The organism is Bradyrhizobium cytisi, assembly GCF_008123515.1.
GTDB classification, from domain to species: Bacteria; Pseudomonadota; Alphaproteobacteria; order Rhizobiales; family Xanthobacteraceae; genus Bradyrhizobium; species Bradyrhizobium cytisi.
The window spans coordinates 1-57075 of sequence record NZ_VSSR01000038.1; the positions used below are offsets into that span (position 1 = coordinate 1).

General features: G+C 62.8%; 52 protein-coding genes and 5 pseudogenes (1 of these 57 only partly in view). 21 read left to right on the forward strand and 36 right to left on the reverse strand.

Translation table 11 applies throughout. From position 1 onward, the window contains the following. Window positions 1-452 (forward strand): ATP-binding protein (locus FXB38_RS22585; protein ID WP_187435064.1); only part of this gene is annotated, 452 nt, incomplete at its 5' end. Here the strand turns inward: FXB38_RS22585 and FXB38_RS43925 are convergent. Then, complete coding sequence (locus FXB38_RS43925; RefSeq protein ID WP_246230062.1) at window positions 437-733, reverse strand: hypothetical protein; 297 nt, start codon at window positions 731-733, stop codon at window positions 437-439. The genes FXB38_RS22585 and FXB38_RS43925 overlap by 16 nt on opposite strands. On the opposite strand from FXB38_RS43925, the gene tnpC (FXB38_RS22590) reads away from it, so the two are divergent. From tnpC (FXB38_RS22590) to tnpB, 4 genes are all read left to right on the forward strand, one after another. Then, window positions 623-2197 (forward strand): IS66 family transposase, encoded by a 1575-nt coding sequence (tnpC, locus tag FXB38_RS22590; RefSeq protein WP_246230041.1) that lies wholly within the window; start codon window positions 623-625, stop codon window positions 2195-2197. The two genes, FXB38_RS43925 and tnpC (FXB38_RS22590), sit on opposite strands and share 111 nt — an antisense overlap. A gap of 169 nt (window positions 2198-2366) precedes the next feature. Beyond that, entirely contained in the window at window positions 2367-3779 is a 1413-nt protein-coding gene (locus FXB38_RS22595) for an IS4 family transposase (RefSeq protein ID WP_148753183.1), read from the forward strand. 80 nt (window positions 3780-3859) lie between these two features. Continuing rightward, entirely contained in the window at window positions 3860-4261 is a 402-nt protein-coding gene (tnpA, locus tag FXB38_RS22600) for an IS66-like element accessory protein TnpA (RefSeq protein WP_148753184.1), read from the forward strand. After that, window positions 4258-4707 carry an IS66 family insertion sequence element accessory protein TnpB gene (gene tnpB / locus FXB38_RS22605; protein WP_148753185.1) on the forward strand — a complete coding sequence of 150 codons (450 nt, stop codon included), beginning with the start codon at window positions 4258-4260 and terminating at the stop codon, window positions 4705-4707. The genes tnpA and tnpB overlap by 4 nt, the downstream gene beginning before the upstream one ends. Window positions 4708-4720: 13 nt before the next feature. Here the strand turns inward: tnpB and istB are convergent, their stop codons facing one another. Together istB and istA are read right to left on the reverse strand one after the other, a co-directional pair. Continuing rightward, a complete protein-coding gene (istB, locus tag FXB38_RS22610) occupies window positions 4721-5533 on the reverse strand; it encodes an IS21-like element helper ATPase IstB (protein WP_210250939.1) in 813 nt (270 codons plus the stop codon). Then, window positions 5530-7042 (reverse strand): annotated as a pseudogene (istA, locus tag FXB38_RS22615) (IS21 family transposase). Before istA ends, istB begins: the two are co-directional and overlap by 4 nt. A gap of 315 nt (window positions 7043-7357) precedes the next feature. On the opposite strand from istA, the gene tnpC (FXB38_RS22620) reads away from it, so the two are divergent. Continuing rightward, window positions 7358-8919, forward strand: a protein-coding gene (tnpC, locus tag FXB38_RS22620; protein WP_430640185.1) for an IS66 family transposase whose coding sequence is annotated in 2 segments (ribosomal slippage) — window positions 7358-7795 and window positions 7798-8919 — 1560 coding nt in all. Because the reading frame shifts where the segments join, the coding sequence is not laid out codon by codon here. A gap of 375 nt (window positions 8920-9294) precedes the next feature. After that, window positions 9295-10740, forward strand: a complete 1446-nt coding sequence (locus FXB38_RS22625; protein WP_210250941.1) for a DUF1254 domain-containing protein — start codon at window positions 9295-9297, stop codon at window positions 10738-10740. Between the two features lie 247 nt (window positions 10741-10987). Here the strand turns inward: FXB38_RS22625 and FXB38_RS42910 are convergent. The 3 genes and pseudogenes from FXB38_RS42910 to FXB38_RS22645 all read right to left on the reverse strand — a co-directional run bounded on the left by FXB38_RS42910 (window position 10988) and on the right by FXB38_RS22645 (window position 13229). Beyond that, window positions 10988-12088 (reverse strand): annotated as a pseudogene (locus FXB38_RS42910) (SphA family protein). 505 nt (window positions 12089-12593) lie between these two features. Continuing rightward, window positions 12594-12896 (reverse strand): hypothetical protein, encoded by a 303-nt coding sequence (locus FXB38_RS22640; RefSeq protein WP_148753188.1) that lies wholly within the window; start codon window positions 12894-12896, stop codon window positions 12594-12596. A gap of 57 nt (window positions 12897-12953) precedes the next feature. After that, window positions 12954-13229, reverse strand: coding sequence for a hypothetical protein (locus tag FXB38_RS22645; protein WP_148753189.1), 276 nt, complete (start codon window positions 13227-13229; stop codon window positions 12954-12956). Window positions 13230-13962: 733 nt separating this feature from the next. On the opposite strand from FXB38_RS22645, the pseudogene FXB38_RS22650 reads away from it, so the two are divergent. Both FXB38_RS22650 and FXB38_RS22655 read left to right on the forward strand, forming a co-directional pair. After that, window positions 13963-14539: pseudogene (locus FXB38_RS22650) on the forward strand (DUF1214 domain-containing protein); the annotation flags it as partial. Between the two features lie 149 nt (window positions 14540-14688). After that, on the forward strand, window positions 14689-14931 hold the full coding sequence (locus FXB38_RS22655; RefSeq protein WP_187435065.1) for a hypothetical protein: 243 nt from the start codon (window positions 14689-14691) through the stop codon (window positions 14929-14931). Here the strand turns inward: FXB38_RS22655 and FXB38_RS45065 are convergent, their stop codons facing one another. The 13 genes and pseudogenes from FXB38_RS45065 to FXB38_RS22715 form a co-directional block, all read right to left on the reverse strand. Further along, on the reverse strand, window positions 14932-15396 hold the full coding sequence (locus FXB38_RS45065) for a phage integrase central domain-containing protein (RefSeq protein ID WP_187435066.1): 465 nt from the start codon (window positions 15394-15396) through the stop codon (window positions 14932-14934). Between the two features lie 139 nt (window positions 15397-15535). Continuing rightward, window positions 15536-15769 carry a hypothetical protein gene (locus FXB38_RS22665; RefSeq protein ID WP_488226225.1) on the reverse strand — a complete coding sequence of 78 codons (234 nt, stop codon included), beginning with the start codon at window positions 15767-15769 and terminating at the stop codon, window positions 15536-15538. 623 nt (window positions 15770-16392) lie between these two features. Continuing rightward, window positions 16393-16776 (reverse strand): annotated as a pseudogene (locus tag FXB38_RS43935) (hypothetical protein). A gap of 160 nt (window positions 16777-16936) precedes the next feature. After that, the gene (locus FXB38_RS22675) at window positions 16937-17155 is read right to left on the reverse strand and encodes a hypothetical protein (protein ID WP_148753191.1); all 219 of its coding nucleotides are present in this window, start codon (window positions 17153-17155) and stop codon (window positions 16937-16939) included. A gap of 148 nt (window positions 17156-17303) precedes the next feature. Beyond that, complete coding sequence (locus tag FXB38_RS22680; RefSeq protein WP_246230044.1) at window positions 17304-18875, reverse strand: AAA family ATPase; 1572 nt, start codon at window positions 18873-18875, stop codon at window positions 17304-17306. Beyond that, complete coding sequence (locus FXB38_RS42920) at window positions 18872-19462, reverse strand: hypothetical protein (RefSeq protein ID WP_187435067.1); 591 nt, start codon at window positions 19460-19462, stop codon at window positions 18872-18874. The genes FXB38_RS22680 and FXB38_RS42920 overlap by 4 nt, the downstream gene beginning before the upstream one ends. 30 nt (window positions 19463-19492) lie before the next feature. Next, a complete protein-coding gene (locus FXB38_RS22690) occupies window positions 19493-20437 on the reverse strand; it encodes a DUF4357 domain-containing protein (RefSeq protein ID WP_148753192.1) in 945 nt (314 codons plus the stop codon). A gap of 219 nt (window positions 20438-20656) precedes the next feature. Further along, the gene (locus tag FXB38_RS42925; protein ID WP_187435068.1) at window positions 20657-20824 is read right to left on the reverse strand and encodes a hypothetical protein; all 168 of its coding nucleotides are present in this window, start codon (window positions 20822-20824) and stop codon (window positions 20657-20659) included. Window positions 20825-20987: 163 nt separating this feature from the next. Next, on the reverse strand, window positions 20988-21989 hold the full coding sequence (locus FXB38_RS22695; RefSeq protein WP_148753193.1) for a hypothetical protein: 1002 nt from the start codon (window positions 21987-21989) through the stop codon (window positions 20988-20990). A gap of 10 nt (window positions 21990-21999) precedes the next feature. Continuing rightward, window positions 22000-23127 (reverse strand): tyrosine-type recombinase/integrase, encoded by a 1128-nt coding sequence (locus FXB38_RS22700; RefSeq protein WP_148753194.1) that lies wholly within the window; start codon window positions 23125-23127, stop codon window positions 22000-22002. Then, window positions 23127-23402, reverse strand: coding sequence for a helix-turn-helix domain-containing protein (locus FXB38_RS22705; RefSeq protein WP_148753195.1), 276 nt, complete (start codon window positions 23400-23402; stop codon window positions 23127-23129). Before FXB38_RS22705 ends, FXB38_RS22700 begins: the two co-directional genes overlap by 1 nt. A 328-nt stretch (window positions 23403-23730) precedes the next feature. Further along, window positions 23731-24567, reverse strand: coding sequence for a hypothetical protein (locus FXB38_RS22710; protein WP_148753196.1), 837 nt, complete (start codon window positions 24565-24567; stop codon window positions 23731-23733). Continuing rightward, entirely contained in the window at window positions 24554-25132 is a 579-nt protein-coding gene (locus tag FXB38_RS22715) for a hypothetical protein (protein ID WP_148753197.1), read from the reverse strand. The genes FXB38_RS22710 and FXB38_RS22715 overlap by 14 nt, the downstream gene beginning before the upstream one ends. A gap of 375 nt (window positions 25133-25507) precedes the next feature. On the opposite strand from FXB38_RS22715, the gene FXB38_RS22720 reads away from it, so the two are divergent. Then, window positions 25508-25723 carry a hypervirulence associated TUDOR domain-containing protein gene (locus FXB38_RS22720; RefSeq protein WP_148753198.1) on the forward strand — a complete coding sequence of 72 codons (216 nt, stop codon included), beginning with the start codon at window positions 25508-25510 and terminating at the stop codon, window positions 25721-25723. A gap of 21 nt (window positions 25724-25744) precedes the next feature. Here FXB38_RS22720 and FXB38_RS22725 read toward each other — a convergent pair whose 3' ends face one another. Further along, a complete protein-coding gene (locus FXB38_RS22725; protein ID WP_148753199.1) occupies window positions 25745-27031 on the reverse strand; it encodes a heme-binding protein in 1287 nt (428 codons plus the stop codon). A 444-nt stretch (window positions 27032-27475) separates the two neighbouring features. Here FXB38_RS22725 and FXB38_RS22730 point away from each other — a divergent pair, with 444 nt between their 5' ends. Next, window positions 27476-27721: a hypothetical protein gene (locus tag FXB38_RS22730; protein ID WP_148753200.1), complete on the forward strand. Its 246-nt coding sequence runs from the start codon at window positions 27476-27478 to the stop codon at window positions 27719-27721. 96 nt (window positions 27722-27817) lie between these two features. Here FXB38_RS22730 and FXB38_RS22735 read toward each other — a convergent pair whose 3' ends face one another. The 4 genes from FXB38_RS22735 to FXB38_RS22750 form a co-directional block, all read right to left on the reverse strand. Next, window positions 27818-28645, reverse strand: a complete 828-nt coding sequence (locus FXB38_RS22735; protein ID WP_148753201.1) for a carbohydrate ABC transporter permease — start codon at window positions 28643-28645, stop codon at window positions 27818-27820. Then, entirely contained in the window at window positions 28642-29538 is an 897-nt protein-coding gene (locus tag FXB38_RS22740; protein WP_148753202.1) for a carbohydrate ABC transporter permease, read from the reverse strand. Before FXB38_RS22740 ends, FXB38_RS22735 begins: the two co-directional genes overlap by 4 nt. Further along, window positions 29535-30890 (reverse strand): ABC transporter substrate-binding protein, encoded by a 1356-nt coding sequence (locus FXB38_RS22745; protein ID WP_148753203.1) that lies wholly within the window; start codon window positions 30888-30890, stop codon window positions 29535-29537. The genes FXB38_RS22740 and FXB38_RS22745 overlap by 4 nt, the downstream gene beginning before the upstream one ends. Before the next feature lie 74 nt (window positions 30891-30964). Then, entirely contained in the window at window positions 30965-31678 is a 714-nt protein-coding gene (locus FXB38_RS22750) for a FadR/GntR family transcriptional regulator (RefSeq protein WP_187435069.1), read from the reverse strand. Between the two features lie 170 nt (window positions 31679-31848). On the opposite strand from FXB38_RS22750, the gene FXB38_RS22755 reads away from it, so the two are divergent. Both FXB38_RS22755 and FXB38_RS22760 read left to right on the forward strand, forming a co-directional pair. Further along, on the forward strand, window positions 31849-33276 hold the full coding sequence (locus FXB38_RS22755) for a sulfatase family protein (protein ID WP_246230046.1): 1428 nt from the start codon (window positions 31849-31851) through the stop codon (window positions 33274-33276). Window positions 33277-33457: 181 nt separating this feature from the next. After that, a complete protein-coding gene (locus FXB38_RS22760; protein ID WP_210250942.1) occupies window positions 33458-34732 on the forward strand; it encodes a lipase family protein in 1275 nt (424 codons plus the stop codon). On the opposite strand, the gene FXB38_RS22765 is transcribed toward FXB38_RS22760, so the two are convergent. The 5 genes from FXB38_RS22765 to FXB38_RS22785 form a co-directional block, all read right to left on the reverse strand. Next, a complete protein-coding gene (locus FXB38_RS22765) occupies window positions 34729-35820 on the reverse strand; it encodes an enolase C-terminal domain-like protein (protein WP_148753205.1) in 1092 nt (363 codons plus the stop codon). The two genes, FXB38_RS22760 and FXB38_RS22765, sit on opposite strands and share 4 nt — an antisense overlap. A gap of 81 nt (window positions 35821-35901) precedes the next feature. Beyond that, window positions 35902-37125 (reverse strand): ABC transporter substrate-binding protein, encoded by a 1224-nt coding sequence (locus FXB38_RS22770; RefSeq protein ID WP_187435076.1) that lies wholly within the window; start codon window positions 37123-37125, stop codon window positions 35902-35904. A 180-nt stretch (window positions 37126-37305) separates the two neighbouring features. Then, on the reverse strand, window positions 37306-38760 hold the full coding sequence (locus tag FXB38_RS22775; protein WP_148753207.1) for an FAD-dependent monooxygenase: 1455 nt from the start codon (window positions 38758-38760) through the stop codon (window positions 37306-37308). Between the two features lie 244 nt (window positions 38761-39004). Next, window positions 39005-39937 (reverse strand): alpha/beta hydrolase, encoded by a 933-nt coding sequence (locus FXB38_RS22780; protein ID WP_148753270.1) that lies wholly within the window; start codon window positions 39935-39937, stop codon window positions 39005-39007. A gap of 138 nt (window positions 39938-40075) precedes the next feature. Beyond that, entirely contained in the window at window positions 40076-40573 is a 498-nt protein-coding gene (locus FXB38_RS22785; protein WP_246230050.1) for a hypothetical protein, read from the reverse strand. Window positions 40574-40896: 323 nt separating this feature from the next. On the opposite strand from FXB38_RS22785, the gene FXB38_RS22790 reads away from it, so the two are divergent. Then, a complete protein-coding gene (locus FXB38_RS22790; protein WP_148753208.1) occupies window positions 40897-41175 on the forward strand; it encodes a hypothetical protein in 279 nt (92 codons plus the stop codon). A gap of 986 nt (window positions 41176-42161) precedes the next feature. On the opposite strand, the gene FXB38_RS22795 is transcribed toward FXB38_RS22790, so the two are convergent. The 4 genes from FXB38_RS22795 to FXB38_RS22810 all read right to left on the reverse strand — a co-directional run bounded on the left by FXB38_RS22795 (window position 42162) and on the right by FXB38_RS22810 (window position 47121). Then, the gene (locus FXB38_RS22795; RefSeq protein ID WP_148753209.1) at window positions 42162-42518 is read right to left on the reverse strand and encodes an Mth938-like domain-containing protein; all 357 of its coding nucleotides are present in this window, start codon (window positions 42516-42518) and stop codon (window positions 42162-42164) included. 124 nt (window positions 42519-42642) lie between these two features. Further along, window positions 42643-43830, reverse strand: a complete 1188-nt coding sequence (locus FXB38_RS22800; protein WP_148753210.1) for a 6-phosphofructokinase — start codon at window positions 43828-43830, stop codon at window positions 42643-42645. Between the two features lie 49 nt (window positions 43831-43879). Beyond that, entirely contained in the window at window positions 43880-45031 is a 1152-nt protein-coding gene (locus tag FXB38_RS22805) for a fructose-1,6-bisphosphatase (protein WP_347340236.1), read from the reverse strand. Window positions 45032-45471: 440 nt separating this feature from the next. Next, a complete protein-coding gene (locus FXB38_RS22810; protein ID WP_148753212.1) occupies window positions 45472-47121 on the reverse strand; it encodes a S53 family peptidase in 1650 nt (549 codons plus the stop codon). 392 nt (window positions 47122-47513) lie between these two features. On the opposite strand from FXB38_RS22810, the gene FXB38_RS42930 reads away from it, so the two are divergent. Further along, the gene (locus FXB38_RS42930) at window positions 47514-47654 is read left to right on the forward strand and encodes a hypothetical protein (RefSeq protein ID WP_187435070.1); all 141 of its coding nucleotides are present in this window, start codon (window positions 47514-47516) and stop codon (window positions 47652-47654) included. A gap of 21 nt (window positions 47655-47675) precedes the next feature. Here FXB38_RS42930 and hydA read toward each other — a convergent pair whose 3' ends face one another. Continuing rightward, a complete protein-coding gene (gene hydA, locus FXB38_RS22815; protein WP_148753213.1) occupies window positions 47676-49130 on the reverse strand; it encodes a dihydropyrimidinase in 1455 nt (484 codons plus the stop codon). 289 nt (window positions 49131-49419) lie between these two features. On the opposite strand from hydA, the gene FXB38_RS22820 reads away from it, so the two are divergent. The 4 genes from FXB38_RS22820 (at window position 49420) to FXB38_RS22835 (ending at window position 52307) form a co-directional block, all read left to right on the forward strand. Next, the gene (locus FXB38_RS22820) at window positions 49420-50481 is read left to right on the forward strand and encodes an amidohydrolase family protein (RefSeq protein WP_148753214.1); all 1062 of its coding nucleotides are present in this window, start codon (window positions 49420-49422) and stop codon (window positions 50479-50481) included. 14 nt (window positions 50482-50495) lie between these two features. Continuing rightward, window positions 50496-51608 carry an amidohydrolase family protein gene (locus FXB38_RS22825; protein ID WP_148753215.1) on the forward strand — a complete coding sequence of 371 codons (1113 nt, stop codon included), beginning with the start codon at window positions 50496-50498 and terminating at the stop codon, window positions 51606-51608. Between the two features lie 5 nt (window positions 51609-51613). Further along, entirely contained in the window at window positions 51614-52027 is a 414-nt protein-coding gene (locus tag FXB38_RS22830) for a Rieske (2Fe-2S) protein (protein ID WP_148753216.1), read from the forward strand. A gap of 73 nt (window positions 52028-52100) precedes the next feature. Then, window positions 52101-52307 carry a hypothetical protein gene (locus FXB38_RS22835; RefSeq protein WP_148753217.1) on the forward strand — a complete coding sequence of 69 codons (207 nt, stop codon included), beginning with the start codon at window positions 52101-52103 and terminating at the stop codon, window positions 52305-52307. 5 nt (window positions 52308-52312) lie between these two features. Here the strand turns inward: FXB38_RS22835 and FXB38_RS22840 are convergent, their stop codons facing one another. Next, the gene (locus tag FXB38_RS22840) at window positions 52313-53872 is read right to left on the reverse strand and encodes a flavin monoamine oxidase family protein (protein ID WP_148753218.1); all 1560 of its coding nucleotides are present in this window, start codon (window positions 53870-53872) and stop codon (window positions 52313-52315) included. A 166-nt stretch (window positions 53873-54038) separates the two neighbouring features. On the opposite strand from FXB38_RS22840, the gene FXB38_RS22845 reads away from it, so the two are divergent. Continuing rightward, entirely contained in the window at window positions 54039-55736 is a 1698-nt protein-coding gene (locus FXB38_RS22845) for a S53 family peptidase (protein ID WP_148753219.1), read from the forward strand. Between the two features lie 9 nt (window positions 55737-55745). On the opposite strand, the pseudogene FXB38_RS22850 reads toward FXB38_RS22845, so the two are convergent. Beyond that, window positions 55746-56586, reverse strand: a pseudogene (locus FXB38_RS22850) (SDR family NAD(P)-dependent oxidoreductase). Between the two features lie 192 nt (window positions 56587-56778). On the opposite strand from FXB38_RS22850, the gene FXB38_RS22855 reads away from it, so the two are divergent. Beyond that, window positions 56779-57075, forward strand: the 5' end (the start) of a protein-coding gene (locus FXB38_RS22855; RefSeq protein ID WP_148753220.1) for an aldehyde dehydrogenase family protein. 1200 nt of this gene lie beyond the right edge of the window; the window shows 297 of its 1497 coding nt (coding positions 1-297); its start codon is at window positions 56779-56781; its stop codon lies beyond the right edge, outside the window.

Sequence of the window (57075 nt, forward strand, 5' to 3'; positions counted from 1 at the left end):
GGCATTGTGACGCTGTCTCGTGCGGCGTCGGCAAGAGCTGGCTCGCTTGCGCCCTTGGCAACAAGGCTTGCCGAGACGACTTCTCCGTTGCCTACCATCGTGTACCGCGTCTCTTCGCCGCGCTCGCACTCGGCCGCGCCGATGGCCGTTACACCAAGATGCTGCGCGCTATCGCACGACTCGATCTGCTGATCCTGGACGACTGGGGACCAGAACCTCTCGACGCCGACCAACGCCGTGATTTGCTCGAAATCGTCGAGGATCGATACGAATCCCGCTCGATTATCGTCACCAGCCAGCTGCCCGTCGATCGCTGGTACGAAATCATCGGAAACCCCACCATCGCCGACGCGATCCTCGATCGCCTCGTCCACAATGCCTACCGCATCGAACTCAAAGGAGAGAGCCTCAGAAAGCAGAAGCAAACCGCTCAAGATCAACCGGTCTCTTGACCTTCCCAGCCCTCAACGACATCATGAAATTGACCCATGCGAACGACGCCACGGGTGGCCGGCTTCAGATCGGAATACCCGGCCGGCTTCGAATTGGAATGCATGGCCGGCTTCGTCGGAATCCGCACCTTGAATCGCTGCCAGACGACGTCGAAACGCTGAAAGCGGCATTGATCGTTGCTCGCGCGGAGGCTGCGGCCGCCCGCGCTGAGCAGTCCGACAACCGGGCGCTGATCGCCCATCTCAAGCTGCAGATCGAGAAACTTAACCGCGACCGCCATGGTCCGCGCTCGGAGCGTACCGCGCGGCTATTGGATCAGCTTGAACTGACGTTGGAGGAGCTGGAGAGTTCGGCGACGGAGGACGAACTCACCGCCGAAATGGCCACGGCCAAAACCACGAAGGTGGCGTCGTTCACGCGCAAGCGGCCGTCACGCCAGCCGTTCCCGGAGCATCTGCCTCGCGAGCGGGTGATGGTGCCGGGACCTGTGGCGTGCGCCTGCTGTGGCGGCGCACGGCTGTCCAAGCTCGGCGAGGACATCACCGAGACGCTGGAGGTGATCCCGAAATCCTGGAAAGTGATCCAGCACGTCCGCGAGAAGTTTACTTGCCGTGATTGCGAGAAGATCAGCCAGGCTCCGGCGCCATTCCATGTGCTTGCCCGCGGCTGGGCGGGGCCAAGCCTGCTGGCGATGGTGCTGTTCGAGAAGTTTGGTCAACATCAGCCGCTGAACCGGCAAGCGGAGCGCTATGCCAAGGAGGGTGTGCCGATCAGTCTGTCGACCCTCGCCGACCAGGTCGGCGGTTGTACGGCCGCGTTGATGCCCTTGTTCCGGCGCCTCGAGGCCCATGTGCTGAGCGCCGAGCGATTGCACGGGGACGACACTACGATCCCGGTCCTGGCCAAAGCCAAGACCGACACCGGCCGGATCTGGGTCTATGTGCGCGACGACAAGCCTTTTGGAGGGCAGGCCCCGCCAGGGGCGGTGTTCTATTACTCGCGCGATCGGGCCGGCGAGCATCCCCAGGCTCACTTGGCCAACTACAGCGGAATCTTCCAGGCCGATGCCTATGGCGGCTATGGCAGGCTTTACGAACCGGGCCGCAACGCAGGTCCGATCCTGGAAGCCGCGTGCTGGGTCCATGCCCGGCGGCCGTTCTTCGTGATGGCTGATCTGGCCGAGAATGCGCGTCGCAAGGCTCAGGGCAAGAAGCCGGCAGTGATCTCGCCGCTGGCGCTGGAAACAGTCCGCCGGATCGACGCCCTGTTCGAGATCGAGCGAGGCATCAACGGCGAGACGCCCGAACGGCGCCGGGCCGTCCGCCAGGAATTGAGCGCGCCGCTGATCGCCGATTTAGAAGCCTGGATGCGCGAGCAACGCGCCAAGCTCTCGCGCAGCAACGATGTCGCCAAGGCCATGGACTACATGCTCAAGCGTTGGAGCGCATTTACCCGCTTCCTCGATGACGGCCGCATCTGCCTGTCCAACAATGCGGCGGAGCGTGGCGTGCGCGGCATCGCTTTAGGTCGGAAGTCGTGGTTGTTCTGCGGCTCGGATCGCGGCGGCGAGCGGGCGGCCGTGATGTACAGCCTGATCGTCACCGCCAAGATGAACGACGTCGATCCGCAAGCCTGGCTCGCCGACGCTCTGGCGCGCATCGCGGAGCATCCCGTCCAAAGGCTCGACGAACTGCTGCCATGGAATTGGCGCTCTGCCATCCGGAACGTTGATCAAGCCGCCTGAGCCGAAAATGACCCGCGCGCGGTCTTCGCCGGATGCTTACCGTAAGCCTCCGGTGGAGCTTTCAATTACCCACATTTGGTCGAACGGGCTGAGGGAGCGCACAAACCATTGCATCGCAGGAATCGACCGTGATTCCTTGTCTGGCACCGATTCGCAGGGGGCGGTGCCAATGGACGAAGAAGCCGACGCATGGTTTGATCGCGAGCTCGCTGGCTGCAGCCTTGCCGACGAGCGCCTGAACAAGCGGCTCCGCAAACTGGTAGCGCAGATCGGCAGCGCCATGGGCGAAAGTATTCCGCTGGTGTGCCAGGACTGGGCCAACACCAAGGCTGCGTATCGTTTTTTCTCCAATGACCGGGTCAGTGAGGCGGACATTCTGGCCAGCCACTTTCAATCAACGCGTGAGCGCACGATTGCCACCGACGGTCCCGTTCTAGTGCTCCATGATACGACCGAGTTCAGCTATCAAAGAGAGAACTCAGACGCGATCGGGATCACCAAGAGCATAAACAGCGGCCGGGACAAGGCGGGCCGCCTGAGATCGCACACGGTTTGCGGCATCCTGATGCACTCGAGCCTGGCGGTGACGACCGAAGGGCTGCCGCTTGGACTGACGGCCGTCAAACTTTGGACCCGGAAGAAATTCAAGGGGACCGCCGCGCTTAAGAAGAAGATCAATCCGACGCGTGTTCCCATCGAGAAGAAGGAGAGCATTCGCTGGCTGGACAATGTCCGTCAATCCACGGAGCTGCTGGGCGATCCGGGACGATTCGTCCATGTCGGTGATCGCGAGAGCGACATCTATGAGCTGTTCTGCGCGGCTCGAGAAGCCGGAACGCATTTCGTGATTAGGACTTGCGTTGATCGTTTGGCTGGGGATGGAGATCACACGATCGCCGACGAAATGGACGAGGTCGCCGTCAAAGGGCTGCATTGCATCGACGTCAGAAACAACAACGGTGATCCCGATGAAGCCGTCCTCGAGATCAGATATCGCAAGATTCGCGTCTTGCCACCGATCGGAAAGCAGAAGCGCTACCCGGCGCTGACCTTGACGGTGATCCATGCCGAAGAGCGCGTGACGCCGAAGAACAGAAAGAAAATCGAGTGGAAGCTGATCACAGATCTGCCTGTTAGCTCCCGCCCCGACGCCATTGAGAAGCTCGAATGGTATGCTTTGAGATGGAAGATCGAGGTGTTCCACAAGATACTCAAATCAGGCTGCAAAGCCGAGGAGTCGAAGCTTAGGACCGCCCAGCGTCTGACCAATCTGATCTCGCTCTTTTGCATCCTGAGTTGGCGGGTCTTCTGGATGACGATGCTCAACCGTTCCGCTCCAGACGCGCCACCAACCCTCGCGTTGACGGCGACCGAAATCGGCGTGCTCGATCGCCTCGTCAACGACAAACCAAAAGCGAGAAAGACGCTTTCGCACTATCTCACCAAGATCGCCCGGCTCGGCGGTTATCTCGCCCGTGCCAGCGATCCGCCCCCTGGCAATACGGTCATGTGGCGCGGGCTGTCGCGCCTCACCGACATCGCGTTAGGCGCCTTGGTCGGAGGAGAATTTGTGGGTAATTGAAAGCCGGTGGAGGCCGCCTTCCCGGATCGGGTTCGAGCGTGAGATGATTTGCTCATTAATTCGCAAGCAAATGAGCAAACGTGACGACGGTTACGGTTCTGTCCGGTCCAGAGCGGCGACGGCGGTGGACGAGTGCCGAGAAGCTTCGGATCGTGGAGGAGAGTCTGGCGCCTGGAGCCAGTGTTGTCGAGGTTGCTCGGCGACCTGACGTTCACCGCAATCTGGTTACGGCCTGGCGGCGGCAGGCGCGCACAGGCGTCCTCGCTTGCGGGCCCGAGCCGATGCACCGGCAGGATGGCGAAGTCCGTTTTGCGGCAGTCTCCATTGCGCCCGACCGGCAATCGTTGACGGCGCCCTCCAGAAGCTGCGGTGCGATCGAGATTGAGTTCTCGGCCGGGGCTCGGATGCGGATCACGGGCGCGGTTGACGCGGCGACGCTGAGCGCAGTCGTGGCCGCGCTGACTGATGGACGGCCACGATGATCCCGTTGCCGGCCGGCGTGCGGGTATGGCTCGCGACCGGCTATACCGACATGCGGAAGGGCTTTCCGTCGCTGGCATTGCAGGTTCAGGAGATCTTGCACCGCGACCCGCTGGGCGGCCACCTGTTTTGCTTCCGCGGTCGTCGCGGCAACCTGCTGAAGGTGATCTGGCATGACGGCCAGGGCGCGTGCCTGTTCACAAAACGCCTGGAGCGGGGTCGCTTCATCTGGCCGAGCCCGGCCGAGGGTGTGGTGACGATCTCGTCGGCGCAACTCGGTTGTCTCTTGTCCGGGATCGACTGGCGGCACGCACAAGAGACGTGGCGGCCGACTATAGCGCGACAATCTGGATGGGGAGCGCGCGACAATCAGGATGGCGAGTCGGTGTCGCGGCGACGTGATGATTGCCGCGATGATTGTCGCGCGCAAGAGTTTTGTTCGCTCTGATTGTCGCGGAGCGTCAATCAGCGAGTGTTTTTGGTGTCGCGTGCGAGGGGGGGCGCCCTGGACCACGCTTCCGTTCGAGCGCGGTGCGCCTGCGATAGCTTTCGACGTTCATCTCGACGATGGTGGCGTGGTGAACGAGGCGATCGATGGCGGCGAGCGTCATAGCAGGGTCCGGGAAGACCCTGTTCCACTCTCCGAAGGGCTGATTGGCGGTGATCAGCATGGAACGCCGCTCGTAGCGTGAACTGATGAGCTCGAACAGCACGCTGGTCTCGGCCTGGTCCTTGGTGACGTAGGCAAGATCATCGCAGATCAGCAGGTCGAAGCGATCGAGGCGGTTAATGGCGGCCTCGAGATTGAGCTCGCGGCGCGCCACCTGAAGCTTCTGCACGAGATCGGTGGTGCGGGTGAAGAGAATGCGCCATCCGTTCTCGATAAGGGCGAGGCCGATCGCTGCCGCCAAGTGACTCTTGCCGCCGCCGGGCGGGCCGAACAGCAGCAGATTCGCGCCCTTGCCGAGCCAACCGTCGCCGGCGGCGAGCGCGGTCACCTGCGCCTTGGAGATCATCGGCACAGCCTCAAAGTCGAAGTTGTCGAAGGTCTTTCCAGCGGGCAGCCGAGCCTCGAGGAGATGGCGCTCGACGCGGCGGCGGCCGCGTTCGGCGATCTCGTGCTCGGCAATGCTGGCGAGGAAGCGGGCCGCCGGCCAGCCTTCCTTGTCGGACTGCTCGGCAAATTGCGGCCACAGCACCTTGATGGCGGGCAGCCGCAACTCGTTGAGCAACAGATTAAGGCGCGCGGTGTCGACTGTGTTGGCCGTGCTCATGCGGCACCTCCGATCTCGCCGGCACCGATGAGGCACTCATAGCTGGCGAGCGGCGCGAGCTGCACCACGACCTGCGGCACGCAGGCTGGATCGGGCGCGAAGTAAGCGCGCAGCCGTCCGAGGTCGGGTAGTTGGCCAGCATTAAGGTCAGCCGCGAGCTGATCGGCGAGTTCGGCCTCGCAGCCGCGCTCATGGGCCAGTGCGAGCAGATCGACCATGATCCGGCAGGCTTTCTTGTCCGGCAGCCGCTCGCGCAAGGAATCGAAGGTTCGGCGATAGGCATCACGCGGGAACAGCCGATCACGGTAGACGAGATTGAGCAGCGCCATTGGCTTGCGCCGCAAGGAATGGATCACGTGCCGATAATCCACGACCTGGTCGTGCTTGCCGTTGGGATGCGGCCGCCCACGCGGCAGGGTGACGAGAGGGGTGCCGCCGACGAACACGTCGAGACGATCGTCGTAAAGGCGTACCCGCAGTTGGTGCCCGATCAAACGCGACGGCACGGTGTAGAACACCTTGCGCAAGGTGAAGCCGGCGCTTGACGTCACGCGGACAATCACCTCCTCGTAGTCCGAGGTGCGGCGATCTGGCAGCGCCTGCAGGCTGGCGCGCTCGTGGTCGATGCGCTTGGTGTTGCGGGCATTGCGGCGGCTGACGATCTCGTCGATGAAGCCGCGATACGCGGCGAGATCATCGAAGGCGGCAGTGCCGCGCAACAGCAGCGCATCGGCGATCGTGCGCTTGAGATGGCCATGCGAGCTCTCGATCGCCCCGTTCTCGTGGGCGATGCCGCGATTGTTGCGGGAAGGCCGCATGCTATAGTGGGCGGAGGTCCTCGTACCGCCGGGTCAGATCGTCCCTCGCATTGCGGTCGAGATTGCAGAAGGCGGCCGACAGGCTGTCGGTCCGATGCTCCCGCGGTGCCCCACCGAGCGACCACAGGGCATTCTGCAGCCCTTCGGCCAATGCGACGAAGCTCTCGCCACCGAGCACGACATGGGCGTGTTCAAACCCGCAATAGGCCAACCGGAAGTGATAGAGGCGATGATCGAGCGGCACGCCCGCGATGGCGACCCCAAGCTCTCCCATATCGGTGAAGTCGGACAGGCCGACCTGGCCCACTTCGTGGGTCTGGCGGAAGATGACCTCCTGCTCCTCGCCGTGGATCGCCCGCCAGGCGCGGATCCGGCGCTCGAGCGTGCGGCGGATTCCGGCCCCCAGCTCAGGATGGCGTCGGAGTATCTCCTCGAAGATAGCCACGGGCCGCACGCCGGGAGCCGCTTTCAGCATCGGCACGACCTCCAGGTCGAAGACGTTGGCCAAGGGATCCGGCCGGCGCCTTTGCCGCGGTGACTTCTTTTGCGACGGAAGACGCAGATCTTTCTCGAGCCGATAAGCGGTCGACGAACTGAACGACACCTTCGCGGCCGCCACTGGCGGCGAATTGGTTTGACGGAACTTCATGTAGAGCCTCATCTGGTGATCGGTGAGATGGCAGCCTGGCAACGGGTGATTCCTCTTTGGCGAGAAGAACCATCCATCACCGGCCAGCCGCGATCACCAGACGGCGCGGTCCGCTCGGATCGCGCCGTCGCCGGGCTCGTAACTCCGGTCGGGCTACGCCCTCCCTACGTCACGAGCCCGGCGAAGCTCTCTCATCCTGATTGACGCTGCACTTCCATCCTGATTGCCGCGCCGCAGGCCGACATCGGTCGGATGAGGCTTTGAGCTTGCGGATCGTGATGGATGTGATTCCATCATCGTCGTGACCGCATCTGAATCTCTGAATCGCTACCCACCGATCTTGCCGCCGCGCATGCGATGATCCTCGCAGAGCGCGCCGCGCGGCTGGAAGCGGAAGCGGTTGCGGCGAGCGCCAAAGCGGAAGCTGCCGACGCGAAGGCGGCCGAGGCCCTGATCAGTTACCTCAAGCTCGAGATCGAGAAGCTGCGTCGCCAGATTTATGGCAGCCGCTCGGAGCGCAAGGCACGGCTCCTGGAACAGATGGAGCTTGAGCTCGAAGAGTTGGAAGCAACCGCGACCGAAGACGAACTCGCAGCCGAGAGGGCGGCGGCCAAGACGCAGACCGTACAATCCTTCGGGCGTAAGCGCCCGTCGCGCAAACCGTTCCCCGATCATCTGCCGCGCGAGCGGGTCGTCGTTGCCGCACCGGAGAGTTGCCCTTGCTGTGGCTCATCGAAGCTGTCAAAGCTGGGCGAGGACATCACCGAGACGCTAGAGGTCATTCCCCGGCACAATGAAAGGTGATCCAGACGGTGCGGGAGAAGTTCTCGTGCCGGAACTGCGAGACGATCACCGAGCCGCCAGCGCCCTTCCACGTGACGCCGCGCGGCTTTGCCGGGCCGAACCTGCTGGCAATGATCCTGTTCGAGAAGTTCGGCCAGCATCAGCCCTTGAACCGGCAAAGCGAGCGCTACGCCCGGGAGGGCATCGATCTGAGCCTGTCGACAATGGCCGACCAGGTCGGCGCCTGTGCGACGGCCCTGCATCCGCTTTATGGGTTGATCGAGCGCCACGTCTTGGCCGCCGAGCGGTTGCTGCACGGCGATGACACCACGGTGCCGATCCTGGCCAAGGGCCAGACGGTGAAGGGGCATATCTGGACCTATGTCCGCGACGACCGGCCGTTTGGTGGCCAGACGCCGCCAGCGGCGCTCTATTATGCCTCACGCGACCGACGGCAAGAGCATCCCACACGGCATCTCCAAAGCTTCACCGGCATCCTGCAGGCCGACGCCTATAGCGGCTATAATGAGCTGTATGACGCTTCGCGCGCGCAAGGGCCGATCACGCCCGTACACTGTTGGGCCCATGCCAGGCGGCAGTTCTTCGAGCTGGCGGACATCGCCACCAATGCGAGGCGGGACAAGAACGCCGCGGCGATCTCGCCGATCGCCCTGGAGGCGGTCAAGCGCATCGATGCGCTGTTCGATATTGAGCGCGGTATCAACGGACAAAGCGCCGAAGAGCGGCTGCGGGTGCGTAAAGAACAAAGCGCCCCGCTTGTGATTGCATTGGAAGGATGGCTGCGCGAGCAGCGCGCTCGGCTATCGAACTCGTCCGCGGTCGCCAAGCCAATCGACTACATGCTGCGCCGCTGGGACCGGTTCGCCCGCTTCGTCGATGACGGACGGATCTGCCTGACAAACAATGCGGCGGAGCGTGCGCTGCGCGGCTTTGCCCTCGGCCGCAAGTCTTGGCTCTTCGCCGGCTCCGAACGCGGTGCCGACCGGGCCGCCCTCATGGCGACGCTGACCATGACGGCAAAGCTCAACGACGTCGATCCGCAAGCCTGGTTGGCGGACGCCTTGGCCCGCATCGCCGGCATCCCGCAAGGCCGGATCAATGAGGTGCTGCCTTAGGAATGGAAGAAAATCCCAGCTCAGTTCGCTGTCTGATCGGACCAGCGCGCTACGCCACTATCCCGCGGCCCTCATCGGACGGTTACCGGAGTGCCCACCCGAACTCAAGTAGGCCCTCTACTCAGTAGGCCCTTTACTCACAAGTTGAGCGCTGCCGCCTGCGACGTCTGCTATGCCCTTAGCAGCGGCGCAAAACGCCATATGGCCGGAAGGCGGAGTCGGGCCAACAGCGGTCATGGCACGCTTGGCTTTAGAGTGCAATTAATGGTTATGCTTCAAAGATTAAGGTCAACTGGGCGTCGTGTTGAGCCGCTGAATTTTCCTTAGGTTCGACGAGCGCTTGTCTCCCCTTTGAACCAAAGTGAGGAGTTCGCCATGAAATCGACCCGACGATCATTCGTAAACGGCGCGGCTGCAGCCAGTTTGGCATTCACAGTCCTCAACGGAATGTCCCTGCCTGCAAACGCACAAGCAGTCACTCCTGAGGAAGCGCGGCAAATCGCCGAGGGCGCATATATCTACGGCTATTCGCTCATCACGACCAATGTCACCCGGGTTCAGATGAGCAATGTGCCAAAGGTTGAAGGGCTTACGGCGCCGACCGGACAGTTCATCAACATTCCGCGCTATCCGCCGGCCGATTATCGTGGCGTTTCGGCGCCAAATGCGGACACACTTTATTCTCTGGGTTGGCTCGACCTCACTGAACCGCAGGTGTTCAGTCACCCAGATATGGGCAATCGTTTCTATTTGTTCGAGCTGACCGACCTTTGGATGTCGGACTCCGAGTCATCGCCGAGCAAACGCACGGCTGACGGCAAGGCCGCCAACTACCTGTTCACCGGGCCTGGCTGGAAGGGCGAGGTACCGGCAGGCATGACGCAGTTTCCCATGGCGACGCGCTACATGGTTATTCTGGGCCGAACTTATGCCGATGGCACCGAACAGGATTACAAGGCAGTAAACGAGTTGCAGGCACAGTACAAGATCACGCCGCTTTCTTCATGGGGCAAGCCGTATACACCTGTCGCGCCGCCGGTCAATCCAAACCCCGGCTTCAGCATGACCGACAAGCCGCAACCGGTCATCATAGCTATGGGAACAGAGGGGTATTTCAATCTCATGGCGAAGCTAATGGGTGGGGATGCACCGCCAGCGGCGGGAGATGGCCCCATCCTCGCGAGCATGGCGAAGATCGGTATCGTACCCGGCAAGCCGTTTGAGATGAGCAAGCTCGATCCCGCTGTGCAAGCTGCACTGAAAGACATTCCGCAATCAGCCCTGAAGAAAATCGAAGACAACAAGGCAGCCTTGGGCGGGATCATGGATGGCTGGGTCGTGACAAAGGGACTAGGTACCTACGGCTCCGACAGCTACATGAAGCGCGCTGTGGTGGCGGCATTCGGTTGGCCCGCCAACCAGCAGCGGGATGCGGTCTATCCCTACACGGAGACTGATTCGACGGGACAGAAGCTGACGGGCGCAAACAAGTACACCTTGACCTTCGCCAAGGACGCGACGCCGCCGGTCAACGGCTTCTGGTCGATCACCATGTACATGATCGACCAGGGCTGGTGGTTCGTTCCCAACCCGCTGAACAAATTTACCGCCAGCCTGCGCGACAATCCAAAGTTCAATGCCGATGGTTCGCTGACGCTTTACTTCCAGAATGAATCGCCGGGTAAGGACAAAGAGGCGAACTGGCTTCCGGCTCCGAAGGGCGAGTTCATTCCGATGCTGAGGATGTACTGGCCGAAGAATGAGTCGCCTTCGATCCTGAACGGCTCGTGGAAGCCCCCGGCGGTGCAAAAAGCGAGCTAAACTTATACCGCGCCGGCGCAAACGCACCGGTGCGTTTTTTCCCAACTGCGCAGTTAAATCGGAGACAAGTTCAACGTCCGAGTTGGGTCAAAACGCGAAAAACTCAACGTGAGAAAATCTGGTCCGCCATGCCTCGGTGAGCGGACCTCGTGGGGGATGCCGCCACTTCGCCAGGGGCAATTGCAGACATTAGACAGCGGCGCAGGATCGGATTTCTCAACGGCTGAAAGCCGTAGCTTGCTTGTTCCTAGTATTTTCTGACGACGGGCTTTGTTGTCGGAGGCGCTCCGGGCGCGGGGGGGGAGAAATTGAGAAGGTAACCCAGGTATTCCAGCCCGATGGTCGGTTTTCTGCGGCGAACTCTGCGTAAGCCTTCAGATTGAGATAGCCCTGCATGTCGCCGACCGGAAAAAGGAAACCGATCTGGGGACCGACGCCAGCTACCTGGGACTGGAAGCAACCGACGCGGTCCCCTGCACCGCTATCGCAACCCAGTCCCTTGTAGACATAGCCCACGAGGCCGACCATGACCTGCTTCGACAAGAACTGCGATGCACCCCAGTCGAAGTGCATGTCAACGCCGCTTTGATACTGCGTGGCAGTGTTTTTGAAATTATAGGTGAAGCCAAGCACGCCGGAGAATTCGTGACCAGTCTGCGGATTGAAATAGGTGTAGCCGCCGCCGGCGTCGATCGCTCCGTGTCCGATGCCCAGGTTCGACAAACGATCGGATTGGTAAGCGCCGACAGGGATGTCACCCGTGATGTAGGTCATGTAGTTGTGGACGCCGGCGTTCCAGCGGCGCCAGATCCCCAAAGCCCCACGTCGTGTCGCTGATCGCGTCGGACCGCGCGAAGGGAACATTGCCGAACGGCGTCGCGATCACACCGGACAAGGTCCCCGCCAGGCTGGTGCCGACGACGCCATAGGCTGCCAGGAGGGACATTGACGCCTGGCCGCCGAGCACCGGCGTTGCAAATACATAACTCGGAAGCACAAGGCCAAGATCGCCGGTGGCATTGACATTCAAATTCAGATTCGCGTTTACGTTGAGGTTGGCCGGAACCCTGCCGAGCGTGAACTCACGCGCCCGCGCGACGTCGTCGCCGGCAGATACGGAGGTGTGGTAGTAGATATTTGCCAGGGACCAACCCGGCTGCTGCGGCGTGGCCGCGAGGCTTCCGAAGAGGCCGGGGATCCAGAAACTGATGCCGTTTTCGTCGGCGAAGGCAGACGGGGCAGAAAGCAATAGAGTGGACGTCAGGAGGCCTGCAGAAATAACTCTGCGTCGATGTGCTGGGATTGGCCGCGCACCTTTAGCCGAGGCCAGTGCAATTCTCGCCGTCATAGCCGTCCCCGCAGGATGTGTCGCCTCCAAATACAACTCGGCGATACTGTAACCCTGGAGCAAGCAGGACTGGTATGTAAAATTCGCTCAGGATTGATTTGCCAGAAAAAGGTGAAAACTGCGACGAAAGAGCAACAGCCTCGCCGGCGCGGCCTCCTGGCCCATGCTCCGACGCAGCGGCGCCATCGCGTTCTCGCGGACCGAAGTCCATCCAGCGGCGACTGCGCTGTTGATGTTCACGGAAACGGCAATCCGCTTCCCATGCCCTTCATGGTCGTGCTGATTTTCTGGCTGACCATGATCTTCGTGAGCTTTGGCCTGTTTGCCCAGCCCAGCGTAACCGTCGCCGGCCTGCTCGTCGCCTTCGCGCCGTCGGCCGCCGGAGCGATCTACCTTGTCCTGGAGCTCGGCCAGCCATTCGCAGGCCTGATGCAGATCTCGAGCGCACCGCTTCGCCAGGCGCTTTCGCCGCTGAGCCTTTGGCCATCGACCAGGGGCGGTTCAGCTACTTGGCTTGCTTGGCGAACTGCAGGCAGGTCAGCAAGCTGACATAGCTTCGCGTGATGTTTTCCATCCCGGCGCAGCTTACTCGGCTCGAGCTGGTAAATGTTGACCACTGGCTTTCGAGCTGGCGCTGCGCGTCCTGCTCGTCGCTTATGCACCGCTTGACCGGCTGGTCCTCGGACATGCCAGCCGCCGCACTGGCAGTGGCCTTGCAGCTACCTCCGATGTCGAATTTCGGGACCGTATCGGCCGCCGCGACGACCAATTGCGAGCTCAGAATTATCAGCGAAATCGAGAGAAGCATCTGCAATCTCCTACTCACCAGTGCCAAGGCAGTAATGGCGCCCCGAAGAACCTGCCCTCATCGAACAGATTCGACCTTCGCGGCCATATCGGGGGCGCGTCCGATCCGGTATGTCCCGTTGCTGCATTTCAGTGTCCAGACGGCGTAGTCCGGCCTGGAGCGCTTTTTGTCCCTCACCGCCCCAAGCAGCTTGTCGCATGCGAACCCCTGCATACGTATCTGCGCGGCCAGCGCCTCCTCCGGATTGTCGGCCCCCGCAAGCGGCTGCGCCTGCGCAACCGGGCTGAAAAGAATAACGACGGCCAGCATCATCGGTCCAAGCGATCTACCCATGATGTCGTCCTTCTCGCCGTCCCTACCGCTCGCATGGCCAAGCCCCGTCCGACCATTGTTCAATCTGGTCGCGCGAGGCCTACTTGGTCACTATTCGCCGCAAATGGCTTGAGATCAATTCGAGCTGTTTGCAGCCCCCTCAACTCATCTTCTTCGCCAACGGAAGCTTCCAAGAACTGTCGATGATCAAGGGATCGTTTTCGCTCGGCCAGTACAGCCGCATCATCAGGACGAAATCGCCGCAAGGGGCCGAAAAACCTCAGCTACCTTAACGAGTATTACCCTAGCACGGAACGCAAGCGCCAGCCATGGCTATTATGCGCCTCCACGTCCATGTGGCCCGTCCGCAACATTCCGGCTGGTGCGAGGGGTCGAAACGGGCCAATCAAACGACTTCCCGCTGCGGCCCGTCTGTCATGATGTCGATTTTCCAGGAATTTCGTGCGGCACGACGGAGGACCAGGTCCGTCGGCTACTCGCTGAGATCTTCCATCTCCACCTGATCGCCGCTTCGATTTCACAGTCTCAGACGAGTGATTTGGTCTCTCGTCATCGGGCGTCTCCGCATTGTCATACAGCGAAAACCCATCTCGGACACAGCGTCCGATCAAACCTCTGCCGTTTTGGCATAGCCAACCATCGCAACCCGCGGTAGTGTCCACGCATTCGGTTCAGGCTTAAAAAACGGAGACGATATTGTGAAGCTCCTTCTTAGGCGCCTTGCAGTCACTGCCCCGAGTCGTCCTGGGCCAACATGCTTTGGGAAGGCGGCGCCAACTTCGAAACGCCGCCGCCGATGATCACCAAAGAGGGCCTCTTCAAACCCTTGCCGCCGACAGGAGCGCGAACGCTCGACTCAAAGACCACGTTCTACTACGCCTATACGCTGGACTCGCCCGGCATGATCATGCGGCTTCCCCGCGTTGGCTCGCAGTATCTCATGGGCTTTCTGGACGCCAATAAGAACCCGTTCGGCGGCAAGACGTACAAGCTGATGCTGCCGAAAGGGATTCCCGCGGCTGCGTTCTGGTCGTTCACGATATACGACAATCAGTCGCGCTCGATGCTCGATACGCCGCAACGCTATCCGCGCGCCGGCAGCCAAAGCTATTCCTCGCCCGCCGCCGAAGCGGACGCCGACGGCTCCCACTGTCTTCTTCGCTTCCACCCAACCGGCGGACGTGAAACGCGGCAACTGGATCCAGACCATGCCGGGCAAGGGCTGGTTCACGCTGCTTCGCCTCTACAGCCCGCTCGAACCTTTTTTCACGAAGGAGTGGCGGCTAAGCGAGATCGAGTTGGCCAGATGAGGCAATACCCTTCGCGACGCAATCTCGCGCCTACTTGGGCATAGCCGACATCGGCCGACAGTTCTGATATATAATGCGCTGCGCTTTGAGCAGGGGGCGCTGCAAAGGCATGCAGCGATGTCCATCGGACGACGCGTCTGGAGTGGCGAGTGATGTCGAGAAAATTACCGCTCTGGCTTCGTTTCTTCGCGCTCGTTGGCTTGGTCATCTTTGCAACAGGCGCAGGTCTCCTTGCCTATCGCTACTACGCTCGCCCGGTCACGCTGACCGTGGCGGTCGGCTCGATCGACGGCGAGGCAGCCAAGGCAATGTCGGCGATGGCGAGCGAACTCATTCCGCGGCAACGTCGGCCCGACGCAGTTCAACACTGCTCGGGACATCCGCAAGAATGACTACGTCTCGGTGATCGAGCGAGTTTGACCGTCGTCGACGAAGCGCCCCCATACGTCGCCAGAATGAGCGAATTGAAACCTAGCCATCTCGTCCAGTGCTTTGACTTTACGTTGTGGATGTTGGTCGTCCCTGCACCGCGACCGCTTCCCCATTGCGCAGCTTCGAGATGAAGGCGACGACTTCCTCGTAGGGCATGGTAGCATGGTGGCCGCGAGCTGGCTTGGAGGGCCTTGGCAGAAGGTGGTCAAGATGGCCGCGCTACCTAGCCGGATTGTCGTCGCGTCGAGTCCCTTGGCTTTGGCCGCGTCGAGAACCTTCTCAATTCGGCCCAGCACCCGGGAGGCGGTCTCGGACTTCTTGAGCCAGATCGGTTTGAGCACGGCCAGCACGTCGTCGGTATTGATGGTATCTATCCGCTTTCCGGATCCCCGTGCGATCTTGAGCGGATCGGCCGCGAGACCCATTCCGATGTCAGAAAGCAGGAAGAAGACTCCCGCAGGGGTAGAAGCTCGGCCCTTCTGGGCCGAGAGTGGTCACGGTAGCTGAAGGCTTACTTTGATCGCCGCCGCGCACGCATCGAGGCGTTGCCAGAATCGCGGTGCATCATATGGCTTCGGGCCACAGGCGTTCTTTCAGGCGGGATCCCACTTCTTCTGCTGCGGCGCGAGCATCAGCATTAATTACGCCGATATGATCGCGACCATCCCACCGCGAGGCGTAGCCATTACATAATCGCTCGAGAAGCGGCTCAAGCTCTTTCGCGAGCTTGATCGCTGTGATCCGATTGGTCAAAGGGTCGATTCTCCACCGGAGGGAGTGTCCAAGCGTGACGTACATCGGCTCCGGTGTTAAAATCCCAACACGTGAAGGTGACCACGCGATCCTCAAGATCGAGTTCGATGTAAGCAGGAAGAGGAAGCTCCCCGAGCCGTTGAAACGATAGTGGATATTTCGAGCCCCTTTTGGGAGCTAGGATTGTAAGCATGGGCTTCTCCTAGTGCTAACCGCACGTGCTGGGCGGCGCAGGTTGCAGCGTGCCGCGCTCCTGGGACATCAGAGCGTTGCATCTCCAACCACCCCAAGTAGGGGTCTGAACGAGCGGAAGGAGGAGGCCGCTCGTCGACATAGGCCAATGTTGCAGATCCAAACTATCAAAGAGATAGCACGGCGATACAATTCTTCAGCGCAAACATAGTTAATCACGAACCGACATCACGGCAACCAATGCCCAGTCACCCGTCAGCGAGCCGTTCCCAGCACCTAACAGGCAATTCCGTCGCGTCGCGTGATCGCTAAGCCATCCGGCAGCGCTCCTGCGGCCCTCAAATCCCTGAGATCTCAAGGATGCTCGAACGATGATCGAGCAGGCTGTTCCGTCTTGGGGCGGCTAGCACGCGCAAGTTCCGCGAGCACGGGGAAGATGCTTCCCGACGACTACCGGGGGCCGCAGCCGCGCTAAGTCATCGAGATTCCGTCCGGGAATGTCGCGGCTGCAGGCAACTGTAGCAGGTGGCCGACGGGCGGGCGACTTGCTGCAGCGGAGCCGGCTGGCGAGGTCATGGACGAACGTGACCGGCGGGTGACGCAGCACAGCCATGTAGACGTCCCGCTTCGCCTTGCAACTAATCGACAGTCGGGGAGGGCTCGAGTGACTCACCAATCGCCCACATGCGTGCGTTCCAGCGCTCACACAGGAGGCGATCGGCACGCTTGACCAATGCTTCGCCTTCAGCGGGAGCCACTGCGCTGCCAGAATGATGGTCACCGCGCGTGCCTTGCCGAGCTCCTTGCCGAGGGCCTTCGGTCCCACCAGAGAGCGGCCGCGGATGATGCCTCGGAGCCAGGCAGGACGCGGGTCATCATTTCAGACAGGCTCCAAGGCTGGCCAGTGACTGTCTTGCTCATAGTGGCCGTTCCGGCTTTGGCAGGTGTTGTTCGGCAAGCGTGGTCCGACCTCTTCCAGATGGCGTGTTGGCATACAGGCGGACGGCGCCCGCCACCTGGCTACTTCTTCTCGTCTTTCGGCGCCGGTGCACCGTCCTTCTCTCTTTTGACATTGCCCTTGGTCGCACTCATCCCGGTGGTATCCATCGCGCCATTCTCTTTGGCACCCTGAGTTATTCCAGGTTTTTCCATGCCGGTCTGTGGCGCAGGGCCGGTGTTTTGAGCAAGAGCCGAACCCCACAGCAGCGTAACAGCGGCGACTGTGATCAAACCTTTCATGGATTTTCTCCATCGATGGCCGTGAACAACTCGAGACTGAAAGCGCTGTTCCGGAATTGTGACCGTCCGCGATACCGCGCCGTTCAAATATCCTTGCGGTGGCCGCAGCATTGGCGGCCTTGTCCTCCGTCGCGCTGTTCCACCAGGATCAGTTCCTCGAGGCGCGAATGTCGCGCTCACGCAGGACCGCTTCGACGATGCGGCGCAGACGGCGCACCGAGCCTCCCGGCCAGTGTCGTGCGACGGCCTCGCGCTCAATGCCGTCGAGCGGCGGCACCCAGCTCCGGTTGACGCCGCGCTCATTGGCTAGATCCGCGATCACTGCCGGCAGCAGTGCGTCCAGGTCTTTCGCGGTCGGCTTCGGGAAAGTCACGATTCGAAAGCGGTCACGGATTGGGCTCGGCAGAGGATCGAGTCTGTTGGCGGTGGCGATGTACGACACTTGCGACAGGTCAAGATTGGTCTGCAACGCGGGATCTGGGTAGCGGCAATTTGTTTCGGCTTCGAGAAAACCGAGCAGGCAGTCCCATAGCCGGCCGTAGTCGGATCTCGTTGCAGCCTTCTCCAGTTCATCTAGGAGGACGAGTACGTTTGCCATTTTGCCGTGCGCGATCGCGAGAAGGGGATGGCAAGGCTCGCTCGAGTACCAGCGCCGGTCGGTCCCCCCGAACACCGCGCCGTCGGAACGACTGGCGTCGGTCCGCCAAACGTGGAGACCCAGCACCTCACCGAGCCGGCGGGCAAACCGGCTCTTGCCGCCGCCGGGTTCGCCGACAATCAGAAGCGGCCGCAAATGGACCGTTGCGCGCCCGACGAGATCGGCCAGCGCGAAGTCAATGACGTCAACAGCGTACGGGAACTCGAACAGCAGAGCATTGCGCGCGTCGTGTAGTGCCGGCGTCTGAACGAGCGGCAACGCGATGTTGATGGCGTTCTTCAGCGGGCCGATGATATCCTTGAGCTTCTGGCTCTTCATGTCCAGGTCGGACAGGCGCACGACTACGAGATGATGGTCGGGAGTGGATTCCGCCACCGCGCTGGGCTCTTGCTGGACAGTTTCGGCCCGATCCTCGGACTCCTGCCTCTTTCTGCGCTCTTCTTCCTCCAGAAACTTGCGCCGTATTGCTGCCCTGGCTGCGATGATTCGATGTTCCGCCATACGGTATCCAAGCTGAGCGGCGTTCGCAGCTGCCGGGACCTTCTTCGGCAGAAGGTCGGTGCAGGCGGGAAGCGCGGCCCAACCATAGGTGAACTGCTCGAGATCGCAGCGGAGCTGTTCCTCAACGTGTTGGGAGCTTACGTTAAACGCCTGCACCAATGCCTTGCCGACCCTGCGGTACACCTCGAAGAATTCGTCATTGCGCGGTGTCGGCAAGCTTACGAGCCGGACGCTATCGGCAAGGCTCCTGAGAGCCGGCTCGTTCTGAGCGGCGGCGCGGCGGTCGAGTTCATCTGCGAGTACCAATGCGGCGGCTAACGATCCGCCAGTGGCCCATGCGACAGCGTGGGGCAACTGCGGACATAGCTCGTCGATTTCTGCGACGAGCCTTTCCTGAATGAAACTAGCCCCATCGACGAGAAGCATCGCGTAGCGCAGAAGGCGGGGCAGACCCTTGAGGCGTTCGTTCGGATCGGCCGAGTCGGCCGCCGCGCCGGTCGAGACGGCATCCTCGGGGGCCGGCAAATCGAGATCATCGGTATCGTCGCTCTTGGCACTCATGCGTCGCCCTCCGAATCGTCGCCCCCGAGCGTGTATCTGTCGGTGATTGAGACGGCGTCTTGCTGGTGGATCGCCGAGAGCGCCGCCTGCTCTTCGGAGGTGAAGCGGCGCTGATCCTTCGTGCAATGCAGGTGATGCGCGTACCATGATGCCGACAGCTCGGTCGCGAGATCATGGCCAAGCTCGACGCGATGGAGGAGGTTGGCCAAGACGAGAGCGGCCGTGGCGTCGCCGCCGAGGGCGCATCGCAACAGCGCCTTCATGGCGATGGCGACCGCGACTGTCACCTCCAGGATGGGCAGCAGTGAGAGGGCCACTCCGATTGCAGCGGCCGCATCGCCGCGCCGTGCCGCGGCAAATTCCTCGCGACGTTCAATCACGCTGACCGTGGCGAGCGTATCGATCACCAGCAGGAGCTCGGCATCACGGAAGAAACCGGACGGCAGCGTCCGCCACCACGCCAACGGCGAAACGTCCCGAGAGGTGAAGGGCCAGTCGGAGGCGAGCCTGGAAATCTTCTGGGCCGAACCGCCGACGCCGCTCATTTGGACGGCAGGTACTTCATGCCGGAGCTCGTGCTTCGGCATCCTGATCTTCTTGGACATGATTGGTCTCTCCTAGCCCGCGATCAAGATCGGCTTCGGATAGCGGCGGTTTACCCACTTGCCGCTGTTGACGTGGGCGCCGGTCACGACCTTCGCTGCGATTGCAGCCGAAGGGAAGCAGACGGCTACACGGAGGCGCAGCCGGTCTTGGATGCCGGTGATGGGTGCGAGCGCCTCAGCCGCAGCGAGCTCGGCACGGCGGGTGTGCAGGATCGGGTTGACGCTCTGGTTGACGAGGCTGCGTACCTCCGAGCCGGCCGTCACCACGAAGCCGTCGCGCACCGGATAACCTCTGGCCCAGAGGTCGCAATAGTCGAGTTCGAGTTCATTGCCCAGCGGGGGCAAATCCGTCACGTCGATCTGCATCGGTCCGTCATCCGGCCCGATCGTCATGTCGGTTTCGGTCGTTTCCAATTTGCGGCGCTGGCTCGCGAAGTTGCTGCGGAGCACGCGGCAGCCGGCGTCGAATAGGAGACGCTCACCGTGCTCGACGAGTTGATCGAGCGAGGCACGCTTATGACTGGGGAGTTCCAGCACCTGCGGGTTCGTCCCCTTCATGACGTCGACCAGGCCGGCTTCTTCCGCGATTTGCGTCAGGCGGTATTGGAGATAGATGGCGGCGGTCTTGTCGAACCAGGCGCTCACGTACCCCGAGATGACGTAGACTTCACGGGCGAAGGCTTTCGAGGGATGGGCGGAATGCTCGGAGAGCCTGCGGCCAACATTACGGGTCTCGCCGATGTAGGCGGTCGCATGATCGGCGAGGATGTAGCAGGCGGGGACAGCGCCGAGGGGGGACGGGACGTCTTTCACCATCGCGAACGGGAAGGCCGAGACGGTGAGGCGGCCGACGTCGTCGTGGACCTCGCGAAGGCCGGCGATACCGCCCATCGGTCGGTGGACATTGCTGGTGCAGGCGGGCTGCGCGGAGTTATTGTTGAAGAACAGGGACATCATATCTCTCTGGGGTTGAGAGATCACGAGTCCAACGTCGACAGACCAATCTTCTTTGCCGCGCTCGCCTCCCTTGCAGGGAGGGTGTTCGGCATCATCGGCAGTGTCGTCCGGTCGAGCTGGCAGATGCCCTGCATCTGCTCCGACGGCGGTGAGACTCCAGCCACGCGGATTGGACCGTGTGGCGTGCGCGCCACACGACGTCGGTCCTCGCGATCAGATCTAGCCGATGAACAACTGGACGATGGGGCAGGTCGTGTCGGTCGCCCAGGCCTCCGCATTGGCGGTGGTGGGCAGGGGGGCGACGTCGGTCAAATCGGACCGAACCTGAAGCAACAGAGATGATAGAGGTAGCGGTGCCGAATCGGCGATATAGTCGAAGTTAGCCATGATCGATTCCTTACAATCGGTTGCGGTCAGGCTGTCGTCTGGTGTTCCAGCACCGGGCGGCAGCCGCTTCTAATATGCTTATATGCGCGTCGAGACGCCAGTCTCAGCACGATTGCATGGTTAATGCGGCGTCGGTATTCGGCCGTGCGCTGACCAGTGAAAACTAGGGCTTCGGGACAGTGCGCCTGGCGCCGAGCGCCGTCGAGTAGCGCTTGCGGACGCGCGCGACTTCGGCCGGGTCGGGCGTCGGCGTCGGAAATCTGCCATGCGCCTCACCCGCTCGTGCGTAGTGTCGGGTTGCAGTCTCGTCCGTAGCGTGCCCCAACAACGCCGCGACGATCGCAAGTCCGAGCTCTTTGTCTTCCGCCGAGCGGGCGGAGACCACGTAGTTCATCTTCCACCGCGCGGTCGCGGCATGTCGCGCCGACGATAGCGTGGGGCGGCGCTTCCGTGTCGGGAAAAGCTGCTTTGTCAGCCGCCGCATCAGCGATTCAAGGGTCGTGATGAGGGTCTCATAGGATCCATTAGCGGCTGCTTCGCGTGCTGCGAATATCCAGGCTTTCGTCTGGTCGACAAGCTCCTCGGGCAGCCATTCCCACCTTAGTACGCGCGTTTCGCCATGCGCCCGTCCGTTTCCCTGCTTGCCGTTTACGAGCGTCAATTGCCACGTATAGTCGGGATCGTCCGAGCGCCCGAATCTGGCGGTTGGCCACTCGACGAGCCGCGCACCGGTCAGCGATCCTACCGTCAGGCAATCCACCAAAGCGCTCGCATTTGGGCTCGTAGTGGCCAGCGCGCCGTGGGAGATGCGGTCCAAATCGTCGTCCAAGCGCTTCTGCTTCCGCGCCGAGGTGCGCGGCACCCCGTCGTCGGGCCTATCGACCGATTCCACATCTTTGAGCATCGCGATCACCGCGCGTGTTTCGGGCTCCAAGGCGGGCTGGTCCTTCGCGACTTCGTTCATCATGAAGGTGATGGCCGCGCGGTTCTGCCGAAAGGTTGATGGTGCGAGCTCCGCGCGCCTTGCAATCAGATTTTGGGCGAGTTCAGTCGGCGATACGCGGCGGCGTGCCTTCTTCTTGGCCGAATTGGCGAGTTGCGCCGCACGCTTGCGGTACGCATCCTCGGTTTTGTCGTTTCGGGTGGCCATCTTGTGGGTGGTCATCGTCAGTGTCTCAAAGCCAGGGAGGGGAAAGGATGTTGTGGCGCTTCGTGTGCGAGGCGATTTCCCGCACGAACGCTTCGACCGCTGCCTTCGCGTTGAGCAGGTAGTCGGGGGCGAATGGGCTGTAGACGAGCGTCGTCTCGATCGAATCCGGCGGGCGAACGTGACCAAGAAACAGCGAGATCTCGAGCGGCTCAGTGCCTTTCTTCAGCATGTAGCGACCGAGGGCATGGCGAATGGAGTACGTATTTTCGTCGCCCGGCAGCTTTGCGCGGCGGCAAGCCGCCGCGAACCCGGTGTCGATTTCACCCACCGCTTCGCCGCGCCAATTGACGATGAAGCCGGGCGGCAGGTCGCGCGTCCAGGGCTCGAGCGTGGCGGTGATGGGAAGCGTGGGACGCCACTTGACCGTCTGAACGCGGTCGCGCGCATTGAGATGGATCAGACCGTAAATCCGGTCGATCTGCGCGGCCGTTGCCTCGAGGATGGCGCCGATCCGGCTGGCCGTGTTGATGAGGTACACGACCGCGATCAGGAGATGGAGAAAGTCGATGGCATCTATAGCTGAAGCGATCTCACGTGGCGTCATCACCCGGCCCTTGGGCTCGGCGCTGCGGGCGTGATTCTTGGTGTAGTAGTAGGGAACCGCGGGCACGTGATGGCGCGGCAGGCGCCGCTCGTTGGCTGCCAGCTTGCAGGCGCTGCGCAGAACCGTGAGCGTACGATGCACAGTCGAAAGAGAAACATCTTCTGCCAAAGCTGCATTGCAAAATTCGTCGAAGTTCGACTTCACCATACTCTGCAGGGCTTGAGCGCCCATCAAGCGTGTCATGCGATCAATGGCGCCCCTACCGAATTCCACGGAAACCTGCTTTTCAACAGTGGGGCGATAGAAGTCGAGCACCTCGGCGACCGTGCGGAGGGGCTTCTGCACCAGCGCCTCTGCGGGGTCGCCAGTCACGCCGCGGTCGACGAGGCTGCGTACCTGAACGCAGGCGTCCTCGAGGTTAGTCGTTCGGAGCGACCTATAAACCATGCTCCCCTGTTCGGGGAGATAAGCGGACACGTAGAAGTTCGGCGTGCCCTTATCTTGACACACGCCGAATTCGCCGATTTTGGTGAGGGTGATGTAAGCCATTAGCGGAGCTGCCCGTCGATCTCGGTCTCGTCGGTGGCGTCCGCATTAGCGCTGGTCCGCTGGGCGTCTTTGCTCACCGAGGCGGTGCCAGTCTCGCCGCGCGCGAAGGCCCGCACCGCGATGGCCGGAAAATATAACACGCGGAAGCCACCGATCGCGCGGAGGCGTCCCTCCTTTGCCGCCTTGCGTACCGCGCCGGCGCTGATGCCGAGGGCCTCGGCGACCTCGGCCGTCGAGAGCAGCGCGTAGTCGCTGCAGCTTTCAAGATCGATCATTGGTACGTTACTCCATTTACCATATCACTGGCTCGATTGGTTGCCTTGAGAACCAACGCCATGCGATCCAACGTCTTTCGTACCCCGGCAAGGGTCAATGACCCGGGTCCACAAGACCCGGGAAAACCTGTTGAGAGCCGGAAGTCCGAGGAGGTGTTCGAGTTCGCCCTGGACCCGGATACGTCGGACGGTCGCGATGGGCAGGAGGACCGTCACGTATCCCGGCGGAAGCCGGCGGTGACGGCGGTAGAAATCGAGCGCGAAGGTCGCTGCTTCGACTTTGATCCACCGTCGCCGCCGGACAAGGTAGGCGATCCGCTCCTGGAGCCTATGCGGGGACACCTGCATGCTTCACTTCCAATACCTTGCGCAGCTCTGATCCCGTGCGCTGCCACCAGAGGGCGATCTCTGAAACGCAGGCCGACGCCCGGAAGACGTGGACTCCCAGCCGGACAGCAAGTTCGTCGAAGTTCATCAAGAGCGCCGAGGCCACATCCAGTCCCGCGTCCGCGCAGACTTGCAGGGCGCGCCCCGTGACCAGCGGGATGCGGAGGGTGGGGATGTCTCCCGCCGCGGTCTTCAGTCGGGTGAGCGCTTCGGCCGGTTCCGAACCGGCCGGCCAGTCAAACGGTCCCGCCCGACCGGAAAGGGCGAGTGCGCGCGGCAGGCGGGGCGCGATCTGCTCGAGGTTCTTCAGGTGGCGTTCGGCCTGGCCCATGTGTTCGCTCGAACAGGTGGTCAGGACCATCGACAGGGCGCGCACGTTCAGCGAATTGATCGTCTGATCGAACGCAGTTGCCGCCAGCACCTCGAGGCGATGACCGGCCGTACCGCCGGGCCAATCGACGACCACCGCACTGCCGGACCTGGGGATCTGCAGGATGGCCTCGAACATCGGGGCGAGAACCCCGACCAATCCGCCGGTGCGGGTAGCTACGGTCGTGAAATCTTCGAGGGGAACGAAGATATTGCGATCGGCGACCTTGCTGTCGTGCTCGCGCCGGCGGCTGCTCTCAATCCGGACTCGCGTCACCGGGCGACCGGTCTCGCGATAGAGATGGCAGATCCGGTTGGCGAGCGTCGTCTTTCCGAGCGACGTGCCGTCGGCGCAAACCTCCACCAAATCCAATAGAGGGGCCTGGGTATCCTTCTTAGATGTCTTCATCGTCTTCACTCCTGAGTTGACCGAGTAGCGCCGCTGAGCGGCGGGTGTTTGTCGGCAGGTCGAAACCGGCCGACGATCCGTTCAGCGGGTGCCGAAGGGAGCTGTTGGCACGCGTGAGCGTTCGCGCGTCTTGAAGTGGAGGGCGGTTGAGCGGGCTCTGGACCGTCGCTTCGCCAAGCGCTGCACTGGCCTGCGGCGTCCTGCAGGGCTCTGCAGCGGCCTGCAGATCCCTGCCGGGCACGGCAGGGATCTGCCGCATGGCGGGCGCACGGGCGGCGCGTTCGCGCGCCCGGCTGAGCGCGCTGGTCACCGTGCCGGGAGGCAGCGGGGTGCCATCCTCGCGGACGATGCCCACCTCAGCGAGGAGGCTCCCGATCATCACTGCGGTGGCTCCGGCCGCGGCGAGATAGTCGAAAAGGCTGAAATTGGCTTCGAAAATGCTCTGGAAGCGGGTCACCCCGAAGACACCCCGGCCCTCGCTGCCGATCTGCAGCAGGCGCTGGCGGGGTTCGGGAGGCAGCCGGTCGAGCAGGCGTCCAGTCGGATAGGAAGGCACTCTGCTCATGCGAGCACCTTCCGGGTGGCCGGATGTCTTCCACGTGCTTTCCACGTCGGGCCCAAAACGCCGGAAAACGACGCTGAACCAAGCTTCATAAGGTTGAATGAAAACGATTTGAGATCAACGAGATACGCCGGCGGGACCTTCCTTGACATGGTAGGGGTCACAGGTTCGATCCCTGTCGTGCCCACCATCCTTCGCTCGCGACAGCGAGAGACGGATGCCGCGCCGAAGCCCAAAGGGCGCAGGCGGGCTACCGCCGCGAGCTACGGCTTCAGTAAGCCACGATATTCTCTCGCGGCAGTCAAATCCATCTCGGCGAAGCGTGTAGGGCTCAACTTGAGCCTGGAACGTCCGGATGCCGCTCGGCATTGGTTCGCTATGCCCAAGATGTTCAAGCGCGGCGATCACGTCAGCTGGAATTCCGAGGCCGGCCGCGTGAGCGGCCATATCCTGCGCGTGCACGTCAAGGACGTCGACTACAAAGGATACGTCCACCACGCGACGGCGGACGATCCGCAATACGAGATCAAGAGCGACAAGACCGATCACGTCGCTCTGCATAAGGGCCGGGCACTGCGGCTGCTGCGCTCCTGATCTCACACAGCCGCGCGCCACTCACGTCAGCGGCAACAGATGCTCCGGGATCGGCACCGGGGCTGCCGGCACCAGCGAGGCGACGGAGACGTGTGGCCAGGTCAGGCCGTTGAAATCCAGCATCACCTTCTGCGAATACTGGATCTGCGTCGTTGCCACCCGGACGCGGCCGCCGGCAAAAGCCTTGTTCGGTACGAACGGGAGCGTGGCGACGAAGCTCGGCACCAGCGGCACCGTGCCCTTCTGCAGCGGCTGGAGGATGATCGGCGGCTCGCCCGACGCGATGCGCGGCACGTCGATGTCGTAGATGACCGTCTCGATCCAGAACACGGCATCCATCTGCAATGCATTGGCGTTGGCACCATTGCCGCCCGGCGGCGGCACCGGCACGCCCAGCAGGAATGCGATGTTCGCGGTACCACCGGCGAAGTTCGGCGCCTGCGGATGCGGTCCGGCCGAAGCGACGGCCGGCAACGGACCGCCTGACAGCGGCGTGCCGGGCCTGGTCGAGGTCTCGATGATGATGGTCTGGCTGATGGTCTGATGCGCGATCTGGTTGCGCAGCACCGTGTTCGGATCGGTGATCATGGCCTGGGTGAGCTTGCCGGAGGCGATCAGCGTGGTGAGATCCTGCGGCAGCCTTCGCGTTGTCTTGTTGGCCGCGGTCTGATTCTGGAACGTGAACTTGTTGGCCGGATTGCCGCCGAAGAACGGCGTGATGTCGACCGCCGCGATGGTCGGCTTGCCGGCGACGGCCGGCAGCGCGGTGCCTTGCGCCGTGATCGTCGTGCCGTGCGGGATCGAGGCCATGCGCGCCACGGTGAACGGTTCGTGCGGATTGGTGCTGGACGGCACCGCGAGCCAGATGCCGGGCTCGAAGTGAATGCCGACGGGCGTCCCCGTGGTCACGTCGTTGATGGTCTGCAGATAGGGCACGCCGTCCAAGAAGGCATCCGCCTGCGGCCCCGAGCCGCGATTGGGAATCGAGCCAAGACTGTTCGAGAACGACAGCGTCTCGTCGGTGAGGTTCAACTCCAGAACATTGTCGGGCGGGTCGGTGGTGTTGATCGGCCCCGGCATCTGGGTCGGCGTCGTCGCGCTGTCGGGCCGGAAGATCGTGTTGAAGCCCTGTCCAGTGAACGTGCCGGTGAAGGCCGACAGCGGCCCGAGCGTCGGGGGCACGGTGACCGGCACGGCAGCGGGGACGGCAGCAGCATGTGCGGCAGCCCTGAACACGGTGTCGACCTGGTGGATGGAGAAGTTTGCGGTTCTGTTGAAGGCGCTGGTAAGCGGCTTGGGTTCGTCCATGGGCGTTCCTTTCGATGGCTGCAGGCGAGACCGTCGCTGCCGGTGCACTCCCGGGCCGGCGTTCCGGGCTGATCGATGGCCTCTCCGTGTCAGGCCGTGCGACGCGCACGCGCGAGGTCGCTGTCGCATCGCCTGGTTCGGCGAGACGTCGGAGATTTTTGAAACCGATTGCGATATCTAAGCTCGTCGTCCGTCGCGGGATCGTCCGCGTCACCCCTGCGCGAAACGACGCTTTGTAAGGGTGTTCAAAAATGAAATGATCAAAAGATATGGGGTCGTACGCCCCATTCGCCTTGGTTACATCTTGAGAATGATACAACCTGAAGGGTGTTTCAAGTGTGTTCCATTTCACAAGCGAAAGAGTCGCTGTTACGCAAACGATCGGCGTGAACGGCATGATCTGCACCGGCGCGTTGCGGATAGGTCAAAGGGAAGGGAAAGTGAATGATGCGGACGATTAGTCTTGCCGTGGCGGTATCGGCCCTGATGGTATCGGGCGCCGACGCTGCGATCATCGACTGGCAGGCCGAGCTGCAACGCTGCCGCGCGCTGCGCGAGAGCGTGGCGCCGCTGCTTCAGGCCGGCGAGGGGATCTCCGCGGTGGGGCGCTCCAATCGATCCGTCCGTCGCTGCATCTGGATACAGCGCATCGCCGTGCGCAAGAAAATCCCCGGCGCGGAGACGTGGTAAGGCCGGCGTGAGACCCGCGTCGCAGCTCCACACCCCGTCATTGCGAGCGCAGCGAAGCAATCCAGAATCGAGGCGCGGGTCGGAAGCTTCATGATGTCAGCCTTTGACGGCGCCGGCCGTGAGCCCGGAGACGAGATAGCGGCGCACCGCGAGCGAGAAGATCAGCACCGGCGCCATCACCAGCGAGCCGCCGGCGGCGATCTTGCCCCATTCCCAGCCCTCGTAGTTCATGAAGTTGACGACGGCGACCGGCGCGGTGCGCGCATTGGTGCGGGTCAGGATCAGCGCGAAGAAGAAGTCGTTCCAGGCGTAGAGGAAGCAGAGGATCGCGGTCGCGGCGATGCCAGGTGTCACCATCGGCAGCACGATCCTGGTGAACACTGTGCGCGTCCGCGCGCCGTCGACGAGGGCCGCCTCTTCCAGCGAGACCGGGATGGTGTCGAAGAACGGCTGCATCATCCAGATCACCAGCGGCAGGTTGAAGCTGGTGTAGACCAGCACCAGGCCGGTGATGGTGTCGAGCAGGCCGATCCAGCGATAGAACAGGAAAAAGGGGATGGTGAACGCGATCGGCGGCGCCATGCGCGTCACCAGGATCGCAAAGGAGAGCGCATGCTTGCCGCGTCCGGCCCAGCGCGACAGTGCGTAGGCCGCTGGCACGCCGAACAGCAGCGCGAGAGCGGTGGAGAGCGAGGCGCTCAACAGGCTGTTGACGAAGGAGGCCGAGAACGCGCTGTGCCAGAGCGAGATGTAATTCTCCAGCGTCGGCGTGAAGATCAAAGGCGGCGGGAATTGCAAGATCTGGTCGTTGGATTTGAAGCTCATCTGCAACAGCCAGAGGAATGGCGAGAGCAGGATCATCAGCGTCAGCGTGATCGCGACCAGCCGGCCCGGCGTGGCTTTGCGGAGGGACGACTCGCTCATGCCAGTGCTTTCTTGCGCTGGCCCATCCAGACCAACCCTAAGCTGATGCCGCAGACCAGGAGCAGCATCACCACGGTGACCGCGCTGGAATAGCCGATCTCGTTGGTGTCGAAAGCGAGGAGGTACGCATAGTAGTTCGTCACCTCGGTGAGCGTGCCGGGGCCGCCGCCGGTCAGGAGGAAGATCAGCGGGAACGCCTTCACGCTGTCGATCAGGCGGAACATGCCTGAAATGACGAGGATCGGTGTGATGAAAGGCAGCGTCACGTACCAGAAGATCTGCAGCTTGCTGGCGCCGTCGACGAGGGCCGCTTCCGAATATTCGTCCGGAATCGTCTGCAGCGCCGCCAGCACCATCAGGAAGGTGAAGGGCAGCCACTCCCAGGTGTCGGCGATGACGATCGAGGTCAGCGCGAAATCGACGCTGGAGGTCAGCGCCGGCAGGGTGACATGCAGCGCCTGCGCGGCGTAGTAGAGCGGGCTGATGTCGGGCGCGTAGATCAGCTTCCAGATCACCGCGACCACGATCGGCGGCAGCACCATCGGGATCAGGAAGAAGGTTCGCGCGAATTCGACGAAGCGCGACGGCACGTTCAGGAGCAGCGCCAGCCCCATGCCGAGCAGCACCTGAAACAGCACGCTCGCGACCGACAGCTTGGCCTGCACGGCCAGCGAGTTGACGAAGCGGGGGTCGCCCGGCAACAGGCCATAATTGCGCAACGGCTCGCTGAAATCGGTGGCCGAGCCCGGCGTCGTCAGTTGGAACGGCGTCAGGCTGGTCACGATGAGATAGATCGCCGGCAGCACGGCGACTGCGAACAGCACGATCAGGCTCGGTGTGAGCGCGAAGGCGATGAACCTGCGGCGCTCTCCGTCAATTCCGCTCTCGCTCAAAGTTTTGTCCCGGCGCGGCGGAGTGCGGCGATCGCCTGGTCCTGGGCTGCGTTCATCGCGTCCTTGGCGGGGAGCTGGCCGGTCGCGACCTGCTCGAACGCCTTGTTGAGGACGTCGCCGACGATCGGGAACTCCTTCGAGGTGCGATAGGCCATGTAGTTCTCGCCCTTGCCCGGCAGCTCCAGCACCTCGAGATAGAGCGCGCCGAGGTCCTGGCCGTTCACCGTGTTGAGCTTCCGATAGTCTTCGCTGGTGATGATCGAGCGGCGGCACACCGAGGAGTGTCCGTGCTCCCTCACAAGCTTCATCGAGATCTCAGGGCTGAGCGCCCATTTGATGAATTCCCACGCGGCCTTCTGATTCTTGGCGTTCCTGGGGATGCCGAGGCCCTGGCTGTTCGAGGCCGGGTAGTCATGCACCGGACCGGCAGGCGAACGCACCACGCGCGAGGTGTCCTTCACCTTGCTCTCGTCGGAAAGCAGGATCGGCGTCACCCAGGCGCTGGAGTGGATGAAGATGTTGGAGCGGCCGGTCAGCATCGACTGCCGCGCCTGGTCCTCGGTGTAGGTCAGGACGCCCTTCGGCGCGCTCTTCAGCAGGTTCGCATAGAACTCGACGCCCTGGATCGCCTCGGGCGTATTCAGCGCCGGCATGACGTCGCCGGGCGGATTCTTGAAGACGTTGCCGCCAAAGCCCTGGATATAGGGCGGCAGATTCCAGTTGTGGAGGAACCACGACACCATGCCGTTGACGCCGTCGGTGCCGTTGATTTCGGCGCAGACCTGCGCAAGCTCGGCGAAGGTCTTTGGGATCTTCAGCCCCTTCTTCTCCATCAGATCCATGCGCGACAGCCCCATCAGCATCGCGCCGCCTTCCCAGGAATAGCCGTAGGTCGCCCCCTTGCCGTCGCGATAGGGCACCTGCGCGCCGTCGACGAAGTCTTTCGGATTCCACTCGACCGGCGTCAAATTGGCATCACCCGTGAACTCGTCGAGATTGGCGAGCAGGCCCGCCGCGATCCAGCGGGTCGCGAGCGTGAAGGTGACATTGACGAAGTCATAGGCCGAGCCGCCCGAGGACAGTTCGAGATTGGCCTGCTGGTTGTAGACCGGCAGGGCCGAGAGCTGGAGGTCGACCTTCATGCCGGTCTTTTCCTCGAACTCGGGAATATATTTCTGCAGCAGCGTGAAGAAGCGGTGCTGAAACGAGGCGCCGTGCAGGGTCACGCCGGCAAACGGCTTGGTCTGCGCGATCAGCGGCGCGGGGAATGCCGCGAGCGCCGCGCCTGCGGCGCTTGTTTTCAGCAGTTTGCGACGAGTGATCGAGCTCGCGCGCGATGCGGTCTTCATCATCTTTAACCTCCCTCACTATTGTTTTGCAGGCTTCAACGCGTCCGTCTGGTGCGAACGTTCTCGTCCTCGGCGTCCTATTTCTTTTGGCGCGACATGGCCGAGACGATGTTCTGTTCGGTGAGATCCATCAGCTTGTGCATGGCCTGGCGCGCGCCGTCGGCATTGCGCGCCCAGATCTCGTCGAGCACGGCGCGGTGATAGGGCAGGCTCTTCCGCGGCGCGCCCGGATTTGTGCTCGACAGGTTGAACGACATCCGCAAGGCAGCTGCGACCGTCGCGCCAAAGGCGATCAGGAAATCGTTGCCGGTAGCGATGAGAATGCCGCGGTGGAATTGCAGATCGGGCTCGGCATAGGCGACGCGGTCCATGCCGGCCGCATCCATGCCGCGATAGGCGCGTTCGATCCGCGCGAAATCCTCGTCCGTGCCGCGCACCGCGCAGATGGCGCACGCCTCCGGCTCGACGATGCGGCGGACCTCCGTGATCTGCTTGGCGAACTCCTGCGTCGGCAGTGCCGCCAGCGTCCAGTTCAGCAATTCCTCGTCGAGCATGTTCCAGTCGAAGCGCGCGCGCACATGGGTGCCGGCCTTCTGCTTCGAGGCGATCAGCCCCTTGCCCTTGAGCAGCGACAGCGCCTCGCGGATCGAGGCGCGGCTGACATCGAAGCGGGACGCCAGCTCGATCTCGCGCGGCAACGTCGTGCCCTCGCGCCAGACGCCTGTCAGGATCAGCCGCGCCACCTCGCGGGCGATCGATTGCGGGCTGTCCTTGCTAGCCGATTTTGCCACGTTGATCCCGGTCTCGTAGAATAAAATGTCTGATTTATCGCGGATGCTGACGAAAGTATGCGCTGAATTAGGCCACTGATCGCAATTAATCAAATCCGGTCCTGTTTGACAAGAATTATTATGTCAGACATATTTCCTCCTGAGCGAATTCCGCGCAGGACAAAACAACCGTGACAAAGCCCCACATCATCCTGGTCATGACCGACCAGCAACGCTTCGACACGATCGCGGCAACGGGCCATCCCTACATGAAGACGCCGAATCTCGATCGTCTGGTGCGCGAGGGCGTCTATTTCGACAATTGCTTCATCAACGCGCCGAGCTGCGTGCCCTCGCGCGCGGCACTGTTCTCCGGCCTCTACCCGCATGCCTCGGGCGTGCTGAAGAACGGGCAGCACTGGCAGAAGACGTGGGTGAGCAAGCTCGGCGACGCCGGCTATCACTGCGTCAATGTCGGCAAGATGCACACCATCCCCTATGACGCGAAGGCCGGCTTCCACGAGCGCTTCGTGGTCGAGAACAAGGACCGCTTCCTCGAGGGGCGCTGGTTCGCCGACGAACTCGACAAGGCCTTTGCGGCACACAAGCTGACAAAGCCGTCGCGCGCCGGCTATCGCAGCCTGCCTGATTATGGCGACCGCATGGGCGCCTTCACATGGGAAATGCCGAAATCGCTGCACCCGGACATCTTCGTCGCGGAAACCGCGATGTGGTGGCTCGAGACGCGCCCCAGGCCCGGCGCGCTCTTCATGCAGATCGGCCTCCCCGGCCCGCATCCACCCTATGATCCGCTGCCCGAATATCTCGAGCACTATCTCGCCCGCAACGACCTGCCGGTGCCGCAACCGACCGAGGCCGAGATCGAGGGCTTGCCGGCGTACCTCAAAGAGAAGCGACGCCACGACACCGAGGTCGACCACGATGCCGTGTCATGGAAGCTCGCGCCGACGCATGAAGAGATGCGTCGCCTGCGCGCGCATTACTATGCCAACGTCACCATGATCGACGAGCAGATCGGCCGCCTGCTGCAGACGCTCGAGGACAAGGGCTATCTCGACAATTGCGTCGTCATCTTCATGTCTGACCATGGCGACAATCTCGGCGAGCACGGCCTCAGCCAGAAATGGTCGATGTACGAGCCCGTCACCCGCATCCCGCTGCTGTTCTGGTCGCCCGGCCTGTTCTCCGGCGGCCACCGCATCCGCGAAAAGTGCCAGCTGTTCGATCTTGCGCCCACCATTCTGGATCTCGCCGGCGCAGAGCATCCAAAGCCGTTCCAGGCCCGCAGCCTGCTGCCGGCGCTGAAAGGCGAGGAGTGGGCCGGCCGCGGCTTCGTGTTCTCCGAGCAGGCCGGCGACGTTGCCATGACCGGGGCGCGGCTGATCACCATGGTGCGCGATGACCGCTGGAAGGTCGTGTTCATTCACGGCGCCGAGGATGGCCAATTGTTCGATCTCGCCAACGACCCGCTCGAGCAGCGCAATCTCTGGGGCGTGCCCGAGTATGCTGGCGAGATCAACCGCCTCAAGGACGCCTTCATCGACTGGCGCCAGAACAGCCTGCTGGAGACGATGGATTTGAACGCCGCGGCGCGGTGAACGGACCCTGACATCGGGCGAGCCGGGTTGGCGCAGGCCCCCCTCCAAGTCCATGTGAGATCGGCATCGGTCCATGTGCGAAAAGACATGGACGTTGGCGCGACGGGCTCCATAATCGGCGCAGAAACAGGATTGCTGCGACAGCCAGCCAATCCAAAAGCGCCAGGGATGGAGAAGCCTGATGTCTGGAAGCCTGATGACAAGGTCGTTGATAGCGCTTGCCGTTGTCGTCGGCCTCGCGGCCTCGACGGCCCGCGCGGATTCGTTGTTGCCGGTCGGACCGAAGGAGGGCGACCAGGCCCTGTCGCCATTCTATCGCTGGTCCGAAACCTTGCCCGAGAGCCCCGGCGTGATGCTGCGCAAGGAGCCGATGCTCGCGCAGTCCGAGATCACAAGCGCAGCCCTCGCCGAACGCATTCTCTACACATCGAGCGATCTGCGCTGGCACGCCGGCATCGTACCGGTCAGCGGCACGCTTTATCTGCCCAAGGGCGAGCCGCCGGCCGGAGGCTGGCCCTTGGTCGCGTGGGCGCACGGCACGCTCGGCATTTCAGATGCATGTGCGCCTTCCTGGACCGGTCACAAGCCGCGCGATGCCACCTACATCCAGCGCTGGCTGGAGAACGGCTTCGCGGTCGTCGCCACCGATTATCAAGGACTCGGCGGACCTGGTCCGCATCCGTATTTGATCTGGCAGGCGGAAGGCCGCTCGGTGCTCGACGGCGTGCGTGCCGCGCTCTCAGCGTATCGGGACAGGCTCGCGTCAAAAGTCTTCGTCACCGGGCAGTCGCAGGGCTCGGGTGCCGCCATGGGCGCGACCGTGATTGCGGAGAGCTACGCGCCGGAGGTGCCACTCGTCGCCACCGTCGCGACGGGGCTCGTTTCGACCTTCCCGGACGGTCCTTACAAGCCGCCGCAGACCACCTCGATCGGTTCACCGATCTACACGTCGCTCATGCTGCTGGGCGGTTCGCTGCCCGACGGCGCACCCTCCGCTGATGATCTCGTCTCCGAAAAGGGCAAGCCGATCCTGAAGGCGGCGCGCGAGAGCTGCACCACCGAGATGCGCAATGTGGCACGTAGGGACGACATCACTGTCGACAACGTCTATGTCGAACCGATCGACAAGGTGCTGACGCGGTTGACTGCGGTCACGGACATGAAGGCGGTGCGGCTCAAGGTGCCGTTGCTGCTCGGCACCGGCCTTGCCGATTCCACGCTGGTCCCGACCCGGCAATATGCGGAAGTCGCGGCCCTCTGCGCCGCTGGAAACGAATTGGTCTGGAAGACCTATCCCGGCGCCACGCATAATGGTGGCCTGAACGCCGCTTTTCCGGATGCGCTGGCCTTTTTCCGCGGCATGCTCGCTGGCCAGAAGCCGCAGAGCAATTGCGCCGAGATCACGGAGCCCGGCGCGCCCGGTGAAGTCGCGCAAGGGGTAGCCTTCAACGACTAGCCGACCAGATATTTCCTCACCGCCGCCTCGTCCCATTCGATCCCGTTGCCGGGCTCCTCGCCCGGCAACGCAAAGCCGTCCTTGATCTTGAGCCGTGTCGCCAGCACCGCGTCGGCCCAGTCGACATATTCCAGCCAATGCGCGGTCGGCGTCACGCAGAGCACGTGCGCGCTGACCTCCGAGAACAGATGGGTTGACATCTCGATGCCGGCGGCGTGCGCGAGCGCGGCGGCGCGCAGCCAGCCGGAGACGCCGCCGATGCGCTGCACGTCGGGCATCACGTAGTCGCAGGCCTCCGCTGACAGTGCGGCCTGCATCGAAAACGCGCTGTCGAAATTCTCACCGATCTGGACCGGTGTGCGCAGCGCGTCCGCAATGCGGGCGCAGCCCTCATAGTCGTCATGGCGGATCGGCTCCTCGATCCAGGTCAGGCCTTCATCGTCGAGCATCTCGCCGCGGCGAATGGCTTCGGTCACCGTCAGTGCCTGGTTGTAGTCGCACATCAGCGTGACTTCGTCGCCAACCGCCTTGCGCACTGCGCGCACGACGGCGAGGTCGTCCCGCGCATCGGGCCGGCCGACGCGGATTTTTGCGGCATGAAAACCCTCGGCCAGCAGCTTGTGGGCTTCCTCCACCGCGGCGCCCGCCGGCATGATGCCGAGCCCCTTCGAATTGTAGGCCTTCACCGGTTTCGGCGCGCCGCCGAGCAGGCGGGCTAGCGGCAGGCCGCGCGCGCGGGCCAGCGCGTCCCACGCCGCCATGTCGATGCCGGATTGCGCCAGCCGTTGCAGCCCGGCGAGCCCGAGCAGCGTGAAACGCTGGGTCAGCTTGCGCTCGATCTCGAACGGCAGCAGCTCGTCGCCGGCGAGCAGCTCCGACATTTCCGTGACCATCGCGGTCAGCGGCTTCAGGGCCGACGGCGTGATCGAGAACAGATAGGCGTGCCCCACCGCCCCCTGGTCCGTCTCGCAGTCGATCAGCACCAGCGGCGCTTTCCCGACCGCGCCGGTCGAGGTCTTGAGCGGCAAATTCATCGGCACGATCACGGGGCGCGCGTTGAAGCGCTTGATGCGGATGGTCTCGGTCATGGGATCTCCCGGCGGAGCGAATGCAGGTTCAAGCCCGATCTTAAACATTCGCCATGAAACGAAAAGATGGCCTGAGTCCGCTCACCGCCCCGCACCTTCTGAAAACGCCGTCTCGATCACCGCGCCGAAGGGCTGCCAGGAGCGGCCGTCGAACTGGACCAGCCGCATCTGCTTGATCGGCAGATAGCTGTCGGGCGACGTATTCATCCCGATATTGGGCAGCGCGACGGAGGGGTGATAATCCTGCAGCGACGCTGCCTGGCGCATGATGTTCTCGCGCGAAAGGTCGTCGCCGCATTGCTTCAGCACCTGCGTCAGCGCCTCGGCCGCGGCATAGCCATAGAGTGCGGCACTGTTGTTCGTGCTTTCGACGTGATGATATTTATCCATGAAGGCGAACCAGTCCTTCATGGCGGGATCGTCTTTCCATGCCGGATCGCTCGGATCCTTCAGAAAAGCCGTCGAGATCACCCCGGCCGAATTCTGCAGGCCGGCAGGCGCCATCGCGTTGGCGATCGAGGCGGAGGCATCGTTCACGATCACGACCGGGTGCCAGTTGAGCGAGGCGGCCAGCTTGATCACCTGGGCCGCCGTCGACGGCACGCCGAGAAAGACGAAAACATCGGCACCCGCGCGCTTGAGGATCGAGACGTGCCCTTCGAGATGCTCATCTGAGATGTCGAAGGCGATGTCGACGAGGATCAGGCGGTTCAGGTTGCCAAGACCTTCCTCGATACCCTTGAGGAGCGCGCGTCCGAACTGGTCGTTCTGCCACAGCACCACGATCTTGCGATGCGGATAATAGGCCTGGATGTAGTTGGCGTAGATGCGCCCTTCCGACCGGAACGGCGGCTGCCAGCCCATGGTCCAGGGAAACGCCTTGGCCTGGCTCAGCTCCTCGTCGCCGGAGGCGACGAACAGCTGCGGGACCTTCTTCTCGTTCAGGTACCAGCGCGTGGCGAGATTGCCGGGCGTGCCGAATGATCCGAACATCAGGTGCACGTCGTCCTTCTCGACGAGATTGCGAGTCAGATCGAGCGCGACCGTGGGATCGGAATTGTCGTCGCGGCTGATGAAGCGGACCTTGCGGCCGTTGATCCCGCCATGATCGTTGACCATGTCGAAATAGGCGGCCTCCGCCTGGCCGATCGCGCCGAATTCCGAGAGCGGTCCCGAATACGGCATGAGATTGCCGATGCGGATTTCGCTGTCGGAAGTGGGCTGATCCGAACGCTGCTCCGACATCGCCCCGAGCGAGGCGAGAGCGACGATCAAAACGAACAGCAGCCTGCCGGTGACGCGCATGCTCGACACCTTGTCGTTGTTGGCCCCCAACGAACTCGGCTCGTTCTGCACCCAAGGGAGTTGATTTACGTCAAGCGTTTGGCAATCCTGTGGCTGGGCGGCGCGATAGAAGCGGCAGGCGTGCTGACGCGCTGCACTTGCCTAGCCGTCCTTAGTCGCCCGCAACGCGGCCATGGCGGCCTAATCTCCGAACCAGGTCGCGAGAGCCTCCACGAGACCTTCGCATTTGCCCGTGCTGATCCAGGCGACATGTCCGTCGGGCCGGACGAGAACGGCGGCAGGGGTCGGAACGACACCGATCACCGGCATCTCGCAGATGCCCGCGAACGTCGCGCTGACTTGCCTGACGCGTTCGTCCCATCGCTCGGGGACAGCGCAGCCGGGCGGGCCGAGATTGAGCAAGAGCGGCCGCGCATCTCGCATCAGCTCGAATACGCGCGTCGGGCCATCAGCGGTGACAAGGTCCAGGTCGGGCATGCGTCTGCCGAGCAGAGGGTGGCATCCTTCCTCGCCATAGCGGATGTCGAGGCCCGACACCTTGGCGGAATACCATCTCCTCGGCTCATCCATCTTCATAGTGTTGGCGACGAACCCGCGGAGCGCCGTGGTGTGCTCGTCGCCACGGTTGAGAGCGGTGAGCGCCAGCGTCAACTCGAGCAGCGCGGCCCCAACCGGTTGCCGCTCCGCGTGATAGGTGTCGAGCAGGGCATCGGGTGAGATCCCCTTCACGACCTGGGCGAGCTTCCACCCGAGATTCACGGCATCCTGCAGCCCGACGTTCAGGCCCTGTCCTCCCACGGGGGAGTGGATGTGCGCGGCATCGCCCGCGAGCAGGACGCGGCTCTTCCGATACGCTTCCGCTTGCCGCGCAGCGTCCGTGAACCGCGACATCCACGTGACCTCATGGATGCCCAGATCCGATCCGTAGGCGGTTTGGAGCGCTGCCCTGAGATCTGCTTCGGTGGGGCTGCCGCCCCGCTCGAGCCGCTGCTCCGTCACGATGCCGCGCACGCGCGGGCCGCTGTCCAGCCGTCCCAGGGCATACAGCCCCCGGTTCCCGTAGCGGATGCCAAGCGGCGGCTCGTCCGTCATGTCGGCTTCGAAGATGAGATAGCTCGCCTGTGGCTCGGATCCGGGAAATCCGATGCCCGCGGTCTTGCGCACGAGGCTGCGGCCGCCGTCGCAGCCGACGAGATAGCGTGAACCGAGCCTGCGCCCGTCCGTCAGGTGAACGTCGACCCGCTCCGTGGTTTCGACAAAGGTCGCCATCTCGCAGCCTCGATAGAAGGTCACGGCGAGTTCAGAGACCCAGTCGGCGAGACCGCGCTCGATTTTTTCCTGCCAGAGCCCGAGCGTGTAGTTGTGGCGGCTAGGCCGGTCGCGGGCCTCGAGGACGATGCCGGCGAGCGCGACGGCGTAGTGCTTGGTCCCTTGCGGCAGGAACCTTTCCGCTATGCCCCGCTGATCGAGAAGCTCGATCGCCCGTGGATGCAGACCGCTCGCGCGCGAGCCCTCCACGTCCTGGTTCGGACGCTTCTCGACGATCGCGGCGTTCACGCCGGCCACGGCCAGCTCCCCAGCCAGCATCAATCCAGTTGGACCGCCGCCGACGATGATCACGTCATGTTCCGTCATGTGCCACCCCTGACTCGGTAGGAGGCCTGACTTCTACGGGGGAGGCGGGGTCTTGAAGCAAGAGCATTGTGCTCCACATATATGAACTGAAAGCAGCGCATGGCCTGGCACGCGCCTTCGCCCGCTGCATCGCTCCCGATAGTATTGCGCTTCTCTGGCGTCGTGCCGCCCCGACACAGGCGGCGTGAGTCCATCATCGTCCGGCATATTGGCTTGGCGACGAATTCGGGCGTCCCGCTGATGCTTACGGCAGCCCGCGCGCCTCCAGCTGATGCACCAGCAGCAGCGTCGGCTCGGCGAGGCTGTCACCGGAGCCGTCCAGCCCAAATGCGGCAGCGATGCCGTCGCGGCTGCGCAGCAGCGTGGTGCGCGGGCAGTGGCCGGCGCCGCACAGCGTCTTCTTCAGGGTCTCGCCCTGCGCGACCAGGTTCGCGGGATCGTTGGCGGCCCAGGCCAGCACGATCGGCGCATCGACATTGAGGATGCCGGGAAACACCGAGCGCTTGTCATATTGAGCGGCGTCAGTGCCGAAATACGCCTTCTCGCTGTCGCTGGCGTCCTTGCCGGCGCGGTAGATACCGGATACCAGCACGACCGCCGCGACATCGGCGCGGTCGGCCTGGAGCTCGGGATGCGCCAGCAGGCTAGCGACATGGAAGGCGCCGGCGCCGTAGCCGACCGCGACGATCTCGCGGGCGTCGCCGTTGAACAGGTCGATATTGCCGTGGATCCAGGACAGCGCCGCTGCGACATCGGTCGCGCCCATCGGCCAGGTCGCGGCGGGCGCCAGGCGGTAGTTCACGCGCACCCCGATCATCCCGTTGCGCGCGGCAAAGCACATCGCCTCGTCCTGGATGTCGCGGGACAGGTCCGGAGCGCCGCGGTCACCGGTAAACGTGTCGCCCGCCACGAACAGCAGCACCGGTCGCGGCGTATCCGCCTTGGTGGTCTCGCTGATCGCGACGTCGAGCACATTGGCCCCGCCGTCGCCATAGCGCAGGCCGCGCGAGAAGGTGACCTGCTCGCACAGGCGCGCGACGCCGCCGGCGGTCGTGTCGTTATCGGTGAGGCCGACCGGCACGAGATCGGACGGCGCGGTCAGTCGCGCCGGCAACGGGCCATGTGCGGAGGCCGCTGTCACGCTCAGAACAAGCAAAAATGCGAGACAATTCTTCATCATCGTGGTGCCGGCCTTGAGCGCTTCGGTTTGGTGCGCCGATTTGGCCTGTCTTTTCAATTCGCCTTGCTACTTGGTCTTGTCAGTTCATCTTGCGGCGATTTCACGGCACCGTTGGTTCGCCCCGTCACGCCTTGTTCAATCGGCCGACTGGAACGTGCAATCCGCCCCGCTGCCGTCCTTCTGCCTGACGGCATTGGGGTCGATCGTGCAGCTCAGCTTGCTCAGGCTCTCGAAATTCGATCCCGCCGCACCGTCGGGCGGAATGCCGGCCAGCGCCTCGGTCGCGAAAATCTCGTTGGCCGTGGAGCCGTTCACGGTCTTGACCTTCTTGCCGAACGAGACCTCGCAGTTGCGCAAGGTGATGTCGACATTGCTGGTGCGGCAGACGATCCTGTCCGCGGTCACGACGATCGGCTTCTTGTAGGGAATATCGGCGTTGACGGCGAACAGCATCGCAACCGCCTTCTTCTCGGCGCCCGACAGGATCGGCGACAGCGGCGCGATCACCCCCGCCAGCGCCAGCGCCGTGGAGCCGGAGATTTTCGAAGGCGTGGCGCCGGATGCGCCCGCGACAGGGAACGCACCGGCCACGAGGATTGCACCGGCGCGGCAGGCGGACATCGTGAGTTTCATGGGCGTTTTTCCTCTCCGGTCACGGCTTTGCCGCCAAATGACAGTCGCAGCCTATGACAGATTTCCCATTAGGGGGAGGGCTATAGTCTTAGTCCCGGGAGAGTTGAACGCGACGAGGTCACTTGTTGAATAAGAACGTGTACTCATGAGGGCACGGACGGAAGGCCGCTTCCGAGAGCGCAGCGGGCCAATTGTGCTCGAATTGAATTCTTCGGCCTTTGACCCGAAACAGAGGTTTCCTGATGCAACGCCGAAAATGTTAGGAGATGCTGAATACGCTCTCAGAGCAACTCGGGCGACCCGGCACTTGATAGGGCAAAGTTATGACCGAAACCGAAAAGAAGCTTCTGATCGCGCTCGTAGCCATGGTTCACCAACATCAGTACGAGTACGAGGATGACGTTGACACTCTCGCGGAGAGCGCCGGACAACTTGCAATTCAGGCACTCGCGGACTTTGGACTGATGGAAATTGTGGACACCCGCTTTGGGCGCTGGACGGAAGCGGGTAGGAAGTTCTCCGAAGAAATCGGGTATGTGAAGCACAAGACAGCCTATCCAGGTTCGATCAGATTGACCGGAAGGTCTGAGCCAGAAAAATGAAAGCCCGATGTCCGGTTGTGGCCCAACGCTTCCGTTGACGCCGTACAGCTACACGTCGGTTCATTGGGGCAGACCTGAACTTGGTAGCCGAGCGCCAAGCCGACGCTTTTGACCCGTTGCAGACATCCGCCGGAAACGATGTGATTTGAACTATGTTCTTTAATCAGAGCGAAAGGGTGCCTACGTTGTTGTCGTAGTAGCCCACTATCGAGGCGCGCGAGTTATGCCGAAATGGCTTGTCGTAATCGTTGGCCTTGTCACCGCCGCGTCCTGCATTCCTGAAGTGCGCAACCGGGTGATATATTCGCTTAAGAGGCACCCTGCGCTCGTCGGTCCCGCTTTGACGTTGCTGGCAATAGCGGCAGTCTTGTATCTATTTATCGATCCTATCTCGGTCCTGTTTGTCGCGGTGATTGCACTCGTCGCCGGTCTGGCTGCACTCTTTGACCCAAAGACATACTCCCGAAGGCCACCAGCTTAGATCAGGTGAGGAGAACCTACCGATTATGAGCGAAAATCTTGATATATCTGAGCGATGTGCTCAGATTTCTCGGACAGCGGATGACACGACGCTCCGGTCGATATTTGCCCGGATGTCTCAGCTGTATCGTCAGTTGCATGAGGAAGAGGAGAAGCTTGCTGACTGGAAGAGGCAGCAAGACCCTTCGTCAACATTAGAATTCATTTTTAAGAAGCCGTGAGATCTGTCCGGATGTGAGGTCTCCTTGTGGCCCAAATGCGAAGTGCCGACCGCACCGAGCAATGTCTGAGTTCGGAGCCGAAGCGGAAAACATCTGCTCGCGCAGAGTTCTTCGCATCTTGACCCAAAGCCGACTCCCGTGTCCCGCGTGATCCCGTCAGTGGTCAGGATCTCTTGCGGACCTGGACGATGGTGGGCTTCCGCCACCGGTCATCACGTACGACCGTGCGGCGAATCGATCTTCTCAATGCGCTCTCGGGCTTCATGCGCCGCAGCCGGCCCGGTTTCAGCAGGTAATGTGAAAAAGGCCGATCTTCTTTGCGCGCGAGTCGTTGAACGTATGAATCGCCTTGGGGGTCGGCTCCAGCAGGACCTTGCAACCCTTTCTCGCAAAATACGTCTCAGCTTCCGGCGATAGGTGCACATTGCCCATCTGGCCCGAGCCAAGAATCAGCTGCTCGCATCCGTCCTCATAGAGGAACTTCGCTTCGTCTTTCGAGAGGACATGCGAGGTGCCGTAGTACTTCTTCGACAGTTTTTTCTTCCGCCTTGCCACTTCACCGGAGAGACGAATGATCACGTCGTGTTCATAGGTCTTTCCGTCAATCGTGATGGTGCCGAATGTCGTGCGTTCGATCTCCATGGCCTGACTCCTTCATGATCTCGGCACGAGGTCCTGACTCCGCGTCGGCAGACCCATCTGGCCGGGCAGCACTTCCGAGGCTGCCCCATACGAGACGTTCTTGGGGTTGCCACCTGCCACCCCCCTATGACGCGCGGTTGAGAAAGATCGGCAGCCCCCGCTTGTTGGCGTAGATGGGGCGGTAGCGCTCCGTGTTGTACGTGCTGGCGACGTCCAATTTGCGGGGGCCGAGCTTGGCGTCAGGGATGGGCACCAGGTCGTAGCGGCCCTCTACCAGCGCCGACATAAGGCCGGTCTTGCCTTCCAGGATGGCATCGTATGCCATGTTACCGAAAGTCAGGGCCACAAGCTTGTCGATAAAGTCCGGATCGCCCGATCGCAGGTCGTAGGTGAGATCAGAGACGATGGTCTCCTCGCCGGCGCGCAGCTTGATCTCGTCGGCAAGCACTTCGGCCACGCTCGTCCTCTTTCGGTGACCGTAGGCGTCAGGCTCGCCGTATTCCTGCAGCCTGAAGCCCTCCCACTCGGCACCTTCGCTGAGAACGATCAGCGCGTAGTTGCTTGGGTTCGCACGCTTCTCCTCGATGAGCAGTTGGATCAGTTTGTCGAGGTTGACCTTGTACTCCGGTATGACGCACCGTATCGAGGTCACGTACGCGGTGTAGAGAGCTGTAAATCCGGCATCGCGACCAAAGATGCGGAAAATGCCAATTCGCTCGTGTGAGCCGACAGTGGTGCGCTGCCGCTGGATTGCATCGCTGGCGCGGGTGATCGCGGTCGAGAAGCCGATGCAGTATTCGGTGTTGCGGACGTCGTTATCCATCGTCTTCGGGATGGCGATAATCTTGACGCCGAGCCCGTTGAGCTTGTCCGCATAGCTGAGTGTGTCGTCGCCGCCGATGGCGATGAGGTGCTCGATGCCCAGCCTGGAGAGGTTCGCCAATACCTGGCCGGTGAGATCCCAAGTCTTGGTTGCGATGCCGCTCTTGGTACTCTCCGAGACTGGAAGGTCTTCGCCAGCGAGATGATCGGGCAGTTTCTTCATTTTGGAGGGATTGGTGCGGCTCGAGTGCAGCACGGTGCCGCCGCGTCGGTCGATGATGCGCGTGTTTTCGCGGTTGAGCGGGATAAGGTAGTGCGATTTGCTGGCGGGGGCGTCGAGGTCAAGGTGCGTGAGGGCTTCCCAACCGCGGCGCAGACCGACGACCTCAATGTCGTCCTCGCTGCCGCGATAGGTCACGGTCTTGATGATCGCGTTGAGGCCGGGGACGTCGCCACCGCCAGTGAGAATGCCTATGCGTTTCCTCGCCACACCTACCTCCCAGTATTGGCATGTCAATAGCGCCCGCGTCGCACGTTCTCTACTCGGCCGCTTCCGGTTTGCGCTCCCCGCGCAGCCGAAAACGCTTCAGCAGTGCGGACACGGTGTCGCGGAAGCCGCCATACTCCAGCTCGGAATAGGGCAGCATCGCGGCGCCAGACCAGCCTTGGCTGCGCATCTCGATTGCCTTGCGCTGGGCGCGCCGGCGGACCTCGTCCCACGCCGGGTTGTCGAAGAAATCGGTATAGGACTCCGAAAAACGGCCGTTCTTGTCGATCGAAAAGCCAGCGCAGGAGACAATTGGCAGGCAGTACATGCCTGTCACCGGTGTATTAAGTGGCACCGGCATGAGCGGCATCACGTGCGAGCCGCGCGCATCGCCGCCTACGAAGTGCGCCTTCGCGAACGGCGAGACGATTTCTTCCGGCGCTGGGAAAATCCCTTGGTTCCTGACGATCGCGACCGGATCGTCCTTGCCGGTGTACTTGCCTGCGATCGAGTGAAGACGCTGCGCCGAAACAGCGACGGCAACCTCGTCATACGTTCGGGAAACGATGCGATCGATCCCAAAGCGCTCATTGTCGCGGAGCAGCGCGGCAATGTGGTAGCCGTCCGCGGGCGCGTCGAGTTCGATCACGCTGTCGCCAGCCGTGTGGTCCATGTCGATGACATGAAAACGGAAACCCTTGATCATCGGAGGCAGCATCAGCCCGGCGCAGTACATGGGATCGGCAAAGGTGAGGTAGAGCGGCAGGTTGTAGGCGCCGGGGCCGCACTTGTCGGCGGCGAACACCATGAAGGACTCCGCGGGCCTCGAACCCGAGAGGCTGTGTTCGAAGCTGAGCTCCGCGACGCCCGGTCCGGCGCCGCGAACGTTTCCGGAAGGCGCGTCGACCAGAAGATCCTGGCCGGCGCCGTAGAGGCCAGAGTTTTTCGCAACCGCCGTGGCCGCAAGAAACGCCTTCCAGGCGAATTGATGTACCTCAGAGCTCCCCTCGCCCCGTGTGTGCGTCATGATGATCGCAATGTCGTCGCCGGTGTGGCAGATGAAACCGTCGATCAAGAGACCATTGCAGATCGCCTTCGCGACCTCGCCCTCGACAGCCGCCATCATGCGTGTAGACGGTTTCGTGTGCCCGCCGACGGAGCCAACGTCAGCCTTGATGACTGAAAGGGTGAGTCTCATGAGCATTCCCTCCGATCAGCGCAGCTCCGCGCCTCGGCGGTTGCTGCGCCGGGGCGACGGCGCTGCTCACTCGCGGAAAAGAACGTCTGATGTTCCGTTACGTTCCATACTGCCTTTCTTTCTCGAAAAGCTCGGGCTCATTCGGGTAGCCGGCATCATCGATCCACCGCAAATGTCCCGCTAGAAGCGATGCGCCCTCATTGGCTGCGGTGCACGAGTCCGGTGTTGGCCCGCAACGGACCTCCCGGCATCTCTGCTATTGCGCCGCTGTTGGGAGACAACGGGACACCAACGGTGATCTGCGCCGATTGCTTTCGTTTTTCACTCCCATTCTGGCGCCTGCAAGACGCGACCGGCCGCGTCGGACGGACGCGGCCGGGTGTCTCTGTCGGGTGTCCCTGTCTCGCACAGGCGGATGATCGCCCGCCTGTGCAAGCGCGGATCGGCTAGCTGGCCGGGCCGCCCTGAAGCGCTACGAGAAGCTTGCCGCCATCCGGCACGCCCCAGCCGGTGCAGGCGTCCCATCCCGGGCCCGCCTTGTACTGTCCGCCGAGCAGACCGCCGGTGTCATTGTTGCCGACCGTGATGTCGCGCAGCACGCCGGCCGGGCCGAATTTGGAATAGAGCAGGGCGTTGAAATTGCCGGATCGTGCGCCGAGCGCGGCGTTGATCCGTGCGATCAGGCTTGCCCAGAGCGGTGCGGAGGCGCTGGTGCCGCCGACAATGCCGAGCTTGCCGCCCGACATCGTCAGATAGCCCGTTGCCGGATCGGCATTGGCCGCAACGTCCGGAATTGCACGTCCGGCAAAATGCCTGGGATTGATCGACTTCGGCACGATGCCTTTCTGCCAGGCCGGGGCCGGCGTGATGTCGCTGACACCACCGCCGGTGCCGCTTCCCGGTCCGTCATTCCAGACCGCCTCGGTGATCTGCACCTGCTTCCTGGCGTTCGCACGCGCGTGCAAGGTCGTTCCGCCCACCGCGAGGACGTAAGGACTGGTCGCGGGGAAGTTCACGTGCGCCCGGCCGTCCTGCATCTGTGCTTCCGAGCCGTCGTCGCCGGTGGACACGCAGAACGTGATGCCGAGATGGGCCGCCGCGAGGAAGCTATGGTTGCAATGGTCGATCGCAGCCGGTGACCAGATCACGCCGCTGTTGTTGAAGGCCTGGTTCTCGTCCCAGCCCCAGCTGATCGAGACGACGGAGGGGTCGTTGACGGAGTCGCTGACGACCTTGGCGAGGCAATCGACCAGACCCTTCTCGTCGAAGGTCGAGAAATAGGTGGCGATCTTGGCGCCGCCGCCGAGCGCGCCGGCGACATCGACGTCCAGCATCACCTCGCCGGTCGATTCCGGGTCGTCGGCCGGATTGGTCGAGACACCGTCGACCGCGATGACGGCGACCTCCGGCGCGGGAACGCCGATCTTGCTGAAATAGGCCGCGACATCGGGGGTCTCCACGCCGCCGCCGAATTCGAGCAGGCCGATGCATTGCTTGCTCGCGTCGATCTGGGGGAATTTGTAGATGGCGCCGAGCTCGGTCGGAACGAACCAGTGCCGCACCGAGCTTGCGAAATCCGGCGCCGCGGCGCGTGCCGAATGGCGCGAGCGCCTGAGCACACGGTGGTTGTTCAACCCGAACACGCCGGTGATGGCATCGCCGACCTCGGCCGGGATGTGCACCGGGCCGGTGCGGGCGTGGAAGTCGCCGAGATGCGGATGCGAATAATCGAACAGCGTGACGCCGAAGGCGTCGCTGACGTCGTCGACCGTGCCTGCGATTCCGAGCCGTGCGGCGGCGGGCTCGTTGCGGGTCACGACGAGCTTGTGCGCCTTGGCAAAATCCTCGATCGACTTGATGGCCTTGGGATCGGAGCCGTATTGGCTCTCGAGCTTGTCGCGCGTCATGTATTTGCGCGCCTTGGGGAGCTTGTCGTCCAGATCGGACAGATCAGGCAGATCGGCGGATCGCTTGACGCCGAGCGTCAGCTCGATCCAGCGCTGGCCGTTGGTGCGGCGCATCGCCTTCGAGCCTGTCGGCAGTTGATGGACAGAGTTGGGAAGTTCGACCATGTGGGGTGTTGCACTAGGGGACATAGTATTTCCTCCTTGTACGGGGTTGGCGCGCTGGAAAGCTGGAATTGCGATGGTGGGTGCTGTTTGTCCGAAACTGTTCAGGTGTTCGAAAATCAATTGTGGTGTGCCGGCAAGAAAATTGCCGATACGTCAGTGAACCAAACCTAAAATAGAAAAATGCCGGCAATGCATCCTAACAGCGGGGTGCCGCTGCGGCAAAGCCGATCACGCCGCGCGCCTCTCACAATCGCGTCAAAGCTTTGTCACGCGCGGCTGCGCCTCATGCCGAGGCCAGCGTTCTACTGTGCATGGGGTTGTTTTTGCGTTTTTGTGTCCCTCGCATTTCCGTGATGGAACCTAATGGCGGCTGAAGCGACTTATCCATGACGCGGGACGTAACATGCGAGGCCGTCATGGCAGAGAAGCATACCGCCGACCCGGCAGAGATCATGCGGGCAACTGGTCATCCTGAGCTGGAATATGCCGCCGGCTGGACCATCGCCGGTCTCATCACCATCGGCACCATCGTCGCCGCCTGGGTATTCGCGATCTAGGCATCGCGTGTTGTGGCGCAGCTACGGCGTCACCGCACCGCGTGCGACCGCGCGCGGGGCGGTCAGCTCCTTCCAGGTGGAATTCGCCACATGCACCGGTGAGAACGCCGGACGCTCGACATAGTGCCCGTCGCCCGCCTCGGCGCGGAGATCGCCATCCTTCCACACGATACGACCGCGCGAGAGCGTCGCGGCGGGCCCGCCGGCGCAGGCAAAGCCTTCGAACACATTGTAGTCGATCCGGCTCATCTGCCGCTTCGCGCTGATGGTCTTCGTCGCCTTGGGATCCCACACCACGATGTCGGCGTCTGAGCCGACGGCGACCGCGCCCTTGCGCGGATAGATGTTGAGGATGCGGGCGATATTCGCCGAGGTCACCGCGACGAATTCCTCCTTGGTCAGCCGCCCCGTCGCGACGCCCGCGGTCCATAGCAGCGCGAGGCGATCTTCCAGGCCGCCGGTGCCGTTCGGGATCTTTCTGAAGTCTCCGAGGCCGAACCGCTTCTGCTCGGTGGTGAAGGCACAATGGTCGGTCGCGACCACCTGCAGCGAGCCGGACTGCAGGCCAGCCCAAAGACTATCCTGATGCGACTTGTCGCGGAACGGCGGCGACATCACGCGCTGCGCGGAATAATTCCAGTCCTTGCTCTGATATTCACGCTCATCGAGCAGCAGGTGCTGGATCAGCGGCTCGCCATAGACGCGTTTTCCCGCGGCCCGCGCTCGCGCGATCGCCTGATGCGCCTCGCGGCAGCTGGTGTGGACGATATAGACCGGCGTGCCGGTCATGTCCGCGATCATGATGGCGCGGTTGGTGGCTTCGCCCTCGACCTCCGGCGGTCGTGAATAGGCGTGGCCCTCGGGGCCGGTGACGCCACGCGCGATCAGCGCCTCCTGCATCAGGGCAACGACGTCACCATTCTCCGCGTGCACGACCGGCATCGCGCCGAGATGGGCGCAGCGCGCGAACGAGTTGTAGAGCTCATCGTCGTTCACCATCAACGCGCCCTTGTAGGCCATGAAGTGCTTGAAGGTGTTGATGCCGTAGGTTTTGACCACGGTTGCCATCTCGTCATGGATCTGCTTCGACCATGACGTCACCGCCATGTGGAAGCCGTAGTCGGTCGCCGCCTTCTCGGATTTGTGGCGCCATTCCTGATAGGCCGCGAGCATCGACTGGCCGGGATCGGGCAGGCAGAAATCCACCACCATGGTGGTGCCGCCGCTCAGCGCCGCTTTGGTGCCGGACTCGAAATCATCCGCGGTAACCGTGCCCATGAACGGCATTTCGAGATGGGTGTGCGGATCGATCCCGCCCGGAATGACATAGGCGCCGCCGGCATCGATGATCTCCGCCCCCGTTGGCGCCGCGATCGCTGCGTCGACCGCGACGATGGTGTCGCCCTCGATCAACACGTCCGCACGGCGCGAATGATCATGATTGACGACAGTGCCGCCGCGGATGAGGAGGGACATGGGAACTCCGGAAGAGCAAAGAGGACGGTACGCAGCCGAAGCTAAGCGTGTCGGCTGCGATGCGATAGACGAAATTTTAATCAGCCGCCGATCCCGCCACCGAGACCGCGATTGCGCTGGATGCATCGGCCCGACCTGATATCGCGCCTGCGAAATGCAACCGAGCCATGACGGATCGCGCTGGTCTGCGCCCTTGCGCGTCGGCATAGGCCGGCGCACTCTGTGTGGGCGGCGCACAAAGAACGCCGCCAATAAGGCGTACGTACAAGATCTTGGCGAGGAAGCATCCATGTCGGTGACGCGGATCGACTGCGACATCCACCCGGCGGTTGGTGGCACGCGCACGACGCTGCTTCCTTATCTCAGTGATCACTGGAAAGAGCAGGTGGTGAGCCGTGCTATCGACGGCCTCGACCTCACCTCCTATCCGCCGAGCATGCCGTTTTCTGGCCGCGCCGACTGGCGGCCGGCCAATGGCACGAAGCCGGGCTCTGATCTGGCGATGGTGCAGAAGGGCGCCTTCGACCAATTGGGCGCGAGCCATGCGATCCTCAACGTGCTCTACGGCGCGCAAGCCGTGTTCGATTCCTACATGGCGGCGGACTTCTGCAAGGCGATCAACGACTGGATTGCCGCCGAATGGCTATCGCGTGACCCGCGCCTGCGCGCCTCCATCGTGGTGCCGATGCAGGCGCCGGATCTCGCCATCGAAGAGATCGAGCGCCGCGCGAGCGACAATCGCTTCGTCTCCATCCTGGTGCTGGCGCAGGGCGAGACGCTGCTGGGGCGACGGCATTTCTGGCCGGTCTACCAGCTCGCCGAAAAGCACAAGCTGCCGCTCGCGATCCATGCCGGCACGCAATATCGGCAGGCGCCAAGCTCGGCTGGCTGGCCGTCGCACCGCTACGAATATTACTTCGTCGAAGCGCAGGCGTTTCAGGCGCAGATTCTGAGCTTGATCTATGAGGGCGTGTTCGGCAAATATCCGGACCTCAAGGTCGTGCTGATGGAATCCGGCGTGAGCTGGCTGCCGGCCTTCATGTGGCGCGCCAACAAGACCTGGCGCGGCGTGCGCGTCGAGGTGCCCTGGGTCGGGCGCGAGCCCGCCGCGATCGTCCGCGACAATTTTCGCGTCACCATGCAGCCGTTCGATGCGCCGGGCGATGCCAAAAGCGTCGAGGAGATCATCGACCAGATCGGCTCCGACAAGATGTTCCTGTTCGCGTCCGACTATCCACACTGGCAGTTCGACGGCGACGATCCGATACCGCCGAACCTGCCGAAGAGCATCATCGCAAAGATGTGCGTCGATAATCCGCTGGAGACATTTCCGCGGTTGTCGATCAACTAATCCTGGAGGTTCGCATGAGTGAAGTCATCGACCGTCCGCTGCGTGACGACGAGAAGCCCGCCGCGAGCCGGCTGCGCATCGTCGATTGCGACGTGCACCCGAGCCTGCATTCGCTCGACGACCTCAACGAGTTCTTGCCGAAACGCTGGCAGCGGCATCTGAAGGAATATGGCAGCCATCTGCGCACGCCCTATCTGTTTACGACCCCCTATCCGCGGTCCTCGCCAATGATCGCGCGGCGCGATGCCTGGCCGCCGACCGGAGGGCCGCCCGGCTCCGACCTTGCTTTCATGCAGAAGCAGCATCTCGATCCGCTCGATGTCGAGTTCGGGATCTTGCAGGTGCTCGATCTCTTCATCTTCTCGCAGCAGAACTTGGAATTCGGCGCGGCGATCCAGCGCGCCATCAACGATTGGCAGCTGGCGTTCTGGTCGCACAGGGATCCGCGCCTGAAGGCTTCGATCCTGGTCGGGCAGGACGGCACGGATCTCGCGATCGCCGAGATCGAGCGCTGCGCCAGAAGCGGCGAGTACATCCAGATCAACGTCTCGCCGCGCGCCAACGAGCCGCTCGGCCGCCGCCGCTACTGGCCGATCTATGAGCGCGCGCAGGCGCTGGACCTGCCGCTCGGCATCCATGTCGGCGGCTATGGCGGCCACGCGCCGACAGGCGGCGGCTGGCCGTCCTATTATGTCGAGGAGCACCAGTCCAACGCGCACACCATCGCGGCGCAGCTTGCCAGCCTTGTCATTGAGGGTGTGCTGGAGCGGTTTCCAAAGCTGAAGATCGTCTTCATCGAGGGCGGCTTCGGCTGGATCCCGTCGGCGGTGTGGCGGATGGATCAGCATTTCGAGCGGTTCCGCAGCGAGGTGCCGCATCTCAAGCGCAAGCCGTCGGAATACGTCCGCGAGCACTTCTGGTTCACGACCCAGCCGATCGACGAGCCCGATGAGGCGCGGTATCTGCGCTCGCTGATCGAATGGGTCGGCGTCGATCGCCTCCTGTTCTCGTCGGACTATCCGCACTGGGATTTCGACGATCCGCGCTTCGCCTTCAAGACACCGCTGACGGAGGCCGAGCGGACAAAGATCTTCAGCACCAATGCGCGTGCGGTCTACAAGTTCTGATCAACATGGCCCGTCACATTGTCGCGCGAACGACCGAGATCCCGCCCGGCGGCAACAAGGTCGTCGACGTCGCGGGCCGCGATATCGTCGTGTTCCATGTCAATGGCGAGTTCTTTGCGCTGCTGAACCGCTGTCCGCATGAAGGCGCACCGCTGGAGAAGGCCGCTTGCGTGGCGCGGCTGACCTCGCCTGAGCCCGGCGTCTATGAGCGCTCTCGGGTCGGGGAGATGCTGCGCTGTCCCTGGCACGGCTGGGAATTCGACATGCGCAACGGCCAGTCCTGGTTCGATCCGAAGCGCGTCAGGATCCGGTCATATCCGGTCGCGGTGGAACGCGGCGACGAATTGCAGAAAGGCCCGTATGTCGCCGAGACGTTTCCGGTGCATGTCGAGGATAGTTATGTGATTGTCGAGGTCTGAGCCGGCATTGCCGATTGAGATTCCACCGCAGGTGCGATATGGCTCTCGCGCTTTCTAAAGGCGGAGACGAGCTTTGTCGAAACAATCCCTGCGTGAGGAGGCCGAGCGCCTGATCCGCGAGTCGATGGAAAAGAAGACCATCGTCGTCAAGCACGGCACGACCCGCATCGAGGCCGTCTGCGGCAAGTGCGGCGCGCCGAACCGGGTTCAGGCGGAAAAAGGCCAGAGCCGCGTCAAGTTCGCCTGCAAGAATTGCGGGCACCAGCAAGAGACGCTGTAAAGCGCTCAGGCCGACCGGCGCCGGCCGGCGCGTTTGGTCGCCCTCAGGATCGCCGACCCTGCCTTCAGGCCGGACTGCAACGCGCCCTCCATGTAGCCGTAATAGGCAAAGCAGGTGTGCTCGCCGGCAAAATACATCCGCTTGTGAAATGCGCTGTTGAGCAGCGGCCCGGCGCGCGTGACTTCGCCGGGCGCGGGACAGGAATAGCCGGCACCGGTCCAGGGATCGGCGGGCCACGCAATGAAGTCCGGCGGCTGGGACAGATTGTCTTCATAGCCGCGATAGACCTGGCCGATCCGCGACGCATAAAAGGCATCGACGGCGGTCTTGCCGCCGCGCTCCCATTGTCGAATGGCCTGCTGCGCCGGTTTGCTGCCGGCGAACAGGCTGAGCTCGACCTCGCGGCCGCGCGGCGCGATCTGATTGTCGGTGCCTTCCCATGTGACGCCAAAGCGGCTCGAGGTCGCGGCCGGCGCCAGCCCATGGTCGATCCAGAAACGTCGCTTGACCGGACTGAGGTATTTCACGGCCGTCCCCATCGAGATGTAATGGTCGGGCGTGAGTTGCGGCGTGATCTCGATCTTGGCAAAGCGTCCGCCCGGCCACAGGCTCGGCGGAATCGCAAGCACGACGTAATCGGCGAGATGGGAAGCAGCCCCCTCCGGCGTGATCGTCACGCCCTCCTTGTCGATGTCGATCGCGACGACGGGCGAGGACAGATGGACCACTCCTCCGACCCTCCTGATTTCCTCGGCAAGGTGCTCGGCCAGCGACTGATTGCCCTCCGAGCAGCGTAGCGTCTCGGTCTGGGTGAAGTAGGCGGCCGGGTGTCCCTTGAGTGCGCCGCCATGGACCACCGCGAAATTGGCGAGCAGGCTTTGTCGCTCGACGGGCTGGCCCGCGTCGTTGCTGAACTGCTCCTTCATTGCGAGCCTGGCGAGACGCGAGCTAGGTTCGTCCCGAATCCAGTCCGCCATGGATTGCCGGTCCAGCGCGTCGGCGTCGGACGTGAGCCAGGGCGCATGCTTGTGCACGTGCCGCGCGCGCCTTGCCATCCGCCCGAAGGCCGCCTCCATCTGCTCGAACAGGGTCTGGAGCGCGAACGGGTTCGAGATCTTTCGACCGTCGAGATAGATCGGCATATCGAGATCGAGCGCGTCGAAATTCGAGTCCAGCGTGAACAGCGAGAGTCCCAGCCGGAACTGGCGCGCCAGGGCCAGCCACAGCGGATGATTGTAGCCGATCAGCTCGCCGCCCGCTTCGACCACGCCGCTCGACTTGTTCTTGCTCCAGACACGGCCGCCGACGCGTTCGCGCGCCTCGAAAATCGTCACGTCGCAGCAATGAGCGAGCGTGTAGCCGGCCATCAGGCCGCCGAGTCCCGCTCCGACGATCGTGACACGCGGCCGTCGTACCGCCCGCGCAGGGCGTGGCATGTCGCGGGGAGGTGTGGCCGCCGTGACGACCATTGCGTTGGCGAGGGTCGAGCTGACGAGCTTCTGACGGTCGAAGCCGATGAACTTCCTGCCGTAACGGCGATTGAGCCGTGCGAAAATCGAGCGCATGATCGAAATCCTCGGATTGAAATCAAAAATCGAAAAACAATCTCGGACGGTCGAGGACCGGTCCCAAGCGAGCGGCGAAAGTCGCCCGGCGGGCCTCAGATTTGACGGGTCCGGGGATCGACGATAACCTGCAACCTTTGGTCGTGTCGAGGGCGGGGGCCCGGCTATGGCATCAAAGGCTAAGGCGCGTACCGGCCGCAGGGCGGCCACCAATCGCAAGGCAGCAAAGCGTGACGACAAGACCGGATCGGCAGGCGCGGCAAAGCGCCCTGTCGTTGTGTCCGGCAGCGCGCGCCCACCCACGGCGGGGGCCAGGCGTCTGCGCGACGAGAATCCGCGTCAGCACGTCGAGATCACGCTGACATTGCGTGGACCCAAGTTGCCGGACGCCGACAAGCTCGGAGGTCGAGCGATGTCGCGAGCCCGGTTCAGGGCACGGTACAGCGCCTCGAAGAGCGACGCCGACAAGGTGTCACAGGTTCTGCGCAAATTCGGCCTCAAGGTCGTGGATGTGTCGCTTGAGACGCGCAGCATGCGCGTGAGCGGGACTGTCGCGCAGATGGAGAAGGCGTTTCAGCCGCGCCTCGGCGTCTATTGGAGCGAGGATCAGGGGCAATTCCGCGATCGGGAGGACGACTACAAGATTCCCGCTTCGCTGAAGAAGATCGTCACTGCGTTGATCGGATTCGGCCAGCGGCGTGTCATGTGGCGGAGCAGGGCGAGGATCGGTGCCGGCTTGACGCCGCTCAGCCCATCTTCCCTGGAAGCGCTGTATCATTTTCCGCCCGGGGACGGCGCCGGACAGAAGATCGCAATTGCCGAGTTCGGTGGCGGCTATTTTGCCGGGGACCTCGCACTCCACTGCAAGACATTCGGTCGCAAGAGGCCCAAGGTTGAGATCGTCTCGATCAACTGGCCGGTACGCAACCGCAGGCAAATCGAGCAATTGCCAAAGGACGATCGTCAGGACGCACTCGACGATACCGGCGAAGTGATGATGGACGTCGAGGTGGCTGCAGGCCTGGCTCCCGGTGCCAAGCTGTCCGTCTATTTTGCGACTTTCGATCAGAAAGGCTGGGTCGATTTATTGAACCGCGTCATCAAGGACAGGCCGGTGGCACTGTCGGTGAGCTGGGGGTCCGCAGAGGATTCCAGTGATTGGTCGCCCGCGGCACGTACGGCCATCAACGAGCGGCTCCAGGCGGCTGCCGCGCTGGGCATCACGATCTGCGGCGCCTCGGGCGACGATGGCGCCGGCGACGAGGAGACGGACGGCGCTGCCCATGTGGACTTTCCGAGCTGCAGCCCGTTCGTTCTCGCGGTCGGCGGCACGATGATCATGCGGCTCGGCGGTGAGGTCACGGAGCAAGTGTGGTGGGAGACGCCGGGGCGGCGCATGAAAGCGGGAGGAGGGGCAACGGGTGGAGGCGTCAGTGAGGTATTTCGTCGTCCTGCGTGGCAGCGCGGAATCGATATTGCTTCCCTGAACGGCTCCGGTCATTGGGGGCGCATCGTGCCTGATCTTGCGGCGCTTGCCGGCCCACCCGGCTACGCGATGATCTTCCGCGGCAAGCCGGATTATGGCGGCGGGACCAGCGCGTCTGCGCCGCTCCTGGCTGCGCTCATCGCGCGCGTCAATGCGCTTCTGCCGTCGGAGAAGCGGCAGCGCTTCCTCGCTCCATTGCTCTATCGCAAATCGCCGCTTGGCCGGCCGATAGGAGATCTTGTCTGCTACGACATCACCATCGGCCACAACGCGTCCAAGCCAAAGCCCGGCGTCGGATACGAAGCGCGGCGCGGGTTCGATGCGGTGTCCGGCTGGGGCGCGCCGATCGGCACCGCGCTCCTGCTTGCGCTGAGCTGATCGTCTCGGTTAGCTCCGATCGACGAACTTCTTGAACGCATCCGCGTAATCCGGATGCCAGCGCGACAGCGGCGGCCGGTTCTCGACGATATCGCCGGCGGCCCAGAGCAGGCGCTTCTCGTCGAGCGCGCGCGGCACGTCGTTGTCCGGGCAGAGGATGTAGAAGTCGCCGGCCTCGAGTCGCGCAAGCATGAAATCGACCGTCTGCTCCGGTGTCCACGCGCCGGCCGGCTTTTCGGTGCGGCCCTTGGCGGTGAGCCCGGTGAACACGAAGCCGGGAATGATGCGCGGTGACGTGGCAATCCCTGGTGTTGCGCAGCTCATGCTGGAGCGCTTCGGTAAACGCCTTCACGCCGGCCTTGGAGACGTTGTAGGCGGGATCGCCGGGCGGGGTGGTGATGCCCTGCTTGGAGCCGGTGTTGATGATCAGCCCGGCCTTGCCGCGCGCGATCATGTTGGGCGCGAAGATGCGCGCGCCGTTGATGATGCCCCACATGTTGACGCCAATGATGCGCTGCCAATTGTCTGATACGCCGAACAATGTGCTGCCCGGCTGGATGCCGGCATTGTTCATCAGCAGGTCCGTGCCGCCGAAATGCGCGCCCACGGCGCGTTCCAGTTCCGTCACGCTTTCGACCCGGCTGACGTCGACAACTGATGTCATCACATTTGTGGCAGCCGTAACGGATGACAGTTTTGTTGCGGCCTCTGCCAGCCGTCCCTCGTCGACGTCGGCGATGCACACCTTCATCCCGGCGCGCGCAAACGCTGTTGCCGCCGCAAGACCGATGCCGGAGGCACCCCCGGTGATCACGGCGACATTGCCCTTGGCGATGACAGGATGCGGCATGGCTATTCTCCGGGAAGGGACGTTGCGCTCGGTCGAGCTATAACATGGCGCTCGCGCGACCCTGCACAAGTCGGCATGGCAGGGCTTCGTTCTACGCCGACTTTACGCCCTTCCGGCGCCGCTGTATTCTGTTTGACCTAACGATCCCGCCCAGATCGAACCCAATCAATCACCTACCTAGGGAGTGCAGCCATGGCTGTGTCGCAGGCTATTCCGATCACGCGCCATCCGTTCGCCAACGGGTCCTACAAGCAGATGCTGATCGACGGGAAGTGGGTGGATGCCGCGTCCGGCAAGCGCTTCGAGACCCACAATCCCGCGACTGGGGAACTGCTCGCGACCGTTGCCGAGGGCGACAAGGAAGACATCGACCGTGCGGTCGCCGCCGCCCGCCGTGCCTTCGAGGGTCCCTGGAGCAAGGTCAAGCCGTTCGAGCGGCAGAACCTGCTGCTCAAGCTCGCCGATCTTGTCGAGAAGAATTTCGACGAA

Coding starts and splice junctions, on each gene's coding strand:
- FXB38_RS43925 (WP_246230062.1), bottom strand. CDS start 733: ATGGCGGTCGCGGTTAAGTTTCTCGATCTGCAGCTTGAGATGGGCGAT.
- FXB38_RS22595 (WP_148753183.1), top strand. CDS start 2,367: ATGGACGAAGAAGCCGACGCATGGTTTGATCGCGAGCTCGCTGGCTGC.
- tnpB (WP_148753185.1), top strand. CDS start 4,258: ATGATCCCGTTGCCGGCCGGCGTGCGGGTATGGCTCGCGACCGGCTAT.
- istB (WP_210250939.1), bottom strand. CDS start 5,533: ATGAGCACGGCCAACACAGTCGACACCGCGCGCCTTAATCTGTTGCTC.
- FXB38_RS22625 (WP_210250941.1), top strand. CDS start 9,295: ATGAAATCGACCCGACGATCATTCGTAAACGGCGCGGCTGCAGCCAGT.
- FXB38_RS22640 (WP_148753188.1), bottom strand. CDS start 12,896: ATGCTTCTCTCGATTTCGCTGATAATTCTGAGCTCGCAATTGGTCGTC.
- FXB38_RS22645 (WP_148753189.1), bottom strand. CDS start 13,229: ATGGGTAGATCGCTTGGACCGATGATGCTGGCCGTCGTTATTCTTTTC.
- FXB38_RS45065 (WP_187435066.1), bottom strand. CDS start 15,396: ATGGGTCTCGCGGCCGATCCGCTCAAGATCGCACGGGGATCCGGAAAG.
- FXB38_RS22665 (WP_488226225.1), bottom strand. CDS start 15,769: ATGTACGTCACGCTTGGACACTCCCTCCGGTGGAGAATCGACCCTTTG.
- FXB38_RS22675 (WP_148753191.1), bottom strand. CDS start 17,155: ATGAAAGGTTTGATCACAGTCGCCGCTGTTACGCTGCTGTGGGGTTCG.
- FXB38_RS22680 (WP_246230044.1), bottom strand. CDS start 18,875: ATGAGTGCCAAGAGCGACGATACCGATGATCTCGATTTGCCGGCCCCC.
- FXB38_RS42920 (WP_187435067.1), bottom strand. CDS start 19,462: ATGCCGAAGCACGAGCTCCGGCATGAAGTACCTGCCGTCCAAATGAGC.
- FXB38_RS22690 (WP_148753192.1), bottom strand. CDS start 20,437: ATGATGTCCCTGTTCTTCAACAATAACTCCGCGCAGCCCGCCTGCACC.
- FXB38_RS42925 (WP_187435068.1), bottom strand. CDS start 20,824: ATGGCTAACTTCGACTATATCGCCGATTCGGCACCGCTACCTCTATCA.
- FXB38_RS22695 (WP_148753193.1), bottom strand. CDS start 21,989: ATGACCACCCACAAGATGGCCACCCGAAACGACAAAACCGAGGATGCG.
- FXB38_RS22700 (WP_148753194.1), bottom strand. CDS start 23,127: ATGGCTTACATCACCCTCACCAAAATCGGCGAATTCGGCGTGTGTCAA.
- FXB38_RS22705 (WP_148753195.1), bottom strand. CDS start 23,402: ATGATCGATCTTGAAAGCTGCAGCGACTACGCGCTGCTCTCGACGGCC.
- FXB38_RS22710 (WP_148753196.1), bottom strand. CDS start 24,567: ATGAAGACATCTAAGAAGGATACCCAGGCCCCTCTATTGGATTTGGTG.
- FXB38_RS22715 (WP_148753197.1), bottom strand. CDS start 25,132: ATGAGCAGAGTGCCTTCCTATCCGACTGGACGCCTGCTCGACCGGCTG.
- FXB38_RS22720 (WP_148753198.1), top strand. CDS start 25,508: ATGCCCAAGATGTTCAAGCGCGGCGATCACGTCAGCTGGAATTCCGAG.
- FXB38_RS22725 (WP_148753199.1), bottom strand. CDS start 27,031: ATGGACGAACCCAAGCCGCTTACCAGCGCCTTCAACAGAACCGCAAAC.
- FXB38_RS22730 (WP_148753200.1), top strand. CDS start 27,476: ATGATGCGGACGATTAGTCTTGCCGTGGCGGTATCGGCCCTGATGGTA.
- FXB38_RS22735 (WP_148753201.1), bottom strand. CDS start 28,645: ATGAGCGAGTCGTCCCTCCGCAAAGCCACGCCGGGCCGGCTGGTCGCG.
- FXB38_RS22745 (WP_148753203.1), bottom strand. CDS start 30,890: ATGATGAAGACCGCATCGCGCGCGAGCTCGATCACTCGTCGCAAACTG.
- FXB38_RS22760 (WP_210250942.1), top strand. CDS start 33,458: ATGTCTGGAAGCCTGATGACAAGGTCGTTGATAGCGCTTGCCGTTGTC.
- FXB38_RS22765 (WP_148753205.1), bottom strand. CDS start 35,820: ATGACCGAGACCATCCGCATCAAGCGCTTCAACGCGCGCCCCGTGATC.
- FXB38_RS22770 (WP_187435076.1), bottom strand. CDS start 37,125: ATGCGCGTCACCGGCAGGCTGCTGTTCGTTTTGATCGTCGCTCTCGCC.
- FXB38_RS22775 (WP_148753207.1), bottom strand. CDS start 38,760: ATGACGGAACATGACGTGATCATCGTCGGCGGCGGTCCAACTGGATTG.
- FXB38_RS22780 (WP_148753270.1), bottom strand. CDS start 39,937: ATGAAGAATTGTCTCGCATTTTTGCTTGTTCTGAGCGTGACAGCGGCC.
- FXB38_RS22785 (WP_246230050.1), bottom strand. CDS start 40,573: ATGAAACTCACGATGTCCGCCTGCCGCGCCGGTGCAATCCTCGTGGCC.
- FXB38_RS22790 (WP_148753208.1), top strand. CDS start 40,897: ATGACCGAAACCGAAAAGAAGCTTCTGATCGCGCTCGTAGCCATGGTT.
- FXB38_RS22795 (WP_148753209.1), bottom strand. CDS start 42,518: ATGGAGATCGAACGCACGACATTCGGCACCATCACGATTGACGGAAAG.
- FXB38_RS22805 (WP_347340236.1), bottom strand. CDS start 45,031: ATGCTCATGAGACTCACCCTTTCAGTCATCAAGGCTGACGTTGGCTCC.
- FXB38_RS22810 (WP_148753212.1), bottom strand. CDS start 47,121: ATGTCCCCTAGTGCAACACCCCACATGGTCGAACTTCCCAACTCTGTC.
- FXB38_RS42930 (WP_187435070.1), top strand. CDS start 47,514: ATGGCAGAGAAGCATACCGCCGACCCGGCAGAGATCATGCGGGCAACT.
- hydA (WP_148753213.1), bottom strand. CDS start 49,130: ATGTCCCTCCTCATCCGCGGCGGCACTGTCGTCAATCATGATCATTCG.
- FXB38_RS22820 (WP_148753214.1), top strand. CDS start 49,420: ATGTCGGTGACGCGGATCGACTGCGACATCCACCCGGCGGTTGGTGGC.
- FXB38_RS22825 (WP_148753215.1), top strand. CDS start 50,496: ATGAGTGAAGTCATCGACCGTCCGCTGCGTGACGACGAGAAGCCCGCC.
- FXB38_RS22830 (WP_148753216.1), top strand. CDS start 51,614: ATGGCCCGTCACATTGTCGCGCGAACGACCGAGATCCCGCCCGGCGGC.
- FXB38_RS22840 (WP_148753218.1), bottom strand. CDS start 53,872: ATGCGCTCGATTTTCGCACGGCTCAATCGCCGTTACGGCAGGAAGTTC.
- FXB38_RS22845 (WP_148753219.1), top strand. CDS start 54,039: ATGGCATCAAAGGCTAAGGCGCGTACCGGCCGCAGGGCGGCCACCAAT.